This window comes from Pannus brasiliensis CCIBt3594 (assembly GCF_036688125.1).
Lineage (GTDB): Bacteria > Cyanobacteriota > Cyanobacteriia > Cyanobacteriales > Microcystaceae > Pannus > Pannus brasiliensis.
Map to the genome: position 1 here is coordinate 1 of NZ_JBAFSM010000033.1, position 57671 is coordinate 57671.

A 57671-nucleotide genomic window follows, 5' to 3' on the forward strand; every position below is an offset into this window, starting at 1 on the left:
TCCCCCGGCCGTCACTCCGATCGAGGAAACGGAAGAAATCGCCGATAGCGAACTCTTGAAAGCGGCGCAAAGTTTCGCCAAGTTTTTCGAGGGCGAGATCGTCAATATGGGACAGAACGCGGCGGAAACACACCCGAAAGAGGTGAAAGCGGAAAAAACGACCGCCAATACCCCGATCGTCCGGGGACGGCCCGATGTATCTGAAATTATGGAAACTCTAGAAGATGATGAGGATATTCCGTTTTAAATTAACAGACCTCTTGCACAATTCGTTTTTAGCGATAATATTCTTCATTACTTCTCCCGACTCCTGACTCCCTGACCATACGACAATTTTTGAATTCCGCGCGGATGTCTACCGATCGCATCGCGTGTCCTCGCGAATATTCCAACTCCCGTCCGTATCGAACAGAAATAAACATTTTTTTTCCGGTGTCCCCGGCGCGATCAGGGTGAGCCGGCCTAACTGTCCCCAAGACCCTCCTAAACCGCCCCGCGTGTCCGCCCAACTCACCCGATAAATCTTGCCATTATTTCCCGCCACCCCGGTTCCCTTGCGTAATGTGGAATTATCTTCATCGATACTGACCCCGCGGGTTAATAACTGCCAATCCGTCACGTCCTCACAATTACTCCCTTGAATCCTGGCGTGCCGGAGCTGTTCGTTATCGATCTCCTCCATACATAACGTCCAGGGATTCGTTCCCTCCCCCATCGCCTGATAACGGGTGGTTCTCCAGTGCGCCGCCAGTTCGGACGCGGCGATATTCAATCGCGTCCACGCCATCAAACGCAAGAGTATCGATAATCCGATCGCCAAGAGAATTCCCAATAGAACGAGGGTAATTAATAACTCTAATAAAGTGACTCCCGATTCGGAACCCTTCACCCCGCGGGGAGAAAAACGCCGATACTGTCGGTAGGAGGCGATAGAGAACATCTCGATCGGAAGAGGCTTCTAGACTTTTTCCGACTCTAGCACCGGATCTCTCGCTCGAAAGTCACAGCTTTTTCCCCATTCCCCTCCCTCTAGCGGGGGATCTCTCGATCGAATCCCCCCGTTTTTGTTATCCTCCCCTAACAAAAGATCGCCCGATCGAGAGTCCGAGACGCTCTCCCCATCCCGGCGGCCGGCGCTCGACTATCCCCCTCCCCCGCTCGCCGAAAAACTTACCCCGTAACGCTTACCGTTTTTTCTCCCCTCGTGCCGAACGTCGGGACACGATACTTTTCCCCCGCGCGGGAAGCCATCGATCGAAGGTCACAACTTTTCCCATCACCTATCTTTAGTTAGAAATTTCTCGATCGAGTGTCATCAATACGGGACGCATAGTGTATCACCGTTTACGTCCCCGCTCTCCACGCGTCCAGCGCCATCTGATGGATCTCGCGCCAGGGTAGATCCGTTTTGCGGGCGATCGAGGCGCAATCCTCGTATTCGGGCTGAACAGTGAAGGGTCGCTCGATCGAATCCCGATAGCCGATTTTCACCCGCACCGTACCGTGGGGCGTTTCTACCGTCCGGATCTCCCGTTGGAGGATCGATCGCTCCTGTACTCTCCGTCGGATGCCGAAGGTGGTCGTTTCCCGGAAAATCAGTGTTTCACAAGTAACCATTAACTCCACGGGACAGAGGACGGTTACTAAAATACCCGAGCGGGATTTTTTCAGGGTGATGGCTTGGGTGAAAACGTCCAGCGCGCCCGCGGCCAGGAGATTTTCTAACAGATACGCGATCGCCCGCGGTTCGAGATCGTCGATCTGCGTTTCTAAAATGCCGATTGTCTCGATATTCTCCCGATTTTCCACCTCCTTTTTCCCCAACCAGAGCCGGAGAATATTGGGAATCGGAAAATCTTTCGTTCCCGCGCCGAGGCCGATTTTCTCCAACCGCATGGCCGGGGGCGCGCCGAAACCGAGCGTGAGAGTGGTGGCGATCGCCGCTCCCGTGGGCGTGACCAGTTCCCCCTCGATACCGTTACTATAGATCGGGACCTGCCGACTCTCCCAGAGTTTCACCACCGCGGGGACGGGGACGGGTAAACGTCCGTGGGCGGCCTTGACCGTACCGCTTCCCGTCGGTAACGGGGAACAGTAGAATTCCTCCACTCCTAACCAATCGAGTCCGAGACAGGTGCCGACGATATCCACGATCGCGTCCGTCGCGCCGACCTCGTGAAAATGTACCTTTTCCGGGGCGATCCCGTGAACCGCTCCCTCGGCGATCGCCAGTCGATCGAAAATCTGTAAACTCCATTCTCTCGCCCGCGGGGGTAGATCCGCCTTTTGAATGAGAGATCGGATGGTGGGGAGATGACGGGCGGGAGTATGATGGGAATGGTGATGATGCTCCCCTCCTGACTCCCGGCTCCCGGCTCCTGACTCCTGATTCCGGGCGGGAGTATGATGGGAATGGTGATCCCGCTCCCCTCCTGACTCCCGGCTCCCGGCTCCTGACTCCTGACTCCGGGCGGGAGTGCTCCCCTCCTGACTCCCGGCTCCCGGCTCCTGACTCCTGACTCCGGGCGGGAGTATGATGGGAATGGTGATGATGCTCCGGTTTCTCTTCTCGCGTTAGATCGACGTGTACTTTCGTGGCTATCTGCCCGCGTCGATGGACTTTTTCCGAGCGCAGTTCGTACTCCGACGCGATCCCCAAAGACTTTAACCGCTCGCTCAGGTATTCTAGCGGGACTCCTAGATCCACGAGCGCGCCCAAACACATATCCCCCGCGATCCCCGTCGGACAATCCCAATAGGCTACGGTTATCCCATCATGGCTACCTTTTACTCTCTCCATCCCGAAAATCCCCAACAGCGATCGATCCAGGAAATCTGTCACTCCCTCAAAAACGGGGCGATCATGCTGTATCCCACCGATACGGTCTACGCGATCGGTTGCGATCTCAACGTCAAATCCGCGGTCGAGCGGGTACGGCAGATCAAGCGATTATCCAATGATAAACCGTTGACGTTTCTCTGTTCCTCCCTGTCGAATATTTCCGAGTACGCGGTCGTAACCGATAGGGCCTACAAGATCATGAAGCGTCTCATTCCCGGCCCCTATACCTTCCTCCTGCCGGCCACGAAATTAGTCCCCAAACTGGTGATGAACCCGAAACGGAAAACCACGGGGATTCGCGTTCCCGATCACGAGATCTGCCACGCGCTCGTCGAAACGCTGGAAAATCCGATTATCTCCACTTCCGCGCACCTTCCCGATGAAGAGGGTGATTTCCCGACGATCGGCCTCGAAAGCGCCCGATTATTCGACGCGCTCGATAAAGTGGTCGATATTATCGTCGAGAACGGCCGCGATCCGGGGGATAAGGTCTCGACGATCGTCGATCTGACCACCGATGAACCCGATATCGTTCGCGAGGGATTGGGATGGGAGGAGTTACAACCCTGGTTGGTGTCGTGAGTCGGTGTAGGGTGGGCGATCGCGAGGCGGTTCCCACCGAGAAACCGGAATCCGGGCGATCGCTCCGTCTTTTCCGCTCCCGATCGACGATCGAAAATAATATTTACCTAAATTTTAGAATAATAACGGAAATATAAAAAATATTTTCGTTATTTCAATTTTTATTTCCCTCTATCTATTTTTCGCGCGAATTCTCGCGCGATTAATTCGTCTCGCGCGTCCCTCTCTCTACCGATCCCCGGATTCCCGGATCTCGAAAAAGAAATCTTCCGCGCGGGGATCGCGAATGTCAACCTTTACGGTATGATTGGGGTCATTAATAATTTTTTAATCTATTGCAGAAACGTAGAGGGCAAGACGCAGTGATTAGAGTAGCGATCAACGGGTTCGGACGGATCGGACGTAATTTCTTGAGATGTTGGTTAGGGCGTACCGATAGCCAGTTAGAAGTGGTGGGGATCAATGACACATCCGATCCCAGAAGTAACGCTCACCTACTGAAATACGATTCGATGCTCGGCAAATTAAACGCCACGATCGAAGCGGACGAAAATTCCCTAACCGTCAACGGAAAAACGATCAAGTGTTACTCCGATCGCAATCCCCTCAACCTCCCCTGGGCGGAATGGGGTGTCGATCTCGTGATCGAATCGACCGGGGTTTTCGTCGATGAAGAAGGCGCGTCCAAGCACATCGCCGCCGGCGCGAAAAAAGTTCTCATCACCGCCCCCGGAAAAGGTTCCGGCGTGGGAACCTACGTGGTGGGCGTAAACGCGGACGAGTACGAACACGATAAATATAACGTGATCAGCAACGCCAGTTGTACCACCAACTGTCTCGCCCCCGTGGTGAAAGTGATTCACGAGAATTTCGGCATCATCAAAGGCACGATGACCACCACCCACAGCTACACCGGGGACCAGCGGATTCTCGATGCCAGCCACCGGGATCTCCGTCGCGCCCGCGCCGCGGCCGTGAATATCGTTCCCACCTCCACCGGCGCGGCGAAAGCGGTCGCCCTCGTCATCCCCGAAATGAAAGGAAAACTCAACGGGATCGCCCTGCGCGTGCCGACCCCCAACGTTTCCGTCGTGGATCTGGTGGCGCAGGTGGAGAAAAACACGATCGCCGAACAGGTGAACGAAGTCCTCAAAGAAGCGGCGGAAAACAAGCTGAAAGGGATTCTCGAATACAACGAGTTACCCCTCGTTTCCTCCGACTACCGCGGGACCGACGCTTCCTCGATCGTCGATGCCAGCCTGACGATGGTGATGGGCGGCGATATGGTGAAAGTGATCGCCTGGTACGATAACGAGTGGGGTTACTCCCAGCGCGTGGTTGACCTCGCGGAAGTTGTCGCCAAGAAGTGGAAAGCCTAAGAGATTGACGGATAGAGACGTGGGAAACCGCGTCTCTATTTTTTTAACTGCCAATTCGCGTTAAAAAAGCGTCGATACACTCCCTCGGTGACAAAGAGCGCGGTCAGCAGGTTAGCGAGGGCGATCGCGAACAGGATCAGGATCTGGTAAGAGGCGGCGTTTAAGGGGTCGATCCCGGCCAGTACCTGCCCGGTGAACATCCCCGGCAAACTGACTAAACCCACCACCATCATCTGATTGAGGGTGGGGATCAGACTCGCCCGGATCGCCTCCCGTCGGTAGGTCTCGATCGACTGGCGCGGATCGGCCCCCAGACAGAGACGGGTCTCGATTTCGAGATGATTCCGCTCGATCGATCCGGTCAATCTCTCCCCCGCGAGGGACGCGCTATTCATGGCGTTCCCCAGTACCATCCCCGTCAGCGGGATCAGGTATTGCGGCGAGTACCATCGTTCCGGTTGGACGATCAGGGCGATCGTGTAACCGAGCGTTAGGGTACTACTCACGAGTAAAGACCCGAAAACGAGGGGAAATAAGCCCTTATCTCGTCGATCGATCCGATTCTTGGCGACAACGGCGGCGATCGCCATCATCACGCCGACAATCCCCAACACGGCGAGAGGGTTATCTAACTCGAAAACGATCGCCAGAATATAACCGACGACGAGTAACTGGAGGATTGATCGACCCGCGGCCAGCAGGAACTGTCCCTCCAGATCCAGCCGGGAAAGTCGCGACAGCACCGCGCACATCCCGATCATGCCCAACGCCCAACCCAAATCCCCGAAATCTAATTCCACCGGTCCATTCATAAAAAAATCCGAGATAGAGCGATCGCTTAAAAATCCGGCGCGAGAAACAAATATAATCGTTATTCAGTCCGTCTATTCTGAAATTTACGAGGAGTACGAGGATCGGTTCAAACCGAAAGCGAACTTTCCCGGCCCGATCGCCCGCGTTCTCCTGCCGCTTTCCGTCTCCCCAGTATAAATTTTTCGAGTGAAAACGCGTGAGTAAAATCCCCCCTGTCGATCTAGCCCGTCAATACCGAACCATCAGCGAGGAAGTGGGCATCGCCGTTCTCGATGTTCTCGGTTCGGGGCGTTATATCGGTGGCGAGACGGTGAGCGAGTTCGAGCGTCAGTTCGCCCGTTATCACGGAACGAGCGATTGTGTCTCCTGTAACTCGGGAACCGATGCCCTGTATCTCGCCCTACGCGCCCTCGGTATCGGGCCCGGCGACGAGGTGATCACCTCCCCCTTCACCTTCATCGCCACCGCGGAAACGATCACGATGGTGGGGGCGACTCCCGTTTTCGTCGATATCGACCTCGACACCTTCAACCTCGACGTGACGAAAATCGAGGCGGCGATCACCGCGAACACGAAAGCGATCGTTCCCGTACACCTTTTCGGTCAATCTGTCAATATGTCCGCGGTTATGGAAATCGCCCGATCGCGCGGTCTCTTCGTGATCGAGGATTGCGCCCAGGCGACCGGGGCGGAGTGGGACGGTCAAAAAGTCGGCTCTATCGGCGATATCGGTTGTTTTAGCTTTTTCCCGACCAAAAATCTCGGCGGTTGCGGCGACGGGGGGGCGATCGCCACGAATAACCCGGAACTCGCGGCCCTGATCCGGATGATTAAAGAACACGGTAGTAAAGTCCGCTACGTTCACGAGGCGATCGGGGTGAATAGTCGCTTAGACGCGATACAGGCGGCGATCTTACAGATTAAACTGAAATATCTCGATCTCTGGAACGATCGACGCGCGGAAGTGGCGCGACGCTATGACGAACTTTTACAACCTTTACCGAATATTACCTTACCTTCCGCGTTAGTCGGGGGGAAACACGTTTGGAACCAATACACGATCCTCGTGGAAAATCGCGATCGAGTGCGGGAAGGACTGCTGGAACGAGACGCGATCTCGATGGTTTACTATCCGATCCCCCTGCATTTACAGCCGGTCTATCAATCTCTCGGCTACCGAAAAGGACAGTTTCCCGTCTCCGAACTCGCGGCCGAAAAAGTGTTATCCCTGCCCATGTTCCCCGATTTAACGCTGGAAGAACAGCAACAGGTGACGCTCGCTTTAAAAGATTGTCTGGAATAGATCTCCCGCGAAACTCAAAAATCTCTCGTCGGGACAGGAGTCAGGAGTCAGGAGTCAGGAAGTTCGCTGATTTCGTACTCTTCCTTTGGTCAAGAATGGGAGTCAGGGGGAGAAAGGAGAATTTAAAAGAGAATAAACGTATAAAGAGTTTATTTTTCGCTAAATATTCTTGAAATCGTAATTTTCTAGTTGAATTTGACTGTATATAATCACTCTGGCGGGAGGTCTAATCGATCGCCCGATAGGATCGAGATCTAGCCTAACAGTTCGTGGACGGAAACCTGTAGAGAAACGCCGCGATGATCGGGGGGGAAAATGCAAATTCTCGCCCCGTTGCCGGTAATTTCGGCCAATTGTCGGGCGACCGTTTCGATATCGCCGATAATCTGCCAGTACGCGTCGTCGGTGGGACAGTGGAGGACGAAATCGAGGCTACTGGCACCGATCGCGAAATGCCATTTACAGGGGGCGAGCAGAGAGAGGAGAATCGGACTACAGGAGTCGTGAAAGGTTCGATCGAGCGCCTCCTGAAGTTGTTCGTGTAGGCGGCGATCGAGGGAAGTCAGACGGGGAAAGCGATCGTCGGGAGGAAGAGAAGTATTCATCGGGGCGACGGGAGTACCGATCTCGAACGGGTCTATCTCTATTTTCTCCTGTTTTGAGAAATTGTTAAGAGCGCGAGCGGGATCGATCGGACGCGCGGGGAATGAACGGTATTTCTCGATCGTCCGCGAGGCCGAGCCAAGCGCCGAAAACTTTCCCCTATCTCCGAGAAAAAGGCTGTAAACGCGGGATCGCCGCCCCGAGCGCCTCCCTCCCGTTAAAGAAAACTTATCACCCTCACAAGTTATTCAAACGACGGAGACGGTTCACGCTCGGCTTTCTTCTCCATAATGAACGGTAGGGAGAACTTTTATCGATCGAGGCTACCTTACTATGGAAATGAGTCAATTAGAAATTTTCAGCATCATTCTTTTCAACGCAACGGTCTGTCTGTTTTTGCCCCGGTTCCTACATCTCGCCACTTCTGCCAAGAAGAATTAATCGCTCGAACTCATCGGGAGGAACGAACGCGAAAGATATGGCTCGGGACAAAGGAAACACCCCGGCCGGCTCCCGCGGTATAATCGACTCACTTTCTAGAAATGCCGACGCGCTATGCCCGATACTATCCCCCAAAGCTGGCGGGAGGAAATTACCTCCCTACCTCCCTGGTTACGACGCTCGATCGGTAAAGCGAGCGAACTATCCACCGTTCAACGGATTATCAAGCAGAGAAATATTCACACGATCTGCGAGGAGGGGAGATGTCCCAACCGGGGAGAATGCTACGCGCGGGGGACGGCGACTTTTTTGTTGATGGGGCCGACTTGTACCCGCGCCTGCGGTTTCTGTCAGGTGGATAAGGGACACGCTCCCATGCCTCTCGATCCGGACGAACCGCGCAAGGTGGCGGAGGCGGTAACACTTTTAAATTTACGCTATGTCGTGCTGACTTCCGTGGCGAGGGACGATCTAGCGGACGGGGGCGCGGGATGGTTCGCGCGGACGATGGACGCGATCCGCGAGAGTAACCCGGAAACGGAGATCGAAGTTTTAACCCCCGATTTCTGGAGCGGTAAGGGGGGACGGGAAAGCCAACGGGAGAGGGTAGCGACGGTGGTGAACGCCCGGCCGGCCTGTTTCAATCATAATATCGAGACGGTGAGACGTTTACAGGATCGGGTGAGACGGGGCGCGAAGTACGATCGCTCCCTCGATGTCCTCCGTCTGGTGAAGGAATTCGACGCGAGTATCCCGACGAAATCGGGAATCATGGTGGGACACGGCGAGACGGAAGCGGAGATTATCGAGACGATGGCGGATTTACGGGCGATCGATTGCGATCGACTGACGATCGGCCAGTATATGCGTCCCTCCCACGAACATCTACCCGTCCAGAAATATTGGACTCCCGAAGAGTTCGATCGCTTGGGAGCGATCGCCCGCGAGATGGGTTTCTCCCACGTTCGATCGGGCCCCCTGGTGCGGAGTTCCTACCACGCGGGGGAAGAGGAATAGATCGGGGAGTCAGGAGTCAGGAGACAGGAGACAGGAGTCAGGAGACAGGAGTCGGGAGGAAAAAGGTAGGATCGGTGATGTCAGAGGAGACAGAAGGCAGGAGACAGGAGGCGGATTTTTAGAGGGAAGCTTGTACCCCGAAAACTTTTTCCTCGGTTTCCGGCTAAAACCCGATCGATCTTCTCGAATTCTCAACTCTCCCGGCTTTTCGATGAGACTTCTGACATCCTTCTTTTTCGAGCGTCTAAGCTTTGGGGGGATTTTTAAAGATCGCGTTCTTGATTATTCCTCCTGTCTCCTGACTCCTGACTCCTGTCTCCTGACTCCTGAGTTTTTAACCGTTTTATCAAATTATCCCGAGAGGTCTGATGGAATTAGAAAAGGTGATACGGGAGGAACTTGAAACTTCCCCGAAAAAGCGGATAACCTTCGAGCGGTTCATGGATCTCGCCCTGTATCACCCGGATCACGGCTATTACACCTCTGGAACCGTGGAAATCGGCGCGCGAGGGGATTTTTTCACCTCCTCGTCTCTCGGGACGGATTTCGGGGAATTGCTGGCGGAACAATTCGTCGAGATGGCGGAAATTCTCGACGCGCGATCGTTCACGCTGGTGGAGGTGGGCGCGGGTTCGGGGGTTCTCGCGCGCGATATTCTCGACTACCTCCGTCGGCAACACGCGGGCTTTTACGAGAACCTCCGCTATATCATCGTCGAACAGTCTCCGGGATTGATCGATCGACAGCGGGAAACCTTACGCGAGTGTGTTGACATAATCGACAAAGTGTGCTGGAAGACGTGGGAGGAACTGGACTCGATCGAGGGCTGTATTTTTAGTAACGAGTTAATCGACGCGTTTCCCGTGCATCAAGTGGTGATTCAATCCGGGGAGTTACGGGAAATCTATGTCACCGCGAACGGGGAAACTTTCGAGGAAGTGGTGGGGGAATTATCCACCGACGATATCCGAGCGTATTTCGAGTTGGTGGGGGTTAAGATTCCTTCTGACGCGTACCCGGAGGGGTATCGGACGGAGGTGAATCTCGGGGCTTTACGATGGTTGGAAACGGTGAGCGCGAAGATCGATCGGGGGTATCTGGTATCGATCGATTACGGTTATCCCGCGGAGAAATACTATCACCCGCAAAGATATCGCGGGACGTTACAGTGTTATTTCCAACACAAGCGACACGAGAATCCCTATCTCTATATCGGGCAACAAGATATCACGACTCATATCGATTTTACCGCCCTAGAACGTCAGGGGGAAAAAGTCGGTTTATCGCGGTTAGGTTTCACGCGACAGGGGATGTTTTTAATGGCGTTGGGATTGGGCGATCGATTGCTGGATCTCTCTAGCCCGAAGGTGGATATCGCCACCGTTTTCCGGCGTCGCGACGCGTTACACCAACTGATCGATCCGACGGGTTTGGGAGGATTCGGGGTGATGATCCAGGGTAAGAGAGTCCCGGATCGGGTTTTGCGAGGATTGCGGGAAGGGTAAGGGGCGATCGGATCTCGATCGACGGGAGGCTAGAGGTTTTGCGGGTTCCAGGCTAATACCGATAAGAGTAATTATCGGATCTAGCTCTCGATCGACCCCCGAAAACGGGGACTCTCCCCGACGGCGATCGACAAGAATACCCAACCCGTGAAACCCGACCGATCGGGATTACAATGAGGTGGCCCGGATCGTCCCGATCCCCCCGTTGACAACCCGCTGTCCCCGCGTTGTACCCTTACGGGAATTCCGATAATAATCGCACTCGGCCTTGAAAGATCGTCCGTGACTTCGAGAGAGCGGATCTTACAAAAAATTAAACGATCGCGTTTCCGGTTACTTTTTCAGCGGATTCGGGTATTATAAGCGAAATGATCTTGTGACCTAACGCGAGATCCCGATCCGGTTAAAACAAAAAATCTGGTTACCCGGTCCAGTCAGAGGCTTTCATCATGGCGGAATTTTTCAACAATCGAACGCTCGCGAGCGTAATCGTTTTAGGGGTTAGCATCTCTAGTTCTTTCATCTTCTTTCGAGGAAGCCTTATTGGCGTACTCAATGGTTTTTTGGGGGGAGTCGCGACGGGAACCTTGGTGATGGATTCCCGAAAGCGTAAATCCCTATCCGAACGGGAGACGGGAGATAGTAGGAGAGAGAAAGTCCCCTCCCCGGAAGAACCATCGTTTCCCCCCGTTCGATCGAGCGAAAACACGTCGCGTCCCCCCGTTCGATCGCTCGAATCGCCACCGATTTCTCCGGTTCGGCTTCCCGAGCGACCGAAGATCTCGCCGGCCACCAATCCTCAAGGGGAGCGAACGATCGATTGGCTGAATAGCCTCAATATTCAAGTTCTCAAGTCGCGCCAACCCGAACCGAGCGATGAAGTATGGGATCGGGTCGCGTGGCAATTAGGAGAGAATACGAAGAATCCGACTTTCGACAGTCTTTATAGACAGTTAAAAATCGGGATCACTCAAAATACAACTCGATACTTAAATTGTTCCGGTAAATCACAGAAAGATCTGGCTCTATGCTTGGATTTTGTCCGCTTTTTGAAAGATCGCTCTTTTTTAAACTCTTATTCTTATGATAAAAATAATCGGACGATCCGAATCACTCCACCCGAAAATGGTACTATCCGAAATTTCTTAACCGGGGGATGGTTAGAACGGTACATTCATCACAAAATAATCCAATATCTTGAAGAAAAGCAAATTGAATATCAATGCCTCGCGAACCCCGAGTTAAAATTTAGCAATGGCGATATATTCGAGTTGGATTTTTTGTTTCTAATTAACGATTGTCCCGTTTGGATAGAATGTAAATCCGGGCAGAACTTCACGAATAACAATATTTTAAATAACTATTCCCGCCATCAAAAAAAATTACAGACCGGCAAGGAAAACTCGATTTTAGTAATTTACAATATCGCCGACGATCAATCGGTCGAATTAGGTCAACTCTGGAATTTCACTTTTGTCGATCAGCATAATGTTTTAGACGCGCTCCGTTCTTGTTTTCCCGATTTAACGAGCGAGAGTAACGGAGACATATCGGAGAAGAACGAAGAGAGCGAGATGGATAGCGTCGCGATCGATACTCGATCGAACCCTCCCAAAACCATTTCGGCAATACTCCGACAATGTAATGTCCGTCCTTCCCCCGATTGTCGATCGATCGTATTACAAGAACTGATCGAACTTTTTTCCAGGTCTCCACAACCCTTAACTCGAAAAGAAATCAGGGATGTATTATATGAAAAGTTAATGAATCGAGAGGGGATATCCAAGAGTAAAATCCAGGAAATTTTAACGGCACTCGCGAGACAAAAAATTTTTATGGATCGAAATAATCATCCCGTTGAAGAACACGAGTCTCCTATATTTTCTCTGTTTTCTCTAGAGATGATGTTTTTGGAGAGGCAATGTATAGAACAATATATTCGAGTCATTCTTCAACATCAGCCAAATTTTTTTAATCGGGCTAAAAATATTCAAAATTTTCAGGAAGTTAGTGGAACCGGCTATCTCGAAGCCGAAATTAGAAAGATCGTGTTAGAAGTGAAAGATCCCTCTCCGTAATATTTCCGGGAGAGATCCGTCATTTTTAACCGAGGGGGGATGTATTACCGACACATCCCCGAATTGCCTTACTTATACGCCGCGATGCACTTTTCCACCAGTGCCGCTACCGTGTCCACGTCCTTCCAACCGAGGATTTCCGTCACTTTCTTTTCCAGGTTCTTGTAGGTTTTGAAAAACTCGGCGATCTCTTCGAGACGGTGGGGGGAAACATCCTTCAGCGATTTCACCTCCGCGTAACGGGGATCTTTCGCGGGGACGCAGAGGATTTTCTCGTCCCGATCGCCCCCGTCCACCATCTCCAACATCCCGATCGGCCGCGCCGCGATCACGCATCCGGGGAAAGTGGGCTGATCCATCAACACCATCCCGTCGAGGGGATCGCCGTCATCCGCGAGGGTATTGGGAACGAAACCGTAATCGTAGGGATACTGAACCGACGAGTAGAGAACCCGATCGAGCGCGAACGCGTTCATGTCCTTGTCGAACTCGTACTTATTTTTACTCCCGGCGGGAATCTCCACGAGAACGTTGATCAGGCCGGGTTTGGGTTGGGCTGGAATACGCGATAAATCCACGAAAACTCTCCATATACAAAACAGTAACGCCTCTAGCGGGATTCTAAAGGCGTGGAGAAATGAGGCTAAAAAGCACTCTGTATTCACTCCGATCCAAATTTTACTAGGGAGCGGGATCGGCGGAGGTGGTAAAATTCCCGTGGTAACAGGTTGTCTACATCAATTGTTCGGCCTCGATAGGGAATAGGACGCGTTATCGCTGAGGGGTTCGAGATTTCTCGGCGCGGGATTGTACCCGATCGCGATCAGGGGTAACGTTAGGGTCAGGATGGCGATCGCCGTTCCGACAATATTGGCCCACCTATGACTAGGAGGCTCCGAGGTCTTCCCTGACGGGCTACTGGATTCCATAAAGGGGTCGTGTTGAACTCGACAGATGATAGCGATAGGAAAATACCAATCCTATCTTAGTTACTAATTCTATTCTACCCATTTTCCGAAAAGAGTTCGCGTCTATACTTTTCTTCATCGATCGGGAAATCGAGCGGCAAACGGGGATTGAGAGGGAAAGCTCCCCGATCGAGCGGCTTACAAGTGTCGCCGAGCGTTCTACCGATCCTCCGGCGCGGGACATAAAAAAAATGTCTGAAAGGCTTATTTCCTAAGCGTTCCAAACATCTTTTCATTGCAATCGGAGGGTGATATTGACTTTATGTCTTACTTTCGAGCTTACGATAGATACGGGGGTTTAAATGTAGCCTATTTAACCGAAACGCGGGCTTTTCCCGAATAAGCGGCCATTCGCTCTTGAATCACTTTAATGTAGAGATGTTTGAAGGTAGAGCGGATCACGCGGGGTAAACCGAAGTCGATCGGCACGAGGTTATCGGGTAATCGCCAATCCGCGACCCGTAATTCCGACGGGCGCGCTCCGGGAAACTCGATCGAGTCCAGATCCTTTCCGTACCCTAAACGCGCTTGGGCGGCGATCGTCGGAACTCTCGACGGTTCGACTCCCAGTACCTCGATCATAGCTCGATCGAGGGCGAAAACGTCAGCCGAAGCGCCGAGAATCCCTAATTGCCGGGGTTCCCCCCCACTCGGCCCGTTGCCCTCGTGACCGATAATCCCGTCTATAATCGTTAAATCGGGGCTAATGGCTTTCGCGGTCTCCACCAGCATCTCCCCGAAGCGATTCGCGTCCTTACCCGCTTCCATGTGCCACCAGGCTTTCATTTTCCCCGGCACGCAACCGAAAAGATTCTTAACACCCAGCGTCATGGTTAACTGAACGTGGGATTTCACTTTCGGCAGGTTGATCACCACGTCCGCGTCCATCGCTTCCTTGCACAGCCGCAGGTGATCGAAACTCTCGCTGACGGTTTGATAGCGTTTGCCGTGAAATTCGACGATCGGGATGTTTAATTCTTCCAGAAAGGGTAGATATCCGCTCGCTTTCGCCACCCCGCGCGCGCTACCGAAAGCGGGACTATCTCCCATAAAGGGTTTTCCCCCCGCGTCGAGTACCAGACGCGCCACCGCGTGGACGAATTCGGGACGGGTAACGCATTCCTTATCGGGACGACTGCCGGTTAATAGGTTCGGTTTTAAAAGAACTCGATCGCCTGGCTTGACAAATTTACCGATACCCCCTATGGGAGCGAGTACCGTTTCTAAAGAGGCGGTTAGAGAATTGAATTCGTAAGAATCCGCGCGAATCAGGCTGACAGTAGACATATTTAGAAGCTTTCGGCAAGGTTAGCGGGAAATGATTCAACTGGTTGAAACGATCATAACCTTAACTGCCGTTCAGGGTGGGGAGATGCGGAGATGGGGAGATGGGGAGATAGGGAAGAGAAATTTATATAGAAACTCTATCCTCCTGACTCCTGCCTCCTGACTCCTGCCTCCTGCCTCCTGCCTCCTGCCTCCTGACTCCTGCCTCCTGCCTCCCGCTTTACAATTTCGAGCGATCGGTTAAAATCTCGTATCCGGTCTCGGTAACGAGTACGGTATGCTCGAATTGGGCGGAAAGCGCGTTATCCATCGTCACCACCGTCCAACGATCGCGTAGGGTTTTCGTGTGTTTCGATCCGGCGTTGAGGATGGGTTCGATCGCCAGCGTCATCCCGGCGCGTAGTTTGACATTCGGTAGCTCTTTGGTGCGGAAGTTAAACACCGCGGGTTCCTCGTGGAGATTGCGGCCGACCCCGTGACCGGTAAAATCTTCCACGACCCGGAATCCGTTCGCTCTCACATGATCCTCGATCGCCCCGGCGATGTCGAGAAGGGAATTTCCCGGCTTTACCTGTTCGATGCCTTTATATAACGCTTCTTCCGCGGCGCGGAGCAGTTTCCACGCTTTCGGGGAAACCTTGCCGACGGCGATGGTGATGCAGGAATCGCCGTGATAGCCGTTAAAATAGGCTCCCGTGTCCACTTTCAACAGCGATCCCGCTTTAATACGTTTTTTCGGGCTAGGGATGCCGTGAACGACCTCGTTATCGATCGAGGCGCAGATCGACCCCGGAAAGCCGTAATAGCCTTTAAAACTGGGGGTAGCGCCCATTTCCCGAATCCGTTTCTCCGCGCGCGCGTCGATATCCGCGGTGGTCATACCGGGTTCAACGATCTCGGCGATTTCCTTCAGTACCGTGGCGACGATTTTTCCCGCCTGGCGCATGATGGCGATCTCTTCCGGGGATTTGGTCTCGATACCCCGACGGCTTTTTTTCGGACGGGGTAGACCGATTTGTTCTTTTTTCGGCGCGGGAGTAGAGTTTTTGGGTTCGGGAAACAGGAGATCGGTCAGGATATTCATGTAAAAATTATTGTAGCTCCTACTTTAAGGTAGCATCTCTTCCAGTTGAAGCTCTATCACCCTAAACCCAAGAGAAACAATTTACAGCCTTTCTCAGATAAATGAGGTACGTTTTGGGAGCTAGAATCCTTTAGTAGCAAGGGTTTGTCTGTACTTCACCTTTGCGAGAAAGGCTGTAACCGGATCGTTACCCACAACCACAGCCACCACAACCGCCACAACCACAACCGCCACCGCCACAACCGCCACCACCATCGTTACTATTCGGACGGCTAACGCTCGGATAGAGTACGCGGTACAATTCCGGCCAGCAGTCTTTCCAGACTAAAACGCCGGTTCCGAACATGGCGATGGACAACAGCAGTTCGGGATCATCTTTGTTCGCGGTTTTCAAACTTGAATACTGACGATTCCTAAACTCGGCTAAAAATCGCTCTCCAGAAACACTTACACTGGGTTTCTGGAATAGTTGACCACTAAGATATAAGAGACCGAAACACAGGAAAATCAGAAAAAGCACGGGACTTCCACGAGACAATCCCACGAGAATTTTTAGAACCCCCAATCCGAGCAGAAAAATCAGAATCATGGCGGGGTAAATATGGGCTTTTGCCGCTCGCTGTTCTGTTAATAGTAGTCCTAGCTGTTGCAGTCGTTCTTTGAGTTTGTATTCGAGATTTAGTCTCGCGTAGAATAGCAAGGCGTTTATTTCGTCGCCACGGGAAATTTTTTGGGCGACTTCTTTTTCGATCGGATCGGTGATAGAATTAAGATCTACTTCTTTTTTGATGCCGATCGCTTTCGGAGGATTCGAGGAAGGATCGTCTACAATTTCCGCGAATCCCTGTTGTAGTAGACTGGCGATCGCCGTAGTTCTCACCCGTGATTTCCCCCCCGCCAAGTAGGCGATTTCGTAGGGGGTTAAGTTTTCGGGGGGTGGATTCCCGTTGTTGGTCGAACAAAGAGATCTACGCGACCAATAGGCGATCCCCAGGCCGAAGAGGGAAATCAAACTATAAAAAAATAAGAATCGCGGGCCGGTAAAATCGATCGGGTCGAGAGTTTCCGCTGTTGTCCGTGGCGGAAGCTGGGGAGGAGAAAATGGCTGGCCGGTAAAGTCGATAAGATGGAGAGTTCCCGCGCTACTATGACCACTAATAATCATCATAGAAATGAGTAGTAAAACAAAAATAAATTTGATCTTTTTTCGTTTTACTTTCCCGAAAGATAGCCAGTCTATTTTCGGTAAAATCCAATTTTCTCGCGTGTTAATCCAGACAAAATGTAAATCTTTCCCGAAGCGGATTTTCGCGGGCGGCCAGATATCGGGGGGGGGAACCTCGCCGAAGAAACGCTCGTAACTTTCTAGGGTTCGATCGTAGAGATCGTGAAATTTAACCCGTTCCGATTCGCCGCCGCGGGTGGGTTCGTGGTGTAACGGTTGTTGTAAAACATCGCGACAGAATTCTTCCCAATAGGAACGGGTATAGGTTAAATGTAAATGCCAGACCCGATCGACCTGTTCGGACGGGGAAACGATATGCCCCGCGACCATCGCTAAAAAGGTGAATTTCTTGTACTCCCCGATCGCGCGTTCCGTGTATTCGGGAGACCAGCCGTTTTCTTTAGCCAGACGTTTACTAAAAGGGAAACGATCGCCCGGTCGATCGGGCGAGAAAGATTGTATCCTCTCGTATAGCTCCACTTCGGCGGGAGTCATCCGGTCGAAATTAGGATTCATCGTCGTACCTCGCGGGTTCGATATAGGGATTCGGTAAGCTGACGGCCGGATCGTCCCCGGACGGTAAGCTTCCCGATCTGTATATACGGAACCTGTCGCCCGTTTTACGCGAGGCGAGAGACGGGACGAACAAAAATCAACGATTGTAAACCGTAAGACATCGATAACCCTGAAATCCGGAAGATCCGGCATAGTAGAGATAGTTGCCCCTCTAGCCCGGACAGATTCCCCGGACGGCAAGAGCGGGCGAGCTAGAGTGTTTAACGAGAGCGATCGAGGGAAACCGGGGAACGCGAACCGAAAATACAAGCATCTATCCCCTAAAATATCGAGATTTCGGGAATTATATCTTCAGGGTTTGTTTCCTAACCAAGAATTCAGTATTGTCTCGGAAAGGCGCGAGGTATGGAAAAGCGATTCAGTCCAGAACAACTCGAAAAGGTCGTGGCCGAAGCGGATCGATTGTTCCGACGACAGCAAACGGAATTAGATACCGAACAGGTTAGGGATATCCTGCGGGAACTGAACCTGCCCCCGGAATTACTAGAGGAGGCGATGGTGCAGACGAGGCGGCGGGAGGCGTTAGCGGCGCGAAAACGGCGTTCTCGGTGGTTAATCGGTATCGCGGTCGGTTCGATCGCCTTCCTCGCGGTCTCGGCCCTATTCTTGACGTGGAATCAACAACAGACACTAGAGCGCGTGATCGCTCAAAGCGATCGCCTGACCGGGGAGCGGGACACCGGGGGCAACCTAACCGACGTATCGCGCTCGATCGGGGGCGAGGTCTTATTCTATCGGGTCACGTTAGCGAACGCGCGACCGGGACAGAGACTCGCGCTGTCCTGTAACTGGAGCGATCCGAGCGGGCGGATCGTCCATCAAAATCGCTACCGGACCAAAGAAATCACGACCCCCGTCTGGAACACTTTCTGTCGGTATCCCCTCGGAGCGGACGCGCCCGTCGGCCGATGGAAAGTCGAGCTATTTCTCGGCGATCGCCGTCTGGACGAGATGACCTTCGAGGTGCGATAAAAACGATGGACAAAGAAGTTACGGTAGGTATCGCGACCGCTCCCGGACAATGGATCGGCTATTGGGGGTACGATTTCCCGGAAATCCCGGCGCGTCGGCTCGAAAGTGTGACCCACCGAATCGCGAACGGGGTTTCCTGGTCGGTTGTTTCCCGGATTCCCACGACGGGAATTCTGGTCACTCTCTCGGCGAGCGGGATCGCGTCCGATCGCGCCTCGCCGGACGCGTGGGTACTCGTGGGAGAGGATAGTTTGACCCTGGGACGGCAAGCCTTCGGACGGGTTCCGCTGTACTGGACGCGACAGAAACAGACGATCTGGTTCGCCTCGCGTTTACGACTGCTCTTGCCGTTATTAGGCTCTCCCTCGGTGGATCTAGCCGCCCTGTACGGGTATAGTTGTTTTTCCTACGTCCCCACCCCGTTAACGCCGATCGAGGAGATTCAAGCTTTAGAGGCCGGTAGGGAGGAGAGTTGGAGAATCGAGTTTCCGGAAGAACTTCTGATTTCTAGCTCGCGGGGGTTGACCGATTGGCGGGAAAACCCTCACCCGATCGAGAGCGAGGAGGTGGCGATCGCCGAATTACAAACCCTGCTACAACAGTCGATCGAGCGTCAACTCGCCGATCTGTCCGATGAACCGGTCGGGGTGTTTCTCTCCGGGGGATTGGATTCCTCGATCGTCGCGGCCCTACTGGTTCGATCGGGCATCACAACCCGCGCGTACACCCTCGATTTCGGCGAGATCGAGAATCCGGAATCCCCCTATGCCGAAAAAGTCGCCGAATACCTAAAAATTCCCCTGACGAAAGTAAAAGCGACCCCCCAACAGATCGGCCCCGCCCTGATCCCCGCGATCCGAGCGCTCGATCTGCCCTTCGGCGATGGCGTTACCGTTCCCCTCTTTTTACTCGGTCAGGCCGCGCGGCAGGATACCCGCGTAATTTTTAACGGCGAGGGGGGCGATCAACTGTTCGCGGGGTGGACGAACAAACCGATGATCGCGGCCGGGATCTATCAGTCCGAGTCCCCCGATGGAGATCGATCGTTCGAGGAGGACTATCTCCGCACCTTTCACCGGCTGTACGGTTACGAGGAACGGGTATTTCAGCCCGAGGTTTTCGAGGAAATCCGCTCGATCGATCCCCGTCACTGGCTGAAAACCGCCCTCGATTCCGCCCCGACACCCTCGCTCCTGCACCGTTTGCGTCGCGCTTCCCTAATGCTCAAAGGGGCGCAGAATATCCAACCCAGGGCCACCAATCTGGCGTTCGCCCACGGATTACAGGTTCGATCGCCCTTTTGCGACCCCGATCTCGCGGAATGGACGTTCTCGCTCTCCGGGGAACTCTTCCTACAGGGATCGCGGGAGAAATATATCCTCAAACGGGCCGTGGAATCCTGGCTTCCCCCGGAAATCGTCTGGCGGGAAAAACGCGGCATGGGGGTTCCCCTCACGCCGTGGTGTTTACAGGAATGGTGGCGTTCGCTGGGTATCTGGTTAAATCCGGGCAGACTGAAAGCCGAAGGACGGTGGCAGTCCGATCTCGCCGTCCGGATCGTCTCCGGGGAGTTGGGGGGGATGATTCAGGGGCGACGCGTGGGGGAAATTCTCTGGTTATTAATCGTCTGGGAGTTGTGGCGATCGAATGTTCTCGGAGAACCGGAGGGCAATCTTTCTTGGAATCATCCTTTCTGGCTCGTTCCCCATTCCCTCTGGAAATACGGTAAACAATGGCGATAAATCTCCCGAAAACGCGCTCCGAATTCATCCTCTCGATCGAACTCGCGAACGAACTCTTAAAACGCTACGGTTCGCCCCTGTACGTGTACGACGGCGATCGATTGCGGCGGACTCTCGCGCGGATCGGGCGATCGATCCCCTATCCCCGTACCCGTTTCCGTTTCGCCAGCGTCACTAACGGCAATATCGCGCTCTTACAGATGATCCGATCGACCGGCTGGGGACTCCACGCCAACACGCCGGGCGATATCTACCTCGGATTGCAAGCCGGATTCTCTCCCGAAGAGATCGTTTATAGTGGCAGTAATCTCGATCGCTCGGAAATGAGCCAAGTTTTAGCCTGGGGAGTGCGGACACTCAACCTCGATAGTCTGGCACAATTGCGCTCTTTCTGTGAGGTTTACGAATCTTTCCCCGAATCACCCGATATCCATCTCGGATTGCGGTTAAACGAACCGTCTCTCACCGGGGATAGCCGGATCGGGGTTCAACCGCGGGAGTTTCCGGAAGCGATCGCCATCGCCGGGAAAGCCGGATTACGGATTCGAGGGCTACATTTCTACCGGGGAACGGGAACGAACGCGACGCGGGCATTCACGGACTCGATCGATCCCGTCCTGAAAATCGCGGAAAGCCTGCCCGACTTTCAATACCTCGATTTCGGGGGCGGTTTCGGCTATCCCTATCAACGGGGGGGAATCGCTTTCGACTGGGAGGAATTCGGACGGGAACTGACGGAACGGTTACGGGGGCGATCGCTCGATCTGGTTATCGAACCCGGCCGGGCGGCGATCGCCGGTTGTGCCGTACTGCTGGCTACGGTGGTTTCCGTGAAATGGCAGGGCGATCGACAGATCGCGGGAGTCGATACCACCGTGGCGAATCTTTCCGTTCCCGCGGTACACGGGGGCTATCGCGAGATCGTCGCGCTGAATCCGTCGGTTGACGGGAATTTTCACCCCACGGATGTCTGCGGGAATACCACCTACTCCCGCGATTACTTGGGGCGAAATTGTTCGTTACCGGGGTTAGCGATCGGCGATATTCTCGCGATTCTCGACGTGGGAGCCTACGGGTACGCCATGTCCTCGCATTTTTTACACCGTCCCCGGCCCGCGGAAGTATTATTAGAAGAAAATCGCCATCGTTTAATCCGTACCCGCGAGGATTATCGCGTGTTGGTAGCCAATCAGATCTGGCAGGGGGAAAACCCTTCCGAAAATTGTTTATAGTTAGAAATTAGGAGGTTTTATGAAATGTGTTCAATGCGGTACGGATAATAAATTGAAAGAGCGAACGGAAAATCAAGGTAGGTGTAAAAACTGTAGTCATCCTTTCGCGTTCGAGCCTACCAGCATGGGAACGGTAAAATGCACCGATCCCTTTTTCGCGAAAACGCTCTCGGATCTCTCGGTTAACAACACCCTTTACTTTACCCCTAAACAATTTCTCTATTTTCTCGATCGACGGATAAAAAAGAAAGGCTCTAATCTATTATCTGGATTGGGCTGTTGGGGATTACTGTTTTTCAGTTCTTCGATTTTTGTTCATCCTAAAATAACCTCACTAATTCTTTTTGTTGTCAGTTTTTATGTCTTATTTCGATCTATTTTTCTGAAATCAAACCGTAAATTTTATTACAGTAGAGCGAGTGCTTTACCTTTTATAGCCTTGCAAGTTATCGTAATTTTTATTTTGGTTTGGGAACGATTTTATGGCTTTTTTAACAATCCTATTCCGCTAATAAGTTGGTTAATTTCAATCGGCTTGGCGGCCGCTTGGTGGAAAATTTTTCAAGAGCTACGAAGTTCTCGAATCCCCGAAAATTTATCGATCGAAGCCTCACAAATGCGGGGTTGGCTCGATCGCTGGAGCGCGATCAACGGTTCCCCGTCGCACCTCCTCCCCCCGCTCTCGGAATTACCCCCCGCGACGGAGGAGATGCCCGATCGATCGATCACCGCGTACAGTTTCGATCGACTCGTCGTGTGCCAGACTGACGAAGTCGCCCAGATGTTGATCGCTAACAACTTTCACTTTGAAAATAACTGCGCGATCCTGTCGATTTCTGGCTACCCGCAACGGATTTTCGACACGACAATGCAGATGCTCCGACGGAACCCGGAATTACGCGTTTTCGCCTTCCACGATTGCAGTCCGGAGGGAATAGAATTAGCTTCTCGATTGCGTTCCGATCCCCGATGGTTTCCCGACGAAAGTATTCCCATTATCGATGTCGGCCTATCCATCCGTCAGATTCTCGCCTCGAAACGAGATGTATTTATGCGGGCTTCTAAAGCTTCGATCGAGGCTTCCCTAGCTTTAAATCCGAGAGTACGGCAGAATTTATCGAAAGAAGAATTGGAATGGCTAGGCGCGGGCAATTTCGTCGAGTTAGAATCTTTCACCCCGCGGACGTTAATTCGAGTCCTCCAGCGGAGTATCGCCAACAGTCGGGCTTTAGAATCGATCGAGGAAAATAACCTGATTCTCCTCGGCGATTCCGGTTCGATGTACTCGATCGATAGTTTCGGCTAACGCTCATTTACTATTTACCTGTAACCAGATTTCCAGACTTACCAGTAACCATAATTTCACGCCGTAGCGTTGCCAGGTATCGCCCTCGTAGCGTAACCAATCCCGGACGATCGATCGCTCCAAATAGGGCGCGATCTTTGCTTTCCGGTTCAATAAAAGCGATCTCGCCTCCCTCTGCCAGTATTCCTTAAATCCCCGTTGTACCGGAACCATCATGCCACTTTTCGGGCGTTCGACGATCCGTTCCGGCAGGAGATCGGCGATCGCCTCTTTCAATACCGCTTTCTCCCGCACCCCCGAAAGTTTGTACTCTGGCGGAATTCGATTGCTGAGTTCGACAATCCTCGGGTCGAATAAAGGCGATCGCCCTTCCAATCCCACCGCGCCCGTCAGATTATTCACCTTGGTCAAAATATGATCCGCGCCTTTGAATTTAATATTCAACGCCATCAATCGGTTCAGATAACCGGCGTTCGCGTGTAAATATTCGGCGAAAACGGAAGTTTCCCCCCGCACCGTTTCCCATATCTCCGGTTTCAGCAAGCGGGGAAGATCGGAGGCGCATTTTTGAAAGGAGAGAAGGTAGGAATACACGGGATCTTGTCCGGTAACGTCCCCGTAGAGTCGATCGAGCAACATCGGTTGATTTTTCGGCCCTCCGAAACAGGGATCGCCCCCTTCCCCGTTCAGGATAACCCCGACGGCTTCTCTCGCCAGATTTCCCAGGAGTAAGTTGGGTACGGTTAACGGATCGCCGATCGGATCGTCCAACCGCGCCATCGTTTCCGGCAATCTCTGCCACATCTGGCGGAAGGTGATTTCGAGAATATGGTGTTCCGTCCCGCAGTGTTGGGCGACTAACCCCGAGAATTCCAACTCGTTCGGCCGATCCTTGCCGAAATGAATCGAATAGGTGTGAACCGGCGCGTCGTGAAATTTACGGGCGATCGCCGTCACCGCGCTAGAATCCAGTCCCCCGGAGAGAAACACCCCCACCGGTTCCCCCGCGGGGAGACAATCGATCACCACCCGATCCAACAGCGATCGCAAATTTTGCCCGTGCCATTCCAGGGACTTTTTCGACTCTTCTTCGAGGGAATCGGTTACAGGAAGTTCCCAGTAAGCGCGAACGCGTTCCTCGGGCAGAGAGAGCGCCGTTCCGGGTTCCACCTCCCGAATTTGCCGCCATAACGTCCGTTTTCCGGGGACGAACGCGCAACAAAGATAATCCCGGAGGGCGATCGGATCTATGTCCCTAGAGTGATGCGGGAGAAGCGATCGAGAATCCGGCGCGATCCATCGGGTGGTTCCGTCGATCGTGTAATACAGGGTACGTCCCCCCACGCGGTCGCGTCCAGCCTGTAAAATCTGTCGTTCCCGATCCCAAACCGCGAATCCGAAAATTCCCACCAGTTCGCGAAACGTCTCCTCGCCCCACCGTTCCCAAGCGGACGCGACCAACCGCAGATCGCGAAACGGTAACGCGGGATTCCCGTCCGGAAAACGTTCGCGGAGTTGGCGATCGCTTATCCAAACGTCCCCGACGATGACAAAACGACCGGAAGGACTCAACACCCACGGAACCGAGGAATCAAGGCCGACAATCGCCAATCGATCGTCCTGCCAGATCGGTTTCTCGATCGAATCGACTTTTCCGAAAGCCAGACACCATCTTCGCGGGATTTTTTCTCGAAACGGATATTTCATCGATATTCCAGACGGGTGGAAACTGTCGGCAGGCGATCGCCCCCCCCGATCGAACTTTACCGGAGAAAATCCCGGACGATCGAGACGATCCTCTCCGATGCCTTGCCGTCCCCGAAAGGGTTGATCGCGTTAGCCATCGTCTCGTAAGCGGTTCGATCGCTCAACAATTCCCCCGCGTTCGCCAGAATATTGCCCGGATCGGTGCCGATTAACTTCGCCGTTCCCGCGGAGACCGCTTCCGGTCGTTCCGTCGTTTCCCGCAAAACTAACACCGGTTTCCCCAGACTCGGCGCTTCCTCCTGCAATCCCCCGGAATCGGTTAATAGGAGGTAACAGCGATCGATCGCCCCCACCAACCTCGTGTAATCGAGCGGTTCGGTTAAAAACACCCGCGGGTGATCGCCGAGCGCGGCCTGAATCGGTTCCCGTACCGTCGGATTGCGATGCAGGGGCAATAATAGAGCCGTATCGGGATATTTTTCCAGAACTAGGGAAAAACCCCGGATAATATCCTGTAAAGGTTCGCCCCAGTTCTCCCGACGGTGTACGGTCGCGAGGATCACCCGGTAACGGTTCCAATCCAGTCCCTCGATGTCGCAATCCGGTTTCGATCGGGCCACCGTTAACAGCGCGTCGATCACCGTGTTTCCCGTGTGGAAGATTTCCCCCGTAACGCCCGATCTTTCCAGATTTTCCACCGCCAACGTCGTCGGGGCGAAATGGAGCCGCGTTAACTGCGAGATCAATCGTCGGTTCGCCTCTTCCGGATAGGGATTGTAGATATTATCGGTGCGTAATCCCGCCTCGACGTGGGCGATCGGGATCTGCTGGTAAAAGGCCGCTAGAGCCGCCGCGAACGCCGTGGTCGTATCACCCTGCACGATGACCAATCGGGGCTGGATTCGCCCGAAAACCGTCTCTAGACCGCGTAAACTGCGACAGGTGATATCCGTCAGCGATTGACGCGGTTGCATGATTTCCAGATCCTCATCGGCTTGCAGATCGAACAAGTTCATCACCTGCTCGACCATCTCCCGATGCTGTCCCGTGAGAATCACCCGCGTGGTAAAATCCCCCGCTTCCCGAAAAGCCCGAATCACCGGCGCCAGTTTAATCGCCTCCGGTCGCGTTCCCAATGTGATACAGATCGAGTTCATTCAACCTCTTGTAAGTGTTTTTTTAGGAGTCAGGAGCCAGAAGTCAGGAGTCAGGAGAATAGGTTCAAGGTTCCGTCTCCGAGGTAAATGGCTTCAAAGTAGCCTTTCCCCCTTTCCCCCTTTCCCTAAAAACTCCCCCATCTCCCTCACCTCCCCATCTCTCCACTCCCTACTCCTCCGGTTTCCGGACGATCTCGGTGGGAGACAGTCGCATCTGACTCGGTTCGAGAGGGGGAGAGACCTGGATAACCCGATGACTCGCGAGTTCCCGCGTTACCGAATCGAGACCCCGCGCGATCCGGAGATGATTCTCCAACTGTTCGCCGGAGGAAACTAGCGCCCCCAACCCGTTAACCAAACGCCGTAAATTGTCGCGGAATTTCGGGTCGCCGATCAACTCATCCACGTCCGAGGTGATTTTTTGGGTGTTTTCAAAGGTCACGCGCGCCGATTCTAGCGTTTTTTGCAGGGTGACGATCGTGGCGGGATCGCTGAGGGTTCGGGTCGCCTCTCGTAGATTCTCGGAAGTCGTGACCGCGTTGGTTAATACCGTCTCGATATTCCGCATCACCTCTCGCGTGTCGATCGCTTCCAGGCTAGTGTTTAAGGTAACGGTGGCGCGATTGAGATTATTGGCCAGCGCGGTTAATCCCTGTCCGGTTCGATCGATATTCGCGAGCGTATTAGAAATCTGGCCGCGGTTTTCGGTGAGTAAAGTGTTCAAATTCTCGACCAAACGCGAGGAATTATCCAGAGTACGGGAAATCTGAGCGCGATTTTCCCGTACCGTGCTATCTAAATTCGTCACCAGTCGCGAGGTGTTATTCGCGGTACCGGCCACCGATCGACTCGTGTTCGCCAATTCTAGCGATAATCGCGACAGTTCTCTCTGGGCGTTGCGGATCGTTACCGCGGTATCGTCGGATAAACGGGCGATACGTTTGGCCGCGAGCGAGGTATTTTTCGTCGCCTCGTTGAGATTGCCCACGAGTTCCGGCGCCGTATAGGTTTCCACGAAACGGTTAAAACTGGTGATTAACTCTACTCCCGGTCTCCCCGGAAGACGGGCGTTATTACAGAGAATGACCTGTTTATCGCAGTCGGGAGCCAGAGGATCGAGGTTTTTCGCGCTCGCGGGGAGCTCGCGTAACGGGGTGATATCGATAGCGGCCTCGCCGATTAAGCCGGAACGATTGGTCTCGATTCTGACATCCCTCGGAATGAGTAGATCCGCGGGGGAAATTTCCGCGATCACCTCCACCTGATTGCTTCCCGGCACGAAACCGAGAATCCGGCCGACTCTCACCCCCCGGAAACGAACGGCCGCGCCTACCTGTAAGCCTTCCACGTCGGGAAACTCGATCGTTAACCGGTAACTTCTCTGACCGAGTCCCCCCCCTCTCAACCAGATAGTGAGCGCGCCGAAAACCAGCAATCCCAACAGGGCGAATAGACCTAATCTCCCTTCCCTCAGCGCCCGCGAACTCTGCATCACTCTCCTCTGACTTTTATCAGTTTTTAGCTTAACTCAAACGATCGTTTGAATCGGACCCTCGGTACTGGCGGTGAAAAATTGTCGGATCATCGGGTTATCGGTTCGATCGATCTCCTCGACGGTTCCCTCCCACTGCACTTTCCCCCGGTAGAGAAACACCACCCGATCGGCCGTCCGACGGATCGTACTCTGTTGGTGGGAGACCATCACGTAACTTCCCGCGCTGTTCGATCGATCGTGGAGGGTTCGCACCAGATCCTCGACGATCGTGGAGGCGATCGGGTCTAATCCCGCCGTCGGTTCGTCATAGAGCAGTAATTCGGGGTTATCGTCGGGATTCTCGGGATTGGTGACGATCGCCCTGGCGAACGCGACCCGTTTTCGCATTCCCCCGGACAGTTCCGCGGGATAGCGATCGCTAATGCCCTGTAACCCGACCATTTCCAGACTTTCCTCGACTAATTCCCGAATTCTCGCCCTCGGTAACTTGGTATGTTCGTAGAGGTAAAAACCGACGTTTTGTTCCACGGTGAGCGAGTCGAACAGGGCGGTTTGTTGGAAAACGAGCGCGGTACGCATCGAATCGCCCCCGTCCTCCAGTAATCCCCGTCGGGGTTGTCCTTTGACGTAGATCTCCCCGTCATCGATCGGCGTTAACCCGGCGATCGCCCGCAAAACCGTCGATTTTCCCGTCCCCGAGGGCCCGATGATCACCAGCGCCTCGCCTTTATAAATGGTCAGATCGAGATTGTCGAGAATCACGTTATCCCCGAATTTCTTCGATACACCCTTGAGTTCGATTAACGGTTCCGGCATGACGGCGGGAGTCAGGAGTCAGAATTCAGGAGTAAATCTAATTTTCAGAAAATCGAACCGCGTCCGGTCGCCATGACCGACACTGTAAATTTCATTCTAATCGCGTTCCGATCGGGTCGAGGGCGATCCCGAAAAATAACCCTCTCCGCGATAGAGAGGGCTAAAAGATTCGAGAGGTTCCGCTCTCGTTACGAATTTTCCTCCAGTCCGAACACGCGATTGAAAGCTTTCATCACCTTATAACCGGAATCGATCGACTCTAACGGATCTTTCCGCAGACGGTGACGCAGACACATCACGATCACCCGACGGATATCGTCCACCGTCACGCTCGTCCGTCCTTCCAACGCGGCCAGCGCTTTCGCGGCCCGGTTGGTAACGATATCCCCCCGCAGTCCGTCCACGTCCAACTCCGAACAAACCTCCGAGATTTTCACCCGGAAATCGTAATCGAGTTCCACCGAGGGGAGTAGTTCCCGAGCGTCTACCAGTTTTCGCTGTAACTCTTCCTGTTCGAGTTGGTACTTATCGAGAAAACCGATCGGATCGGCATCGAAATCGGCTCTCTGTTCCACGATTTTGACCCGTAGAGGCGGTTCTTTCACCGTGTGGATCTCCGCGTGCATCCCGAAGCGATCGAGCAGTTGCGGGCGTAATTCTCCCTCTTCCGGGTTGCCCGAACCGACCAGAACGAATCGCGCCGGGTGACGGATCGAGATCCCCTCCCGTTCCACCGTGTTCCAACCGCTCGCGGCCGAATCGAGCAGAACATCCACGAGGTGATCGTCGAGAAGATTCACCTCATCGACGTAGAGGATGCCCCGGTTCGCTTTCGCCAATAATCCTGGCTCGAACGCTTTCACCCCTTCGGAAAGGGCTTTCTCGATATCGATCGTGCCGCAAACGCGATCCTCGGTGGCTCCCAGGGGTAGATCGACCATCGTGACTTTTTTCAAGACGATCGATAGGGGGATCTGTTCTTCTACCTGTTGCCGAACCTGATCGCTCATCAGATCGGGATCGTTCGGGTCGGAATTAAAGGGATCGTTCGCTACCACCTCGATTTCCGGCAAAAGATCGGCTAAGGCTCGGATCGTGGTCGATTTTCCCGTCCCCCGATCGCCCATGATCATCACCCCGCCGATCTTGGGATCGATCACGTTGAGCATGAGGGCTAATTTCATTTCATCCTGACCGACGATAGCGGTGAAGGGGAAGACGACACGGCGCGTTTTCGGGGGAGCCTGTAAAGTCACGGTCATAGGTCAAATCAACAGTAAAATTGAAAATGAAAAAATAATTTCTAGTCGGGATCGCCAATCGGAAAAAACGGCTAGATCTTCAGCTTTCCTATTGTAAAGCCTTTTCGCCATCAGCCCCCGACGGCCGGTAGTCCCTCGGGAGGCGATCGAAAAACTCTCTTGTTAAAATTGTCGATACCGAATCCCCTTCCGCCTCAAGCCTTCCGTTCCTTTCCCATCACCCAACGCCACAGGGGATGTCGCGGGCCGGCGGTTTGGATTTCCCGCACCTTTTTTTCTAACCGTTGTTTCTCCCGCTCCGGCAGTCCCCGGAGAATATTGCGACTCTGCCAGACTAATACCGCTCCCGTGATCCCGATACAGAACGCGAGAGCGAGCGAGGCGTGGAAATGATAGGCTAACGCGTACCGTAGCGCCGTCCAGGTAAAATATTGTCGTAATAGCTCGATATCGTCCCGGTAGACCAACAGACTCAACGGCGCGATCACCGCCCAGCAGACCGCCACGAAAATCCACCGACCGTAAACCGTCAGTCGATGGAGACGTTGTACCTGTCGCGAGAACTGGGGATCGGTCATCGGGCAACGGGGGGGATAGATCGATCGGAAAATCGGGAATAATTATCGCGGGTTTCTAGAAAATCGTTCGGAATATTCGACCGCCGGAAGGGGTTTACCCGTTCGATCGACGGATAACCTTCCTAAAATTGAAGAGGACCGACGGAAAGGATTCGTGCGATGGAAAACGATACACGAAACTGGTATATTGTCAAGGAAGATTCGGGAACCTGTTCGATCGTTTCCCTGGAGGAAACCCCGAGTTCGGGGGAATCCTGGGGGCCGTACCCGTCGCGGGAGGAGGCGATCGCCCGTCGGATCGGCCTGATCCGATCGGGCAAATGCCGACCGATTACTTAGCGGCGCTCGTGGCCGGTTTTTTGCCCTCCGCTATCTCTTTTTCCAGGATCTCGAAACCTTTTTTGAACTGCGGGTCGTCGAGAGTTCCCACCCGATCGCGTTCCTGTTGGAGACTCTTGCGCGCCTCGTCGGTGAGTTGGTATTCCACGTCGGGATGGATACCGTCGTGATTGATGTCCCGTCCGTTCGGGGTGAGATATTTAGCGATCGTCACCGCTAACCCCGAACCGTCTCCCAGACCGCGCACCGATTGCACCAACCCTTTCCCGAAGGTCTTCGTTCCCACCAACGTGGCCCGACGGTGATCCTGCAACGCGCCGGAAAGGATCTCGCTGGCGCTCGCCGAACCGCCATCGACCAGTACGACCAATGGTTTATTCGTCAGGGCGCTATTGTTCGCCCGCTGTCGTTCGGTCACTCCCTTGCGATCGACCGTGGAGACGATCAGCCCGTCGGGAATCCACATCCGGGCGATCTCGATACTGGAGTACAGTAAACCGCCGGGGTTAGAGCGCAGGTCGAGAATGTATCCCTTCACCCCTTCCGCCTCCTGTTCCCGGATCGCCTGACCCATTTCCGTGCCGGCCTGGGCGCTGAACTGATTGAGGCGGATATAGCCGACCTTGCCGATAGGAGTCGTTTCCACGCGGGCGCGAACCGGGTGGATCTCGATTTTCGCGCGGGTGAGGTTGAATTCTTTCTTCTCGGTTCCCCGGAGAATCGTGATCTTCACGGAGGTTCCCGCCTTGCCGCGGATCAGGTTGACCGCGTCCTCTAATTCCATTCCCTCGGTCGATTTCCCATCGATGGAAATAATCGTGTCTTTCGAGAGAACGCCCGCTTTAAAGGCCGGGGTATCCTCGATCGGCGAGACCACGACTAATTTTTTCGTTTTTTCGTCCTTCGTTAACTGAATACCCACCCCCGTCAGTTCTCCTGACGTATCGATCTGCATATTCGCGAATTCTTTCGGGTCCATGAAACGGGTGTAGGGATCGTTCAGCGTCTTCAGCATCTCGCGGATCGCCTTGTACGCTTCTTCCTTGTTGGTGTAGGTGCGATTCAAGTATTGGGAGCGGACGGCTTTCCAGTCGGATTGATTGAAGGTTCCGTCCAGATAACTACGATTGATGATCTGCCAAACCTCGTCCACGATCTCCTTGGGGCTTTCCTGGAAAAAAGCCTGACTTCGAGAGAGATAGGATCCGGCTCCCGTGACGGCTACGGTAGAGAGAACGACTGCTGTAGCACCTAGAACAAGCCCGCGTTTACTAATGACCATAAGCGATTATCGTGTAGATGAGGTGTCGCCCCCGCGCCGGAAATTTCCCGTGGCCGACCGTCGGATAGCTGGAAGGAAACGAGCGGGCGTTTTCAAGTCAGAGCGACAAGGGTTCGGAGTTAGATTACTACAGTTATAACATCGATCTTCTCTAGCTCGACGAAAATATCCGCGAAGGCTCCCGCCGACTCGCCGAACCGGATCGCCCGAGCGATCGAGAGGAAAGGCTGACGGTTTAATATACTAGGGAAGGCGCTGTCTATCTACCCCCGGATGGGTGAAGCGCGCTCTCCCCCTCGATCGCTTTCTCTTTCCCCGACCCGCGTGTCGATCCTTGTCGATCGCTTTCGTTCGAGTTTCGACTACCCCACGCTCTTTTTAAGAATGCTTTGAACTATAGGAAAAACTCGAATCATGACTCAATTACGGCCAGATATCTTTTTAAATGCCCGTCCGGATACCGAGGGAGATGAGGAAGAGGATTATTTCGATTACTTCTACGACGCTCCGGGAAGTGAACCGGGCACGTTAATTATCGAACCCGACGCGAAGCCCTCGCGCATCGTTCTGATCGATTACGATGAAAATCACGCGATTCGGAAAGTCGATATCACTCCCAACGCTTGCGCTCCCTATATCGGGACGAATACCGTCTCCTGGATGGATATCCAGGGTCTCGGAAGCGAGACGGTTTTAAAGCAGGTCGGCGAGATTTTTAACCTCCATCCCCTATTACTAGAAGATGTGGTCAACGTTCCCCAGCGCCCGAAACTGGAGGATTACAACAATCAGTTGTTGATGATCGCTCACATGGTACGGCTCAAGGAAGACGAACCGGGATTCGATACCGAACAGGTTAGTTTCGTGCTGGGAAAACGCTATCTATTAACGTTCCAACAGGAAGAATTACAGGACTGTTTCGAGATAGTCCGCGACCGGATTCGCACTTCCCAGGGACGGGTTCGCCAATCGGGAGCGGACTATCTAACCTATTTACTGTTAGACTCGATTATCGACGGTTATTTTCCGGTGGTCGAACATTACGAGGATCGCATCGAGGCGCTGGAAGATTCGATTATTACCGATCCCGATCGCCACACGATGGAGGAGATCTACGATATCCGTCGGGAATTACTCGCCCTCCGCCGCTTGATCTGGCCGCTACGCAACGTGTTAAATCTCCTCATGCGCGACCATCACGGCATCATTAGTAACGACGTACAGATTTATTTTCGCGATTCCTACGACCACGTTATCCAGATCCTCGAAATTATCGAGGCCTATCGAGAACTCGCCACCAGTTTAATGGACGTTTATATGTCCACGATGGGCAATAAATTAAACGAGATCATGAAGTTTCTCACGGTGATCTCGACGATTTTTATACCCCTAACCTTTATCGTGGGCGTTTACGGGATGAACTTCCAGTATATGCCCGAATTAAAAGGAAAATGGAGTTATTTTATTGTCTGGCTGATCATGCTGGCTATCGCGGGAGGGTTGATCTTCTATTTCTGGCGCAAGGGTTGGTTTAAACCGATTTACCCGATTAAACTGAAAAACGAGTGAGTTCGCCCGCGTCGGGACAGGAGTCAGGAGTCAGGAGGAGAAAGGAGAATTCAAGATATCGGAAAATTTTGCCCCGAAACCCCAGATAACTGACGATTCTCGCCGAAATTAAAGCTCGATCGCTTCATTCCCGCTCCCTACAGAACGGGGTCGGCTAGTAGCCGCGCGGATAGCCGAACGCTAATCTTACGAACTTCCTAACGATTTCAAGTCCCCCGGTTTGACCGCTCCCCTCTCGGTGATAATGGCGGCGATCAGTTCCGCGGGGGTGACATCGAAAGCGGGATTGTAAAAATCCACTCCTTCCGGGCAGATCCGCGTCGATCCAACCTGATAGACTTCCGAGGGGTTCCGTTCCTCGATCGGGATTCCCGAGCCGTCGGCTAGGGAAAAATCGACGGTAGAAAGCGGCGCGGCCACGTAAAAGGGTACGTTATGGGCTTTACTAACCACCGCGAGCGAGTACGTGCCGATTTTATTGGCGGTGTCCCCGTTGGCGGCGATCCGATCGGCCCCGACGATCACCGCGTCGATCATCTTCTGTTTCATACAGTGGGCGGCCATACTATCGGTGAGCAGGGTGACGGGGATCCCGTCCTGCACGCACTCCCACGCGGTTAACTTCGATCCCTGGAGACGGGGACGGGTTTCGTCGGCGTAAACTTTCAGCAGTCGATTCGCGCTCCAGGCCGATCGGATCACGCCCAGGGCCGTCCCGTATCCCGCGGTCGCCAGCGCGCCGGTGTTGCAGTGGGTGAGAATCCGCAGTTTTTCGGGGGTTTCCGGCAGTACCGCCAATCCGTGTTCGCCGATCGCCTTACAGGTTCGTACATCGTCCTCTTGAATCTGTAGCGCGGTTTCCCATAGGGCGCGCCGGATGTCGTCCGCGTCCCCCGTCGTTCGATCGGCCGTTTCCAGCATTCGATCGATCGCCCAGAAGAGATTCACCGCCGTCGGTCGGGTTCGCCGTAATCGATCGGCCACGGTTTTCAATTTCGAGCGGAATTCTTCTAAAGTACCGGCGGGAATCTCTCCGGCCCCCAAAACCATACCGTAAGCGGCGGAAACCCCGATCGCCGGCGCGCCCCGCACGATCATCGTCTCGATCGCCCGGGCCATCTCCTCGCTCGTTCGGATCTCCACCTCCGCGCGCTCGATCGGTAAGCGGGTCTGATCGATGAGATACACTCTGTCTTCTTGCCAGCGGATCGGATAGATGGGGTTGTTGATAGAAACGCTCGGGGAAACGGTCATAGGGAAAAATACTTAGTCGCGCGAAAAAAAATCGACCGGAACGCGCCGCGAAAACGCTCTCCAGCCCTTCCACTATACCGGGATTTACAAAACTTCACGGGCGGGAACGGGGCGGGAAAACGAGAATATTAAGAAAAGCTAAAGTTTCCGCCGATCGATCCCCTTATCCCCTTAAACGCTTGCGGTATCTGCCTTCCAGACCACGAGAGGATTCCGGCACCCGGCGGGGATCGCTATCCGTCCGCCGATCGGCGACGTTACGCGATCGTTACAAAAGGGCGGCGATCCCCTTAACAATATGTAACAAACAAAATCTCGACAGCAGTGTATAAATTTATTTTGAGGGGTCAAGAGAACAGACGAAAGTAAGGCTGGATACTCGTTTAACCCCCGAAGCGCGATTTATGAGAGAACCCTGAATTTTTTTCAGGATTCTGGAAATAGATCGAAACCTTCACTCGATCGCCCCGCTCAAGCGCGATCCGTGAAATCCCCAAGCGGGAAAAACCTTAAAATTGCAAGCTCATCCAAGTAAATTTAGGAGATTGTCACAATGTTTGACGCATTCACCCGGGTGGTATCCCAAGCTGATGCTCGTGGCGAATACTTAAGCTCTTCTCAACTCGACGCTCTGAGCGCGATGGTTAGCGACAGCAACAAACGTATGGACGCGGTAAACCGGATCACCGGAAACGCTTCCACCATCGTCGCTAACGCCGCTCGCGGTCTGTTCGCCGAACAGCCCCAACTAATCGCTCCCGGTGGAAACGCGTACACCAACCGTCGTATGGCCGCTTGCTTGCGCGACATGGAAATCATCTTGCGCTACGTGACCTACGCTACCTTCACGGGTGACGGCAGTGTTCTCGACGATCGTTGCCTCAACGGTCTTCGCGAAACCTATGTCGCTCTCGGAGTTCCCGGAGCTTCCGTGGCCGCCGGCGTCGCCAAAATGAAAGATGCCGCTATCGGTATCGTCAACGATCGCAACGGCATCACCCCTGGCGACTGCTCCGCGCTCGTTTCGGAAATCTCCAGCTACTTCGATCGCGCCGCCGCCGCTGTAGCCTAGTTCTTTTTCACCGTAAATCCGGTGAACGATCTAAACCGTAGGAAATTTATTGCAAGATTATTGGGAGATACCAAACTATGAAAACCCCCCTTACCGAAGCTGTAGCTACCGCTGATTCTCAAGGACGTTTCCTCAGCAACGCCGAAATGCAAGCCGCTTTCGGTCGCTACCGTCTCGCTTCCGCCAGCCTCGCCGCCGCGAAAGCGTTAACCGAAAAAGCTTCCCAACTGACCCAGGGTGCCGCTCAAGCCGTTTACAACAAGTACCCCTACACCACCCAAATGCAGGGGAACAACTTCGCGGCCGACCAACGCGGTAAAGACAAATGCGTTCGTGACATCGGCTACTACCTCCGCATGGTGACCTACTGCTTGGTCGCCGGTGGCACGGGTCCGATGGATGAGTACCTCATCGCCGGTCTCGACGAAATCAACCGCACCTTCGACCTGTCCCCCAGCTGGTACGTCGAAGCCCTCAAATACATCAAAGCCAACCACGGCCTCACCGGCGACTCCGCCCTTGAAGCCAACTCCTACATCGACTACGCGATCAACGCTCTGAGCTAGTCCGATACGAAAAACTACTGGTCTGGAAAGGCAGGAGGTTGTTAGCAAACGGGTTAGCAATCATCTGTTCTTCCAGACCTCGTTATATTCACCGGAAATTTTTGGTTTCGGACTTCTCGCCCGCGAGCGAGTCGGGTTCGATCTCGAAAACCGTTACTTTTTTTAGGAGAACTCAAGTGGCAATTACTACTTCCGCGTCCCGTTTGGGGACGACCGCGTATAGCGATTCCGCTCCCGTCGAACTGCGTCCCGATTGGTCGCGCGAGGACGCTCTCGGCGTGATCCGGGCGGCTTACCGTCAGGTATTGGGCAACGATTACGTTCTGGAATCGGAACGCCTCAAAAGCGTGGAGTCCCTGTTAATCAACGGTTCGATCACCGTTCGGGACTTCGTGCGCGCGATCGCCAAATCGGAACTGTACAAGAAGAAATTCTTCTACGGCAACTTCCAAACCCGCGTGATCGAACTCAATTATAAACACCTTTTAGGCCGCGCTCCCTACAACGAGTCGGAAGTGATCTTCCACCTCGACCTGTACGAGAACGAAGGTTTTGAAGCCGATATCGATTCTTACATCGACTCTCCCGAATACCTGGAAAACTTCGGCGAGAATATCGTCCCCTACTACCGTAGTTTCGTTTACCAGGCCGGCCAACAGACGACCGGTTTCACCCGGATGTTCCAACTCTATCGCGGGTACGCCAACAGCGATCGCTCGCAGATCGCCGGGAAAGCCTCCCGTTTAGCCTCGGAATTGGCTCAAAACGGTGCTTCCCCGATTGTCGGCCCCTCCGGTGGCAGTAGCGGCTGGGCGTACCGTCCCTCGAAAGCTGGCAACACCCCGACGAAAGCGTTAGGGGGTAACGTGGCTTACGGTGACGTGGGCAAACTCTACCGCGTGGAAATCACCGCGATCAGCAAGCCCGGTTATCCCAGCGTTCGCCGCAGTAACAAAGCGGTGATCGTGCCTTTCGAGCAGTTAAATAACACTTTAGAACAGGTTTACCGTCTCGGTGGCAAGGTGGCCAGCATCACCCCCGCCAGTCTCTAATCCGACGGTAGATTAATTCTCTCCCCCCGATTCGCTTCGGGGGGATTTTTCGTGTATCGCTTTTCTTCTTTCCTACCTAGACAGATATTTTGACAATCGTAAATATGTTATGGTATCGTCAGTGCCAAACAGCATAGGTCATCCATCTTAAGTAATACATTTTCCACACTAACGATGAATCTTAAAAGTAAACTCAAAAATTTCGTTCACGAGTTCGGACTCGACACGTATAAAAAATTTTCTCCCGATTTCTTTCCCGCCGGTTGGGATGTTGCCTCCGACATAGAGAGAATTTGCGGTAAACAACAACCGAAAATTATTTTTGACGTGGGGGCTAATATCGGACAAACCGCCACTTATTATCGGGAAAAATTTCCCCGCTCTGATATTTATTGTTTCGAGCCGATTCGAGAAACCTATTCTATTTTAGAGGCGAAATTCTCTCGCGATCAACGAGTAAAATGTTTTCCCATCGCTCTCGGTGCTAGTCCCGAAAAAAAAGAAATCGTTTTAAATGAGAACTCCCAACAGAATTCTTTAACCGATAAGCTGAATGAAGGGAGAGCTATCGGGACGGACGAAAATTCTCCAAAAACCGAGATCGTTCAGATCGATACCCTAGATGGTTTTTGTCAGGAAAATAATATTAACGAGATCGATTTGTTAAAAATAGATACGGAAGGATACGAGCTAGAGGTCTTAAAAGGAGCGTCCGATTTTTTAGAGAACCGAAAAATCACGCTGGTTTTAGCGGAAGTCGGTTTTCGTCCTTCCGATTCTCGTCATACGCCTTTTCCCGCTTTACACGAACATTTATACGGTCGGGGATTTCGTTTTTACGCTCTCTACGATTTATCCTATTGGCATCCCTATCAATACGAGGGATTAATCTATTGCAACGCTTTATTCGTCAACGCGAAGTTGGTGAAAAGTCGTTATTATTAAGCTCGATCGAGCCGTGTCGTCTCTCTTATCGATCGGGGTGTTCTAGCGTTCGGCCGAGACAGACCCGACACCCGGACAGTAAGATAGTAGAGAGACGGCATAGTATAGAAACATGGACAATCAAGCCCCGATCAAACTCCCGAAAACCAGCGAGTCAGAATCCCTCAAACGCCTGCGCCACACCACCTCGCACGTCATGGCGATGGCCGTACAGAAATTATTTCCCAAAGCGCGCGTGACGATCGGGCCGTGGACGGAAACCGGCTTCTACTACGATTTCGATGTTCCCGAACCTTTCACCGAAAAGGATCTCAAGGACATCAAAAAAGAGATGATCAAGATCATCAACAAGAAATTGCCCGTTATTCGCGAGGAAATCAGCCGGGAGGAAGCGGAACGCCGCATTCAAGCCCTTAACGAACCCTATAAACTGGAAATTCTCGATAGTATTCAAGAACCGATCACTCTCTACCATCTCGGAGAGGCGTGGTGGGATCTCTGCGCGGGCCCCCACGTCGAGAATACCGGCGATATCGACCCGAAAGCGATCGAACTGGAAACCGTCGCGGGCGCGTACTGGCGCGGCGATGAAACCAAAGCCCAACTACAGCGCATCTACGGCACCGCCTGGGAAACCCCCGAACAACTCGCGGAACACAAGCGCCGCAAGGAAGAAGCCCTCAAACGCGATCATCGGAAATTGGGCAAGGAACTCGGTTTATTCATCTTCGCCGATCCCGTGGGACCGGGTTTACCCCTGTGGACTCCCAAGGGAACCCTGATCCGATCGCTTTTAGAGGATTTTCTCAAACAAGAACAACTCAAACGCGGCTATCTCCCCGTCGTTACCCCCCACATCGCGCGGGTAGATCTCTTTAAAATCTCCGGACACTGGCAGAAGTACAAGGAAGATATGTTCCCCCTGATGGCGGAAGACGAAGAATCCGCCACTAAAGAGGTGGGATTTGTCCTTAAACCGATGAACTGCCCCTTCCACATCCAGATTTATAAAAACGAACTGCGATCCTACCGCGAACTGCCGATGCGACTCGCGGAATTCGGGACGGTGTACCGCTACGAACAATCGGGAGAATTAGGCGGTTTAACCCGCGTTCGTGGCTTTACCGTCGATGATTCTCACCTGTTCGTCACCCCGGAACAGCTAGACGCGGAATTCTTGAGCGTGGTAGATCTGATCCTCACCGTGTTCAAGAGTTTGCAGTTGAAAAACTTTAAAGCGCGGCTGAGTTTCCGCGATCCCGAATCGGATAAGTATATCGGTTCCGATGAAGCCTGGGAGAAAGCGCAATCGGCGATCCGGCGCGCGGTGCAGACTCTGGGAATGGATTACTTTGAAGCCCCCGGAGAAGCGGCGTTCTACGGGCCGAAACTGGATTTTATCTTCCACGACGCGCTGGAACGGGAATGGCAGTTAGGAACCGTACAGGTCGATTACAACCTGCCGGAACGCTTTGAACTGGAGTACGTGGCCGAGGACGGTACTCGGAAACGTCCGGTTATGATCCACCGCGCGCCGTTCGGTTCGCTGGAACGATTAATCGGGATTTTAATCGAGGAATACGCGGGCGATTTCCCCCTGTGGTTAGCCCCCGTACAGGTGCGTTTACTGCCCGTTAGCGACGAATTTCTCGATTACGCTAAACAAGTCGCCGCGAAAATGCGATCGCTAGGCATCCGCGCGGAAACCGACACCAGTGGCGAACGTTTGGGCAAGATGATCCGCAACGGCGAAACCCAAAAAATCCCCGTGATGGCGGTTGTCGGCGCGAAAGAGGTGGAAACTAACAGCCTGAGTGTCCGTACCCGATCGAACGGCGATCTAGGCTCGATATCTGTCGAGGAATCGATCGAGAGACTGAAAACGGCGATCGACAATCACGGTAATTTTTAAGAGTAGGGTGGGTTACGCTTCGCTAACCCACCAAGAAGCGAAGGGAAAAGACGAACGCATTAAAAGCGGTCTTTTCCCTTTCCCCTTTCCCCTTTCCCCCTTCCCCTTTTCCCGAAACAATCCCTCACCTCTCCAACACCTCCCGCACAACGTCGGCTAGTTTTTGGCTCACCAGGGCGTTTCCGGCGGGACTTAGGTGAATATTGTCCCGGTAGAGGGAATCGGGGGGCGTAACGCCTTGAAAAACGGGCAAGAAATCGACGTAGGGAATCGATCGATCCCGCGCGAACTCGGCTAGTTTCCGCCTCGCTTTTATTTCGTAGTCCTTGCCCTCTTTTCGGGATTCCCGGATCAGGGGAGTGATGGCGAGAATGAAAGTCGCTTGATTTTCCCGCGCGATCGCCTGTATTTTCTCTACAGCCGCTAAATTGATCGCCAGTCGATCGCCTTCCTCTTTTACCTTGGGTACGGGAGGATAACGCTTGAAATATTTATCGTACAGTTCGATTATGGCGAATCCCGGCGATCGATCCGGGTAATTGATATCCCGTCCGACGACCGCGGAACTCGGCGCGGTTGCGAACAGATCGTCGGTATTCATCAAAAGAACGAGAACTCGCGCTCCGAACGTCCCGAAACGCTCTAAATAGGCTAACTGATTCCGCGGCCCCCAGGAATTCGCCGAAGCGTTGAGAACTTCTACCGGGGGGGAAATCGATCGGGACAGTCCCTCGCCGACGAGCGCGGAAATCGTTCGCGATTGATCCGTCCACCAAGCACCGTTAGCGATCGAATCCCCCAGAAGTAAGATTCTCGTCGTGTTCGCGGGAGGAATGGCGGCGATCGGCGCGCTCCGCATGGAATATTGATTGATCTCGATATAATTCCCCGATCGTCGCGTTTTCTGGTTCGGCGCGAGTAGATAACCGATTTCGGCATCGGTTTGATAGAGCAGGGGATTTCCCAACCCGAAAGCGAATCTTAAGATAGCCTCAAGGATCGCGATCGCGACCAGGATGACCCCTAGAATGATCGCGGAGAGTCGAACGATACCGATTTCTAATAACACGGATGAGCGATTCTTCTTTACTTTATGATCTAAGAGTTCAGTGTCTCATATTTTCCGATTCATCTCATGACAGGGAGTTCACGGCTATGTCAGATTTAAATCGCGGCATCATGAAGTTCGAGGGAGCCGACAAACCGGTTGTCGTCGCTACCTCCGCCATTCTCGTTCTCGGAGCGATCGCCGGGCTGATCCTTTGGGCGATGAAAGTCGCCTATGTAATGAATTAACCGAACAGAACACTTTCCCCCCTCCTCACTCGCTCGAAAAAAAACTCGAAAAAAAAGTTTGACTTTCGGGGCAGGTGTGCTAAGATGATTAATCGTGACATAGATGGGTCGGTGCCCGAGTGGTTAATGGGGGCGGACTGTAAATCCGTTGGCTACGCCTACGCTGGTTCGAATCCGGCCCGGCCCACCACGATAATCGCCCGTGTAGCTCAGTGGTAGAGCACACCCTTGGTAAGGGTGAGGTCATGAGTTCAATCCTCATCACGGGCTTAGTTGTTAGTCTGGCAAAGATGTAATCACCGCACTTTGCCTAGAGCTTTCACCGTTAATACCCATACAGTCGATCGTGGTATATTGGCTCTTTCAAGCTAACCCCAAGTACAGCCAAATTCTAGAAGCCATCGAAAGGCTAGAGGAAATTTACTGGCTCGTCACTCGCTACAGCAAAGAGATCGCTCCGGGCGATCGGGTAATGATCTGGATTGCGGGTAAGCGAGCCGGGATTTACGCCCTCGCGGAAGTTTTAGAGGCACCCCGGTTTAGAGATGAACCTCCCGATATCGATATCTGGACAATGCCTGTACGGGCTAAAGCTAGGTTCTGGGCCCCCGTGAGATTCCAACAAAAGCTACTCGATACTCCCCTGCTTAAATCAGTCCTAGTTTTCGATCCGATCCTTCATGAATTGGAAGTTATCCGCCGCCCCCACAACAGCAATTTTCGGGTTAGCGATGAACAGTGGAATCGAGCCATCAGCCTGCTCGACGGTATCGATGTTTGACCACCTCGCCCCGCCACGACCGGCTAGAACTTAGGCGTTGCTTCGGTGAGCGATTCGTTCTCTTGAGCGATCGAGTTTTCCCGTTTCGTACCTTTCGGGCATCCTATCCCCGTCCGGCATCCAGCGTGTTTTGCCCGTATAAGCCTTTTGATTCGCTCCTTGAATGTATTCCCGTTCTCACCTCTCTCGTGTCTTCTAGGGGCATTTTCCGCGCGATCGAGAGGGGGAATGTCCCCGAACCCGGCCCGCGAGCAATCAAAATTCACGGGAAGCCCGATCGATTCCCGCTAGGATCGCGATAAGAGGAATTTCCCCGAAATCGGGCGAATTCAATTCGGCAACTCATCGATCGAATCATTACAGACAGGGAATCGGGCCGATTTAGTCGATACGATAACCCCTCCCACGATCGCCGATGAAAGCCTGGGAATTGTCTCTAAATTCGGGGAATATAATCCGGTCTACTGTCGCGGTGGTGGTGGCGGCGGTCTGACTTGGAAAATCGTCGATAATGTGCAATTCTCCGTCGGCTACGTGGCGGGAAATAACAACAACTCGGAAGTGGGAAACGGGTTATTTAATGGAACCTATCACGCGCTGGCTCAATTAGCCTGGTACGGGAATAATGGCGCGTGGGGAAGGTTGTCTACCCGGTCTCGTTTTCGGGATTCCTCCGAAGGTGGCGAGTAGTAGTGTTCGCGAGGACGCGGATACCGCCTATCATATCGAGGCTTTCTATCGCTTACAAATTAATGACTGGATCGCGGTGATTCCGGGATTTTGGGTAGTTATTAATCCCGAAAATAATTCTCTCAATCAAACGCAGCGGGTCGGCTATCTACGGACGGGTTTTAATTTTTAACCGGTTCTAAATTCGGAGCTTTACGGGAGCGATCGAGGGGAAAAACTCTCGCGATCCGCGTGAATTAGTAGGTCGGGTCGAGGTAACGAAACCCGACGCGAACCTCTTAATTATTGGGAATTGTTGGGTTTCACTTCGTTCAAAGCGACCTACGAAAAAAGATCTGTCAGCCGATCGGGAGAGAGCCCCCGACCGTTTCGGACCTTAGAATATCTCGAATTACACGGATAATACATTTTCTTGTTTATAAGAGTATTAAAAATACTTTTAAATTTTTAAAATGGTTATAAATTTACTTGTTATAATTTATAACTTATATCGAGTTAAATAAAATTTACTATAAAATACAATAATTTATAATTATAGCAAGTTTATATATACTTTTTGTAACGCAAAGTCATTTTTATGTCCTCGTGTCCCAGGAGTGCCTGTAGCTGTTCGATCGAGATGATCCCGACGCGCTCGACGGCGAAGGTGTGACGGAGATCGTTGATACGGCAGGATTTCAGGTCGGGATCGAGAGCGACTAACTTTTGCCAATCGCGATAGAGAACCGCGTAGGGTAAACGGATGACCTCTCCCGTGGCGCGATGGATCGAGTTGAAGAGGGCGCTATGGTCGCGATGGCGGTATCGATCGAGGTATCGCTCCAGAATCGGGCTGACATCGGCACTATAAACGAGCGATCGAACCCGATTTCGATATCCTGTCAGTTGAATATGGCAGTTATCGAGGTTTATATCCTCTAGGTTCAACGAGAGAACTTCGGACACCTTCGCGCCGGTGCGGTGGAGAAGACGGACGATCGCGTGTAGGCGATCGCCTTCGGGGGTCTGTTGTTGTTCGAGGAGGGTGTAGAGGCGATCGAGTCGATCGGGAGAAAGGTAGGCGATCTCCGACGCGGGAACGTCGGGAGCGGGAAGACGGGCGAGCGGATTATAGAGAATATAGCTCTCTTGGAAAGCGTAGTTGAATAGGGAGTTAATAATCGTCCTATGTCGCTTGTAGGTGCTTTTAGCGAGGGAATCTAAGGATTTTAGGTAGGTTTCCAGGTCATCGCCGGTGATCTCGTCGATCGCTTGACTGCCGTATCGATCGAGCAGGGGACTCAGCACCGATAGATAGGATCGCTGGGTAGCTTGTTTATGCTGGTATAAGTCTAAAAAATTAACCGCTACTTGCGCTAGTGTTAGAGGCATTTTTATATCATAGTTTTACCGTATGTATACTTTAAGTATAAAGTATAAAAATGTATTTTAAAATATAAATATGGATATGCCCGATCTAGACAAGGCTCCCCGACCGGAAGAAAGCCTCGGAAATTACCTGCGCCGGGTTCGCAAGGCGATGAACCTGACGCAAGAGGAAGTCGCGAGCGCGGGGGGACTCCACAAACAAACGCTGTTAAAAATCGAGGCGGGAAAATCGAGCAAACTTAGCAAAAAAACCCGTCAGGGGTTGGTGTACGCGCTGAAGATCCCGGAGGAATACCTAAACGCTTTCCGCGAGAACGCGGAAGCTTTACCCATCCCGCGGACGCTGAAAATCTGTCCCAAGTGTTGGCAGGTGGGAACGCGACCGGAGACGCAATGGCTGGATCTCCGATCGAAATACTGTTTTCTGTGCGGGGGGGGACTGCGGGATCGGTGCGACTGCGGACAGACGATCGCCGATTGGCGGTACGCGTTCTGTCCCTACTGCGGTAAGGGGTTGGCTACTCTACGGTGATGGTCTCTCCCTGTAGCGCGAGGGATCGATCGAGCGCGTGGAGGACTTTCACCAGTTCCGTCGCGGTCGTGCCGTTCGCGGGGGGAAATTCCGTATTCGTGGCGATCGAGTGGAGGAATCGATCGCACACCTCCCGTAACGGTTCCCCCTTGGTCACGGGGATAATTTCCGTTTTTTGGTCGATGGGGAGAAAATAATCGCCCTGGCGATCGAAAGTGCCTTTCTGTAGTGTTAACGGCGCTTCCGGGGATAATTCATCGAAAATTAAAGTTCCGGTAGTTCCGGCGATCGCTAAACGTCTCTGTTTATCCGGATTCAACCAGCACAGGTGAATGTAAGCTTCAAAGCCATCGGGGTAAATCAACGTCGCCTGGACGAGATCGGCGATATTCGGTTGTAACCAAGTGATTCCCCGCGCCTGTACGCGGACGGGACGACTATCGAGCCAGTGATTGAAAATCGCGATATCGTGAATGGCTAGATCCCACAACGCGGAGACATCCTGACGCACCGGCCCTAGATGGGAACGAGTCGCGTAGCCGTAACGGGGTTGTCCGATCGAACCGGATTGTAGGACGTTTCGCCCCTCGCGAACCGCCTCGTGAAAGAGATAGGTATGATCGACGAAGAGGATACGGCCTCTCTCGCGGGCCTGTCGGGTCAGTTCCTCGCACTCGCGGGGATCGAGGGTGAGGGGTTTTTCCGCGAGGACGTGGTAGCCCCGATCGAGCGCTTCGGTAATTAGGGAATAATGGGTGATCGCGGGGGTGACGATGACCACCGCGTCGATATCGGGGCGATCGCGGAGGGAATTCCAATCGGTGGTAAATTCGATCGAGCGATCGTCCAGTCCGAATTTATCGCGACAGGAATCGAGTTTTTCACGCGAGGGGTCAACGACCGCCACCAATCGCGCCGCGGGATGGGAGGAAAAATGACGCGCGAAATGAACCCCCCAACGTCCGACCCCTAAAACGGCGATTCCTGTCTGCATGGTTAACGCGAGATAAGCGAATGTAGTTCACATTGTAGGGCGATCGGGCCGGGGGCGATCGAACGCGAAACGCCCGATCGCTTTCCAGTCGATCGGGCGTTATTTCTGTCGATTCACCTTACCGAAAAATACGGCGAATCTTTCTTGTTTACTGTAGACCTAACCAGGATAATAAGCCTTTTCCGGTCAGGTACTCGATTAATAGGGTAATAACGAAGCCTATCATCGCCGCTCTGCCGTTTAAGCGTTCGGCGTAGTCGTTAAAGCCGAATTTAGGATCTTCTAATTTGGGCGCGCGGGTCGGTTGTGGTTCTGTCATGATGGATGATCTTATCGGCGATTTACATTTCTTTACATTATCTCACGGGAGTTAACCATCGGACGGCGCCCCGTTAACTCCCGAGGGGAAATTAATCCCGACCGTTCAGGGCGATCAACAGACGCAGGATAAAGACAAATAGATTGATGTAGGTTAGATACATCGATAGCGCGGCGGCTAGGTACTGATCGTCGCGGTAGGTACGGGGAAGGATGTAGAAATCCACCACGGAACATCCCGCGAAGAGGAAAACACCGGCCCCGGAAATCGCGATCTCTAGCCAGGTCGGGGCGATCACACCGAAAAAGCTCAGTACCAACTGCGCGACCATGACGAGTAACAGGGCGAAGATACCGATATATACCGTCTGGGTGAGGGCTAACCCGTCTTTATCGGATAGGTTCGAGCCAATATTTCTACCGAGAACGAACGCGATCCCGCAACCGAGAGCGGCGATACCGATTCCCTGTAATCCCACTCCCGAAGTCCCTAATGCTACATAGACGATTCCACTGAGGGTATAGCCGGACAGAAGACCGTACAGGGCGAGAAGAGGGAGCGCGGTGCCGTTATTCCCTTTTTCCGCGACATTACGGGCGACAAAGAAAAGAGCGATCTCGGCGATGATAGCGACGATGAAAGAGGGCATGAAAAACCCCGGATTGGATTGGAGAACGCCCAATCCGCCGTAGGTTCCCACCGCGGTTAGCACCAGTCCCCCTCCGAGATAGGGGAGGGCGTTGGCGATGACCTTCGGACCGATTAGCGATTGGCCGCGGGCCTCGCGTAAAGCTTGACGGAAGTTACTGGTATTACTCATGGTATGGAAGTTTCTAAACGTCACTGATTAACCTTTTTAGCGTGGATCGCCCCGGATTCGCTAGTCAAGAATACCGATTTTCCGGGGGACGGTAGGGGTTATTTCTTTAATCGAGGTTAATCCTTCCTTTATCGTATCGAAAAAAATGGGGCGGGTGCGGGGCGGGGTTATCCGGGGGACTCTTCCGGGGGAACGTACCGACCCGATCCCGGACACTACAGCGCGACCGCTCGCCCCGTAAAGGTTTTCCCAGTATCGTCCCGCGTGATCCCGCCGTGGCGATCGAGCGAGAGCGAGACGACAACCGGGTCGATCGGGACGCGTACCTCCGTAAGATCACGGAAAAAAAGGCTAGAGAGCGTGACGATTTCCGTAGATCGATCGTAGTAAGGAAATTCCCGGATGTTGACAATAGAGACTGATACAGGAACTTGATGATCGTCGCTCGAATCTCCGGTAGAACTCATGACCAATCAATCTCTCGGCATCCGTAGTATGGAACTCCTGATCGCGTACTCGCGCGATCGTTCCCTTTCTCTCCGCAATCGGTTAGTAGAGATCAACGCGGGCCTAGTGCGTCAGGTCGCCCACCGTATCAGTAATCAATGTTCGGAACCCTACGAAGATCTCGAACAGATCGGCTATATCGGTTTGATTCGAGCGATCGAGCGGTTCGACCCCCATCAGGGATGCGCCTTCAGTTCCTTCGCCATTCCCTACATCCGCGGCGAGATGCTTCACTACCTACGCGATAAAGGAAGCGTCCTCCGCATTCCCCGACGCTGGCAGGAACTTTACACCCGAGGCAAAAAACTCCGCAAACAGTTAACCGTTTCCCTCGGTCGCCCTCCCAAGGAACCGGAAATCGCCAAGGCGCTGGGAATTTCATTACAGGAATGGCACGAGTGTCAGTTAGCCCTGCAAAATCGTCTGATGGTCAGTCTGGACGCGAACGTCAGTCAGGTGAACGATGGCGTGATCAGTTTCGGCGAGACCCTTCCCGATCCCCGTTGCCAGATGCAGAGAAAATGGGAGGAAGAACGCCTGCAACTGCAAAGAGCGATGAGCCAGCTAGAGGATAAAACGAAAGCGGCGATCGAGTGTGTTTTCCTCCGCGATCTCCCCCGCAAAGAAGCGGCGAAGGAAATCGGCATCAGCCCCATGACCGTTACCCGTCATCTCCAGAAAGGTATAGAACAGTTAAGCGAGTTGTTAGAACCCTCGGTCGCGTGAGATCGATCGAGCATCAAGTTGTCCGGACACTTCCTTTCGCATCGCGAGGCACGATCTCGATCGTGTCTTTTTTTGTTGGTAGTTCGCTTCTTAAAACGAGAGTTGCTGAAACAGATCGGCGACGGGAAAGGTGAAGCCGGGGACGACATCCTCGCCATCGAGAGTATCTACCGATTTTAGTAATCGATCGGGTTCGATCGCGGAACGATAGACCAATATATAATTCTGAGTCGGGTTAATTATCCACGCTAGGCGAGTTCCGTTCTCGAAATAGTCTTGGAGTTTATCATCGATTTCTTCTACGGTATTACCCGGTGATAGGATTTCAACTACCAAATCGGGCGCGCCTTCTAAATAGCCAGTCGGAACATCTTGCATTCCCTGTAAGCGTTCTTTAGAGAAAAAAGAAATATCGGGAGAGCGCTTATTTCCATTTTTCATCTTAAACGCGGTACTAGAGTCACACAAAATTCCTAATTTTCGTGCCGTAACCACCGAGAATAAAGCGGAACTTAAAATAATCGCGATATAACCGTGTTTCGCACCCGAATTTCCCATATCTACTAACTCTCCATTAACCACCTCGTAACGATGCCCGTCATCGGGTAACGCCATGAATTCTTCATCCGTCCATATCTTTTTGTCCGGGGACTCGATCGCCAGTTTCTCCAGAGTAGACATATTTTGACTCCACGCCGAGCAATATCTATATCCTATCCTCTCGTTCATCTCCCCCGATCGCCCACAACGAGCGCGTTATGATTGTTAAGGACTATTTCACCCCGTCAAGATGTCTCAATCCGACTCCATCCGTATCCGTGGCGCGCGACAACACAACCTCAAGAACGTGGACCTGGAGTTACCGCGCGATCGACTGATCGTGTTCACGGGGGTATCGGGTTCGGGGAAATCCTCGCTCGCGTTCGATACGATTTTCGCGGAGGGACAGCGCCGGTACGTGGAGTCGTTGAGTGCTTACGCGCGGCAGTTTCTCGGACAACTCGATAAGCCGGACGTGGACGCGATCGAGGGGTTGAGTCCGGCGATCTCGATCGATCAGAAATCCACTTCCCACAATCCGCGCTCGACCGTGGGAACGGTAACAGAAATTTACGATTACTTGCGTTTACTCTTCGGACGTGCCGGGGAACCCCACTGTCCGCACTGCGATCGCAATATCGCCCCGCAGACGATCGATCAGATGGTCGATCGAGTCATGGAACTGAGCGATCGAACCCGTTTCCAGCTTCTTTCCCCCGTTATTCGCGGCAAAAAAGGCACTCATAAACAATTACTCTCCGGACTGGCCTCGCAGGGATTCGCGAGGGTGCGGGTCGATGGCGAGGTGAAGGAACTCTCGGAAGGATTCGAGTTAGATAAAAAATACAGTCACGACATCGAGATCGTCATCGATCGACTCATTAAAAAAGAAGGATTAGAAGAACGGTTAGTCGATTCCCTCACCACCTGTTTAAAACATTCCGACGGCATCGCGATCGTCGAGATCCTGGGCGATGAAGCGATCGAGAACGATGGCAAAGTGAAAGAGATCGTCTTCTCCGAAAAGTTCGCCTGTCCCGAACACGGGGCGGTTATGGAAGAATTATCCCCCCGTTTATTCTCCTTTAATTCGCCCTACGGAGCCTGTCCGAACTGTCACGGGTTGGGCAGTTTACGGAAATTCTCCGCGGAATTAGTTATCCCCGATCCCAAGCAACCGGTGTACTCGGCGATCGCTCCCTGGTCGGATAAAGATAATTCTTATTATTTATCGATTCTCTACGGATTGGGACAGGCTTTCGGTTTCGAGATCCAGACCCCGTGGTATAAATTAACCGAACCACAACAGGATATTATTCTCCACGGTAGTGAAGAACCTATCTATTTCGATGACGATTCCCGGTACGGTAGCGGCAAGGGATACCACCGGAAGTTCGCGGGAGTTCTCAATATTCTCGATCGGAACTATCAGGAAACGACCTCGGATATTATTAAACAGAAATTAGAGAAATATATTATTAACCAAACCTGCGAGGTCTGTCAGGGGAAACGATTGAAGCCCGAAGCGATAGCGGTACGTTTGGGACGTTTTTCGATCACCGATCTCACGGGCGCGCCGATCCGCGATTGTCTGGAGAAAATCGACCGTTTCGATCTCACTCCCCGACAGGCGTTAATCGGTGAATTAGCTCTACGGGAGATCCGATCGAGATTGCGGTTTTTACTCGATGTGGGGCTGGATTATCTGACGCTCGATCGAGCGGCGATGACCTTATCCGGGGGCGAATCTCAACGTATCCGACTGGCGACACAGATCGGTTCCGGATTGACGGGAGTTCTCTACGTTCTCGATGAACCGAGCATCGGACTCCATCAACGGGATAACGGAAGATTGTTAGAAACCCTGCACAAATTACGGGATCTCGGAAATACTTTAATCGTGGTCGAACACGACGAGGACACGATCCGCGCCGCGGATTATCTGGTCGATATCGGGCCGAAAGCGGGCATTCACGGCGGTGAAATTGTCTGTACGGGCGATTTAAAAACCCTCTTGAAAACGAAAGAATCGCTCACGGGGGCATATCTTTCCGGACGGAGGGCGATCGAGACCCCTAACCGACGACGCGGGGGGAACGGGTCTTCTCTGGTGCTGAGAAATTGCCATGAAAATAACCTGAGAAATCTCGATATCACCATCCCGCTCGGTAAATTGGTCTCGATCACGGGGGTATCGGGATCGGGAAAATCGACCTTAATTAACGAGTTGTTATATCCCGCCCTACAACATCATTTAAGCCGTCAAGTTCCCTTTCCGAAAAAGTTAGATAAAATCGAGGGATTAGAGGCGATCGATAAAGTGATCGTCATCGATCAATCGCCCATCGGTCGCACCCCCCGATCGAACCCCGCGACCTATACCGGTGTTTTCGATATTATCCGCGAGGTTTTCACCGAAACGATCGAGGCCAAAGCGCGGGGATATAAAGCCGGACAATTCTCTTTTAACGTCAAAGGGGGACGGTGCGAGGCTTGCGCGGGACAGGGAGTGAACGTGATCGAGATGAATTTCCTCCCCGATGTCTACGTGCAGTGCGAGGTGTGCAAGGGAGCGCGCTACAACCGGGAAACCCTACAGGTCAAGTATAAAGGCTACTCGATCGCCGATGTTCTCGATATGACGATCGAGGAAGCCTTGAGCGCGTTCGAGAATATCCCCAGGGCCGCCAGTCGTCTACAAACCCTCGTCGATGTGGGCTTAGGCTACTGCAAACTCGGCCAGAGCGCGCCGACCTTATCCGGGGGGGAAGCGCAGAGGGTAAAACTCGCCTCGGAACTATCCCGACGCGCCACGGGAAAAACCCTCTATCTCATCGATGAACCGACGACGGGATTATCTTTTTACGACGTGCATCACCTGTTAGACGTGTTACAGAGATTAGTCGATAAAGGCAACTCGATCGTCGTGATCGAGCATAATCTCGACGTGATCCGCTGTAGCGATTGGATTATCGATCTCGGGCCGGAAGGCGGCGATAAAGGAGGGGAATTAATCGCGGCCGGAAGCCCGGAAACGGTGGCGAAATCGGAGCGATCGTACACCGGACGCTATCTTGCGAAAGCCTTGGAACAGTACCCGCCGAAATCGGATTGAGGCGGGAGGCAGGAGGCAGGAGTCAGGAGTCAGGAGTCAGGAGTCAGGAGTCAGGAGGCAGGAGGCAGGAGGCAGGAGGCAGGAGGAATCCGCGAAAATCGAATCGGTAGTTTAAACGCACGACAACTTATCTTATCCAAATGAAAAAACTGTAGATAACCTCGTTACAGCCTTTCTCAGATAAATGAGGTGCGTTTTGGGAGCTAGAATCCTTTAGTAGCAAGGGTTTGTCTGTACTTCACCTTTACGAGAAAGGCTGTAAGTATCTAAGCGAAATTAATTACATATCTCGCTAACTCTCTTGCCTCTTGCCTCTTGCCTTTTGACTCTATAAAAATCCATCTTATACCGGATAACTCCCGGTAATTTTCTCTCTCAAGATTTCGGGAGCGATCGACCGATCTTTCTCTAGGAAGGCGCGAGAAAACCGTTCTTTCGCGTACAGTGAACGAGACGGGAAACGCGCGAATAATAACCGCGTTTTTCAGAGAACCCGGCCTTTCTAGAGGGTAGAAATCATGGAACAAGTGACCGATCGCTCCGGTATTTCCCCGCGACGGGAGGGAAACGAACCGGCAGAAATCGAGCGTTGGGCATCGCTGATCGGTGGCGGCGCGCTCGTCTTAACGGGACTGAGACAGGGTTCTCTCCGCGGCGCGTTAACCGCGATCGCCGGGGGGGGATTACTGTATCAGGGCCTCACCCATCAAAGCACGATCGAGCGGGCGAAAGAAGCGATCGGCGCGGCCAACACCATTAAGGTGGAAAAAACGGTGACGATCGATCGCACTCCCGCGGAACTCTATACTTTCTGGCGCGATTTCGAGAGATTACCGACTTTTCTCAAACATATCAAATCCATCACCGTCTTGAATGACCGACGCTCGCGCTGGGTCGCGACCGCGCCGTTACAGGATGTCGAATGGGAGGCGGAAATTCTCAAGGATGAAACCAATCATCTCATCGCCTGGGCATCGGTAGAAGGCTCGCAGATCGACAATTCCGGCTTTATCCGCTTTCAACCGGCCACCGGCGATCGGGGTACGGAAGTCAAGCTCGTCCTCGAATACTCTCCCGCGGGAGGAGCGATCGCCAACACGATCGCCAAACTCTTCGGAGAATCGCCGGAACAGCAGATCGGCGACGATTTACGCCGTTTCAAACAGTTAATGGAAGCCGGGGAGATCGCCACCACCGAGGGACAACCGCGTTGTTCTTAATGCAGGAGTCAGGAGTAAAAAAGATATGAAAAGATCGATCGATATCGCGCGGAAAATCGTTTTCCGTTTCTTTGTACTGATTTTAGTGGAACTCGCCTTAATGCTCGGATTGGCGATCGGCAACAGTATTCCCGCGTTCGCGGCCGATACTCCCGATTATCCGATCTACGGTGGCCGCATGAATCGCGAGGTACGGAAAGCCCCCGCGGACTTGCCGAATGTCGATGAAAAACCGGAATCCGTCACCAAAACGATCGTCGAGAGACTGAACCTCGATGAACCGATTCCCGATAGCACCAAAAAATTCTTCGAGCAGATCAAAGGAAACGCGCCGATCGAGAACGCCACCCATCCCGAACTCTACAATAATGGAGAGAAATAAGCATGAAAGCGGTTTGCTGGCACGGGTCCAACGATGTCCGGGTCGATAACGTTCCCGACCCGAAAATTCTCAATCCCCGCGACGCGATTATCCGGATCACCTCCACGGCGATCTGCGGTTCCGACCTGCACCTGTACGATGGCTATATTCCCACCATGCAATCCGGGGACATCCTCGGCCACGAGTTCATGGGGGAAGTGGTCGAGGTCGGATCGGAAGTGAAACGGGTGAAAGTGGGATCGCGCGTGGTCGTTCCCTTCACCATCGCCTGCGGAAACTGTTTCTTCTGTCAGCGCGATCTCTGGTCCCTGTGCGATAACACCAACCCGAACGCGTGGATGCTGGAAAAGATGTACGGCCACTCCCCTAGCGGTCTCTTCGGATACTCGCACATGATGGGGGGCTACGCGGGAGGTCAGGCCGAGTACGCCCGCGTTCCTCACGCGGATGTCGGATTACTGGAAATTCCCGAGGGATTGACCGACGAACAGGTACTTTTCCTCACCGATATTTTCCCGACCGGCTACATGGCCGCGGAAAACTGTAATATCCAGCCGGGGGACACGATCGCCGTTTGGGGATGCGGCCCGGTCGGTCAATTCGCCATCCGAAGCGCGTTCATGCTGGGCGCGGAACGGGTGATCGCCATCGATCGCTTTCCCGAACGGTTACAGATGGCCCGCGAGGCCGGCGCGGAGATTATTAACTACGAGGAGATGGATTCCGGGGAAGCCCTCAAGGAAATGACCGGGGGACGCGGCCCGGATGCCTGTATCGACGCGGTGGGGATGGAAGCCCACGGAACCGACGCGCTGGCGATTTTCGACGGGATCAAGCAAACTTTCCGCATCGAAACCGATCGACCGATGGTACTGCGTCAGGCGATCGTCGCGTGTCGCAAGGGGGGAACGGTTTCGGTTCCCGGTGTCTACGGGGGATTTATCGATAACGTCCCGATCGGCGCGGTGGTGAATAAAGCCCTAACCATCAAATCCGGTCAGACCCACGTTCACCGCTACCTGAAACCCCTCCTCCAACGGATTCTAAACGGCGATATCGATCCCACCTTCGTGATCACCCATCGTCTCCCGTTAACCGAAGCCCCCCACGGCTACGAGATCTTCAAACACAAACGGGAAAACTGTATCAAAGTAGTTCTTAAACCCTAGATAGGAAGCGGAAAGGGAAATACGGGTAGGGGCGGGGTATTCCCGCCCGATTTTTCGTAAATATTCTCTAAATAACACTCGAAATCGTTTTTTACGGAAACGGTCGCAATAAATCTGTCGCCCGATAGATGTGGAACTGCTCGATCGCCACCCCACCGCGCTTAATGGGAATCGCGCCGACTTTCTCGATTTTTCGGAAATAGGGACGGTATCGATCGATCTCCGCCGGTCGTTCCGCGAAAACATTCGTCGTGATTAACAAACCATCTTTGCCGATCCAATCGCGCGGATCGGTCCAGATCTGAAAACCCCGCGTGTCCCCGGTAAAAGGGGCGATCGGGACGGGAACGAGAGGATACAGCGCCATATCCAACCAACCCGCGAGATAATAACTGTGGGTGAAAACAAAACCGGTATTTTTTAAGAGGGATAGTAATTCGGGAGAATCGGCGAATCCCTGTCGCAATTGGGCTATATCAACCACTTCTCTCGACGGATCTTGTTCGGGCGGTACTAAACCACCGAAGAGCGAGTATTGACTCGGTTTTTGGAAAGTGCCGAGATTGAGATGGAGAAGGGTTAACGCGAGCAGGGTAACGATCGCTATCCCCGAGCCGACGATCCACCGTTTCACGCCTTTTTTCGAGTATTTTTGCCATTCCACCGCTCGATCGCCCAGTAAGATCGTGCAAGACCAGAAACCGGGCAAAATCCAACTGGGGGCGAGATGATGGTAAGCGCCGATATAGGTAAACCCGAGGATTAACGGCAGGGAAACGCAGAGAATCAACCACTGTTTCAAAGATCGATCGTCGCGGTGGAAGAAAGTTTTCCGGGAGAAAAACGCGGGAATCTGCCGGCCGAACGTTTGTAAAGTCACCCACCACATCGGTATCCCAAACGTCGGACACATCGTTGCAACGCTGATCGCGAACACCAGAAAAACCCGGAACAGGCTAAACGTCGATCGTTCCCTGGAAAATCGAGAACCGAGATGAAAGCGAAAGGAAATCCAATCGTGTTGGTTATTCCAGTATAGGATCGGGAATAAAGTCACGATAAAGCCGATAATCGCGAGAAGTAACCACGGCGATCGAAAAACCCGCCAGTACCGGGGAGTTGTCAGACAGAACAAAACTAAACCGATTCCCAAGAGAAAACCGTGATATTTACTTAAAACCGTCAATCCGACCGCGATTCCCAGCAACGCGACCCGATAGGTAGGACGGTACGGCCGTTCACCCGCGGGGAAAAATTCTACCGAAGCGAGATACACCGTCAGCGACCAGAAAAAGATTAGCGGGCTATCCGGTAGGGTGAGGATACCGAAAACGATCGAGTAAACCGGGATCAGGGTCGCCAGTACCAGAGACATACGGGCGATAGGTAGAGAAAATAGCCGTAGTGCCGTGAGATATAACAAAATCAGGCTGGCCGTGTGAAAAATCAACGTTCCCCAGCGAATCGTGAATTGATTCACCTGCCCCGTCAGCCAAGTTCCCAACCCGGTCGAGAGCGCGACCATGATCGGATGATCGAAAAAACTCCAATCGAGATGGTGGGTGTAGGTGTAGTAATAGGCTTCATCGTAACCGGGATAAAGCCAGAGGGCGACAATCACCCGAAACAACAGCCCGAAAGCTAAAATCGAGATGGCAAAGCGATCGCTAAGTATTTTTCTCAAAATTTCTACCTCGTCTCTCGCGAAAGGCAGAGATAAGCGGTAAACCGAATCATTGGCTACTATATCACCTCGCCCCGACGCGAGAATTCTATCCGTTTCCCGATCGATGGGCGAGAATGAATCTAGAAATCCCCGTCGAGGAGTAGTGCAAGTGTTCAAAACGATTATCGTCGCCCTAGATTGCACGGACACATCCGATCGAGTCCTGTCCGCGCTAGATTCCCTCTCGTTACCCGCGAACGCGAAAGCGATCCTCGCGCGCGTCCTCTCGGAAAACGACGGTGAAGCCACTCTAGAACGTCCTCACGATTCCCGCGAGATCGTCGAGGAACAACTGAAAACGTATCAATCTCGCGTTCGCGTCTCCAGTGAGATCGAAATACTCACCGGAGATCCCGCGGAGGAAATTATCCGTCTCGCGAATATCCATCAAGCCGATCTAATAGCGATCGGGACTAGGGGACTAAAAGGGGTCAAACGAGTCATCGAGGGATCGGTGAGCGCCCAGGTCGTGGCCGAAGCGCCCTGTTCGGTTTTCGTGGTCAGGGGATAAAGACACGGGGGACAAAAGACCGTAAACCGTAAACCGTAGGGTGGTTTGGCGAAGCGTAACCCACCTAGAAGAAGTTTAACCCACCCAGAAGCAAGATACGGGAGAATAAATCGGTTTTATAACGGAATATCAACGCTGTCTTCCCGATTCCCTACCCCCTGTTTCCGCCTTAGCCGATTTCCCCGCTAAAAAATTTTAGAATCTTGGGAATGATAGAGTAGGTAAGACGATTAACTAGCGGTGTGATGAAGGTCAAAATTCCCCCGGTCAAATTCTCTCGCCATCTCCGCGAATGGGCGGTTCCCCTGTTCTCCGTCGCCACTTTTATTCCTCTTTGCGTCGTTTATCTCGCTTCCTCGAAACCCGAGACCGCGCCGACCCGTTCGGTGATTCCTTCTCCCCCCCCGATCGCGCCGGTGGCCGATCGATCGCTTCTCCCCCCGTCCCCGATCGCCCCGAAACCGCTAGAATCGCCGCTTATCCAGCCTTCCCCCGACAAGAAACCCCTTCCGGCGGTAGAGAAGAAACCCGAGGTAAAAACCGCCAAACCGCCCGCGAAAGTCCCGGATGTAGCGAAAAACGCTAAGGAACCCGCGAAAGCCCCTACAATCGCGAAAAAAGCCCACTCCCATCGCTCGATCGCTAGGAGACCCCCGGTCAAACAGCACGCGAGACAGCACCTCGTCGTTCCCGCGAACTATACCCCTCCCCCGCTAGAGATCCGCGTGGCGATCGAACAGGACGTGAATAGCGTCGTGATCGGCGTATCGAGTCCGGCGATCGTCACCGATCGAAACGGACGGGGCTTGAAAACCATCGCTCCCGGCGAGGGGTTATGGGTTTCCCCGGACGGATCGGGTCTAAAAATGGGCGATTCCAGCCTACCGGAAGTGATTTTCGTACAACCGACCACGAGAGACGGTCTCGTGTACGTGGACGATCGCTGGTATCGCGGTAAAGTCCTGCTCGTCTCGCGGGGCAGTAGTCTTTTAGTCGTCAATCACGTCAATTTAG

Annotated in this window: 54 protein-coding genes, 2 tRNA genes and 2 pseudogenes (1 of these 58 running past the window's edge); 33 read left to right on the forward strand and 25 right to left on the reverse strand. The window is 53.1% G+C overall.

What is annotated here, in order from left to right; all coding sequences use genetic code 11:
• A pseudogene (locus V0288_RS16100) lies at nt 1-247 on the forward strand (hypothetical protein); the annotation flags it as partial.
• A 108-nt stretch (nt 248-355) separates the two neighbouring features.
• Here the strand turns inward: V0288_RS16100 and V0288_RS16105 are convergent.
• Nucleotides 356-940 carry a prepilin-type N-terminal cleavage/methylation domain-containing protein gene (locus V0288_RS16105; RefSeq protein ID WP_332866159.1) on the reverse strand — a complete coding sequence of 195 codons (585 nt, stop codon included), beginning with the start codon at nt 938-940 and terminating at the stop codon, nt 356-358.
• 407 nt (nt 941-1347) lie between these two features.
• Nucleotides 1348-2751, reverse strand: a pseudogene (gene larC, locus V0288_RS16110) (nickel insertion protein); the annotation flags it as partial.
• 25 nt (nt 2752-2776) lie between these two features.
• Between larC and V0288_RS16120 the strand changes: the two are divergent.
• Nucleotides 2777-3424: an L-threonylcarbamoyladenylate synthase gene (locus V0288_RS16120; protein ID WP_332866160.1), complete on the forward strand. Its 648-nt coding sequence runs from the start codon at nt 2777-2779 to the stop codon at nt 3422-3424.
• Nucleotides 3425-3786: 362 nt separating this feature from the next.
• Entirely contained in the window at nt 3787-4803 is a 1017-nt protein-coding gene (locus V0288_RS16125; RefSeq protein ID WP_332866161.1) for a type I glyceraldehyde-3-phosphate dehydrogenase, read from the forward strand.
• Between the two features lie 35 nt (nt 4804-4838).
• Here V0288_RS16125 and V0288_RS16130 read toward each other — a convergent pair whose 3' ends face one another.
• Nucleotides 4839-5615: an ABC transporter permease gene (locus V0288_RS16130; protein WP_332866162.1), complete on the reverse strand. Its 777-nt coding sequence runs from the start codon at nt 5613-5615 to the stop codon at nt 4839-4841.
• A gap of 197 nt (nt 5616-5812) precedes the next feature.
• On the opposite strand from V0288_RS16130, the gene V0288_RS16135 reads away from it, so the two are divergent.
• Nucleotides 5813-6919 carry a DegT/DnrJ/EryC1/StrS family aminotransferase gene (locus tag V0288_RS16135; protein ID WP_332866163.1) on the forward strand — a complete coding sequence of 369 codons (1107 nt, stop codon included), beginning with the start codon at nt 5813-5815 and terminating at the stop codon, nt 6917-6919.
• 254 nt (nt 6920-7173) lie between these two features.
• Here V0288_RS16135 and V0288_RS16140 read toward each other — a convergent pair whose 3' ends face one another.
• Nucleotides 7174-7524 (reverse strand): hypothetical protein, encoded by a 351-nt coding sequence (locus tag V0288_RS16140; RefSeq protein ID WP_332866164.1) that lies wholly within the window; start codon nt 7522-7524, stop codon nt 7174-7176.
• A 553-nt stretch (nt 7525-8077) separates the two neighbouring features.
• Here V0288_RS16140 and lipA point away from each other — a divergent pair.
• The 3 genes from lipA (at nt 8078) to V0288_RS16155 (ending at nt 12563) form a co-directional block, all read left to right on the forward strand.
• Nucleotides 8078-8980 (forward strand): lipoyl synthase, encoded by a 903-nt coding sequence (gene lipA / locus V0288_RS16145; protein WP_332866165.1) that lies wholly within the window; start codon nt 8078-8080, stop codon nt 8978-8980.
• 368 nt (nt 8981-9348) lie between these two features.
• Nucleotides 9349-10485: a class I SAM-dependent methyltransferase gene (locus V0288_RS16150; protein WP_332866166.1), complete on the forward strand. Its 1137-nt coding sequence runs from the start codon at nt 9349-9351 to the stop codon at nt 10483-10485.
• 593 nt (nt 10486-11078) lie between these two features.
• The gene (locus V0288_RS16155; RefSeq protein ID WP_332866167.1) at nt 11079-12563 is read left to right on the forward strand and encodes a hypothetical protein; all 1485 of its coding nucleotides are present in this window, start codon (nt 11079-11081) and stop codon (nt 12561-12563) included.
• Between the two features lie 68 nt (nt 12564-12631).
• On the opposite strand, the gene V0288_RS16160 is transcribed toward V0288_RS16155, so the two are convergent.
• From V0288_RS16160 to V0288_RS16180, 5 genes are all read right to left on the reverse strand, one after another.
• Nucleotides 12632-13141, reverse strand: a complete 510-nt coding sequence (locus V0288_RS16160) for an inorganic diphosphatase (RefSeq protein ID WP_332866168.1) — start codon at nt 13139-13141, stop codon at nt 12632-12634.
• Between the two features lie 159 nt (nt 13142-13300).
• Nucleotides 13301-13492, reverse strand: coding sequence for a TLTLP motif-containing protein (locus tag V0288_RS16165; RefSeq protein WP_332866169.1), 192 nt, complete (start codon nt 13490-13492; stop codon nt 13301-13303).
• A 348-nt stretch (nt 13493-13840) separates the two neighbouring features.
• A complete protein-coding gene (locus tag V0288_RS16170; RefSeq protein WP_332866170.1) occupies nt 13841-14818 on the reverse strand; it encodes an Npun_F2552 family protein in 978 nt (325 codons plus the stop codon).
• Nucleotides 14819-15038: 220 nt separating this feature from the next.
• Nucleotides 15039-15902 carry a type I methionyl aminopeptidase gene (gene map / locus V0288_RS16175; protein ID WP_332866171.1) on the reverse strand — a complete coding sequence of 288 codons (864 nt, stop codon included), beginning with the start codon at nt 15900-15902 and terminating at the stop codon, nt 15039-15041.
• 187 nt (nt 15903-16089) lie between these two features.
• On the reverse strand, nt 16090-17643 hold the full coding sequence (locus V0288_RS16180) for a TIGR04222 domain-containing membrane protein (RefSeq protein WP_332866172.1): 1554 nt from the start codon (nt 17641-17643) through the stop codon (nt 16090-16092).
• 405 nt (nt 17644-18048) lie between these two features.
• Between V0288_RS16180 and V0288_RS16185 the strand changes: the two genes are divergently transcribed.
• From V0288_RS16185 to V0288_RS16200, 4 genes are all read left to right on the forward strand, one after another.
• Nucleotides 18049-18675 carry a hypothetical protein gene (locus V0288_RS16185; protein ID WP_332866173.1) on the forward strand — a complete coding sequence of 209 codons (627 nt, stop codon included), beginning with the start codon at nt 18049-18051 and terminating at the stop codon, nt 18673-18675.
• A gap of 5 nt (nt 18676-18680) precedes the next feature.
• Entirely contained in the window at nt 18681-20417 is a 1737-nt protein-coding gene (locus tag V0288_RS16190; RefSeq protein WP_332866174.1) for an asparagine synthetase B family protein, read from the forward strand.
• On the forward strand, nt 20408-21649 hold the full coding sequence (locus V0288_RS16195; RefSeq protein WP_332866175.1) for a diaminopimelate decarboxylase family protein: 1242 nt from the start codon (nt 20408-20410) through the stop codon (nt 21647-21649). Before V0288_RS16190 ends, V0288_RS16195 begins: the two co-directional genes overlap by 10 nt.
• A 616-nt stretch (nt 21650-22265) precedes the next feature.
• Complete coding sequence (locus V0288_RS16200; RefSeq protein WP_332866176.1) at nt 22266-22955, forward strand: toprim domain-containing protein; 690 nt, start codon at nt 22266-22268, stop codon at nt 22953-22955.
• Between the two features lie 3 nt (nt 22956-22958).
• Here the strand turns inward: V0288_RS16200 and V0288_RS16205 are convergent, their stop codons facing one another.
• The 6 genes from V0288_RS16205 to V0288_RS16230 all read right to left on the reverse strand — a co-directional run bounded on the left by V0288_RS16205 (nt 22959) and on the right by V0288_RS16230 (nt 29970).
• Nucleotides 22959-24662, reverse strand: coding sequence for an asparagine synthetase B family protein (locus V0288_RS16205; protein WP_332866177.1), 1704 nt, complete (start codon nt 24660-24662; stop codon nt 22959-22961).
• A gap of 56 nt (nt 24663-24718) precedes the next feature.
• On the reverse strand, nt 24719-25819 hold the full coding sequence (wecB, locus tag V0288_RS16210) for a non-hydrolyzing UDP-N-acetylglucosamine 2-epimerase (protein ID WP_332866178.1): 1101 nt from the start codon (nt 25817-25819) through the stop codon (nt 24719-24721).
• A gap of 169 nt (nt 25820-25988) precedes the next feature.
• Nucleotides 25989-27311, reverse strand: a complete 1323-nt coding sequence (locus tag V0288_RS16215) for an MlaD family protein (protein ID WP_332866179.1) — start codon at nt 27309-27311, stop codon at nt 25989-25991.
• Between the two features lie 36 nt (nt 27312-27347).
• On the reverse strand, nt 27348-28130 hold the full coding sequence (locus tag V0288_RS16220; RefSeq protein ID WP_332866180.1) for an ABC transporter ATP-binding protein: 783 nt from the start codon (nt 28128-28130) through the stop codon (nt 27348-27350).
• A gap of 188 nt (nt 28131-28318) precedes the next feature.
• Entirely contained in the window at nt 28319-29392 is a 1074-nt protein-coding gene (gene bchI / locus V0288_RS16225; protein WP_332866181.1) for a magnesium chelatase ATPase subunit I, read from the reverse strand.
• Between the two features lie 194 nt (nt 29393-29586).
• On the reverse strand, nt 29587-29970 hold the full coding sequence (locus V0288_RS16230; protein WP_332866182.1) for a hypothetical protein: 384 nt from the start codon (nt 29968-29970) through the stop codon (nt 29587-29589).
• Between the two features lie 159 nt (nt 29971-30129).
• On the opposite strand from V0288_RS16230, the gene V0288_RS16235 reads away from it, so the two are divergent.
• Nucleotides 30130-30309 (forward strand): hypothetical protein, encoded by a 180-nt coding sequence (locus V0288_RS16235; RefSeq protein WP_332866183.1) that lies wholly within the window; start codon nt 30130-30132, stop codon nt 30307-30309.
• Here V0288_RS16235 and ctpC read toward each other — a convergent pair.
• The gene (gene ctpC, locus V0288_RS16240) at nt 30302-31591 is read right to left on the reverse strand and encodes a carboxyl-terminal processing protease CtpC (RefSeq protein WP_332866184.1); all 1290 of its coding nucleotides are present in this window, start codon (nt 31589-31591) and stop codon (nt 30302-30304) included. The two genes, V0288_RS16235 and ctpC, sit on opposite strands and share 8 nt — an antisense overlap.
• Nucleotides 31592-32005: 414 nt before the next feature.
• Here ctpC and corA point away from each other — a divergent pair, with 414 nt between their 5' ends.
• Complete coding sequence (corA, locus tag V0288_RS16245; protein ID WP_332866185.1) at nt 32006-33160, forward strand: magnesium/cobalt transporter CorA; 1155 nt, start codon at nt 32006-32008, stop codon at nt 33158-33160.
• A gap of 186 nt (nt 33161-33346) precedes the next feature.
• Here corA and mtnA read toward each other — a convergent pair whose 3' ends face one another.
• On the reverse strand, nt 33347-34414 hold the full coding sequence (gene mtnA / locus V0288_RS16250) for an S-methyl-5-thioribose-1-phosphate isomerase (protein WP_332866186.1): 1068 nt from the start codon (nt 34412-34414) through the stop codon (nt 33347-33349).
• 553 nt (nt 34415-34967) lie between these two features.
• On the opposite strand from mtnA, the gene V0288_RS16255 reads away from it, so the two are divergent.
• From V0288_RS16255 to thrS, 5 genes are all read left to right on the forward strand, one after another.
• Nucleotides 34968-35486 carry a phycocyanin subunit beta gene (locus V0288_RS16255; protein WP_332866187.1) on the forward strand — a complete coding sequence of 173 codons (519 nt, stop codon included), beginning with the start codon at nt 34968-34970 and terminating at the stop codon, nt 35484-35486.
• 77 nt (nt 35487-35563) lie between these two features.
• Nucleotides 35564-36052, forward strand: coding sequence for a phycocyanin subunit alpha (gene cpcA, locus V0288_RS16260; RefSeq protein ID WP_332866188.1), 489 nt, complete (start codon nt 35564-35566; stop codon nt 36050-36052).
• 176 nt (nt 36053-36228) lie between these two features.
• Entirely contained in the window at nt 36229-37104 is an 876-nt protein-coding gene (locus V0288_RS16265; RefSeq protein ID WP_332866189.1) for a phycobilisome linker polypeptide, read from the forward strand.
• Nucleotides 37105-37278: 174 nt separating this feature from the next.
• Nucleotides 37279-38049: an FkbM family methyltransferase gene (locus V0288_RS16270; protein ID WP_332866190.1), complete on the forward strand. Its 771-nt coding sequence runs from the start codon at nt 37279-37281 to the stop codon at nt 38047-38049.
• A 112-nt stretch (nt 38050-38161) separates the two neighbouring features.
• Nucleotides 38162-39961: a threonine--tRNA ligase gene (gene thrS / locus V0288_RS16275; RefSeq protein WP_332866191.1), complete on the forward strand. Its 1800-nt coding sequence runs from the start codon at nt 38162-38164 to the stop codon at nt 39959-39961.
• 124 nt (nt 39962-40085) lie between these two features.
• Here the strand turns inward: thrS and V0288_RS16280 are convergent, their stop codons facing one another.
• Entirely contained in the window at nt 40086-41030 is a 945-nt protein-coding gene (locus tag V0288_RS16280; protein WP_332866192.1) for an SGNH/GDSL hydrolase family protein, read from the reverse strand.
• Between the two features lie 86 nt (nt 41031-41116).
• On the opposite strand from V0288_RS16280, the gene V0288_RS16285 reads away from it, so the two are divergent.
• From V0288_RS16285 to V0288_RS25155, 6 genes are all read left to right on the forward strand, one after another.
• Entirely contained in the window at nt 41117-41257 is a 141-nt protein-coding gene (locus V0288_RS16285) for a hypothetical protein (protein WP_332866193.1), read from the forward strand.
• Nucleotides 41258-41362: 105 nt separating this feature from the next.
• Nucleotides 41363-41447 (forward strand) — tRNA-Tyr (locus V0288_RS16290).
• 8 nt (nt 41448-41455) lie between these two features.
• Nucleotides 41456-41527, forward strand: a tRNA-Thr gene (locus V0288_RS16295).
• Between the two features lie 76 nt (nt 41528-41603).
• Nucleotides 41604-42038, forward strand: coding sequence for an EVE domain-containing protein (locus V0288_RS16300; protein WP_332866194.1), 435 nt, complete (start codon nt 41604-41606; stop codon nt 42036-42038).
• 513 nt (nt 42039-42551) lie between these two features.
• Entirely contained in the window at nt 42552-42728 is a 177-nt protein-coding gene (locus tag V0288_RS25150; protein WP_422661996.1) for a hypothetical protein, read from the forward strand.
• Nucleotides 42718-42900: a carbohydrate porin gene (locus tag V0288_RS25155; protein ID WP_422661997.1), complete on the forward strand. Its 183-nt coding sequence runs from the start codon at nt 42718-42720 to the stop codon at nt 42898-42900. The genes V0288_RS25150 and V0288_RS25155 overlap by 11 nt, the downstream gene beginning before the upstream one ends.
• A 371-nt stretch (nt 42901-43271) precedes the next feature.
• Here the strand turns inward: V0288_RS25155 and V0288_RS16310 are convergent, their stop codons facing one another.
• Nucleotides 43272-44099, reverse strand: coding sequence for a tyrosine-type recombinase/integrase (locus V0288_RS16310; protein ID WP_332866195.1), 828 nt, complete (start codon nt 44097-44099; stop codon nt 43272-43274).
• 76 nt (nt 44100-44175) lie between these two features.
• Between V0288_RS16310 and V0288_RS16315 the strand changes: the two genes are divergently transcribed.
• The gene (locus V0288_RS16315) at nt 44176-44628 is read left to right on the forward strand and encodes a helix-turn-helix domain-containing protein (protein WP_332866196.1); all 453 of its coding nucleotides are present in this window, start codon (nt 44176-44178) and stop codon (nt 44626-44628) included.
• Here V0288_RS16315 and V0288_RS16320 read toward each other — a convergent pair.
• The 4 genes from V0288_RS16320 to V0288_RS16335 all read right to left on the reverse strand — a co-directional run bounded on the left by V0288_RS16320 (nt 44615) and on the right by V0288_RS16335 (nt 47228).
• Nucleotides 44615-45622 (reverse strand): Gfo/Idh/MocA family protein, encoded by a 1008-nt coding sequence (locus V0288_RS16320; protein ID WP_332866197.1) that lies wholly within the window; start codon nt 45620-45622, stop codon nt 44615-44617. The genes V0288_RS16315 and V0288_RS16320 overlap by 14 nt on opposite strands.
• Nucleotides 45623-45770: 148 nt before the next feature.
• Nucleotides 45771-45941: a hypothetical protein gene (locus tag V0288_RS16325; RefSeq protein ID WP_332866198.1), complete on the reverse strand. Its 171-nt coding sequence runs from the start codon at nt 45939-45941 to the stop codon at nt 45771-45773.
• 91 nt (nt 45942-46032) lie between these two features.
• A complete protein-coding gene (locus V0288_RS16330; RefSeq protein ID WP_332866199.1) occupies nt 46033-46761 on the reverse strand; it encodes a Bax inhibitor-1/YccA family protein in 729 nt (242 codons plus the stop codon).
• Between the two features lie 215 nt (nt 46762-46976).
• Nucleotides 46977-47228 carry a hypothetical protein gene (locus V0288_RS16335; RefSeq protein WP_332866201.1) on the reverse strand — a complete coding sequence of 84 codons (252 nt, stop codon included), beginning with the start codon at nt 47226-47228 and terminating at the stop codon, nt 46977-46979.
• Between V0288_RS16335 and V0288_RS16340 the strand changes: the two genes are divergently transcribed.
• The gene (locus V0288_RS16340) at nt 47227-47994 is read left to right on the forward strand and encodes an RNA polymerase sigma factor SigF (RefSeq protein WP_332866202.1); all 768 of its coding nucleotides are present in this window, start codon (nt 47227-47229) and stop codon (nt 47992-47994) included. The genes V0288_RS16335 and V0288_RS16340 overlap by 2 nt on opposite strands.
• 90 nt (nt 47995-48084) lie before the next feature.
• Here V0288_RS16340 and V0288_RS16345 read toward each other — a convergent pair whose 3' ends face one another.
• Nucleotides 48085-48675 carry a Uma2 family endonuclease gene (locus tag V0288_RS16345; RefSeq protein ID WP_332866203.1) on the reverse strand — a complete coding sequence of 197 codons (591 nt, stop codon included), beginning with the start codon at nt 48673-48675 and terminating at the stop codon, nt 48085-48087.
• A 109-nt stretch (nt 48676-48784) separates the two neighbouring features.
• Between V0288_RS16345 and uvrA the strand changes: the two genes are divergently transcribed.
• From uvrA to V0288_RS16370, 5 genes are all read left to right on the forward strand, one after another.
• Complete coding sequence (gene uvrA, locus V0288_RS16350) at nt 48785-51649, forward strand: excinuclease ABC subunit UvrA (protein ID WP_332866204.1); 2865 nt, start codon at nt 48785-48787, stop codon at nt 51647-51649.
• The gene (locus V0288_RS16355) at nt 51609-51764 is read left to right on the forward strand and encodes a hypothetical protein (protein ID WP_332866205.1); all 156 of its coding nucleotides are present in this window, start codon (nt 51609-51611) and stop codon (nt 51762-51764) included. The genes uvrA and V0288_RS16355 overlap by 41 nt, the downstream gene beginning before the upstream one ends.
• Nucleotides 51765-52167: 403 nt before the next feature.
• Nucleotides 52168-52869 (forward strand): SRPBCC family protein, encoded by a 702-nt coding sequence (locus V0288_RS16360; protein ID WP_332866206.1) that lies wholly within the window; start codon nt 52168-52170, stop codon nt 52867-52869.
• A gap of 25 nt (nt 52870-52894) precedes the next feature.
• On the forward strand, nt 52895-53251 hold the full coding sequence (locus tag V0288_RS16365) for a hypothetical protein (protein ID WP_332866207.1): 357 nt from the start codon (nt 52895-52897) through the stop codon (nt 53249-53251).
• Between the two features lie 2 nt (nt 53252-53253).
• The gene (locus V0288_RS16370; protein ID WP_332866208.1) at nt 53254-54420 is read left to right on the forward strand and encodes a zinc-dependent alcohol dehydrogenase; all 1167 of its coding nucleotides are present in this window, start codon (nt 53254-53256) and stop codon (nt 54418-54420) included.
• Between the two features lie 91 nt (nt 54421-54511).
• Here V0288_RS16370 and V0288_RS16375 read toward each other — a convergent pair whose 3' ends face one another.
• The gene (locus V0288_RS16375) at nt 54512-56104 is read right to left on the reverse strand and encodes an ArnT family glycosyltransferase (RefSeq protein WP_332866209.1); all 1593 of its coding nucleotides are present in this window, start codon (nt 56102-56104) and stop codon (nt 54512-54514) included.
• Between the two features lie 151 nt (nt 56105-56255).
• Here V0288_RS16375 and V0288_RS16380 point away from each other — a divergent pair, with 151 nt between their 5' ends.
• Both V0288_RS16380 and V0288_RS16385 read left to right on the forward strand, forming a co-directional pair.
• Nucleotides 56256-56657 carry a universal stress protein gene (locus V0288_RS16380; protein WP_422661998.1) on the forward strand — a complete coding sequence of 134 codons (402 nt, stop codon included), beginning with the start codon at nt 56256-56258 and terminating at the stop codon, nt 56655-56657.
• Nucleotides 56658-56902: 245 nt separating this feature from the next.
• Nucleotides 56903-57671: the 5' portion of a SpoIID/LytB domain-containing protein gene (locus V0288_RS16385; protein WP_332866213.1), read on the forward strand. It continues 419 nt past the right edge of the window; only the first 769 of its 1188 coding nucleotides appear in the window; it begins with the start codon at nt 56903-56905; its stop codon lies off the right edge, out of view.

Bases quoted from the DNA above. Each gene is read 5' to 3' on its own strand.
- V0288_RS16325 (WP_332866198.1), bottom strand. From the start codon at position 45,941: ATGACAGAACCACAACCGACCCGCGCGCCCAAATTAGAAGATCCTAAA.
- V0288_RS16215 (WP_332866179.1), bottom strand. From the start codon at position 27,311: ATGCAGAGTTCGCGGGCGCTGAGGGAAGGGAGATTAGGTCTATTCGCC.
- uvrA (WP_332866204.1), top strand. From the start codon at position 48,785: ATGTCTCAATCCGACTCCATCCGTATCCGTGGCGCGCGACAACACAAC.
- map (WP_332866171.1), bottom strand. From the start codon at position 15,902: ATGAATATCCTGACCGATCTCCTGTTTCCCGAACCCAAAAACTCTACT.
- mtnA (WP_332866186.1), bottom strand. From the start codon at position 34,414: ATGACCGTTTCCCCGAGCGTTTCTATCAACAACCCCATCTATCCGATC.
- V0288_RS16190 (WP_332866174.1), top strand. From the start codon at position 18,681: ATGGACAAAGAAGTTACGGTAGGTATCGCGACCGCTCCCGGACAATGG.
- bchI (WP_332866181.1), bottom strand. From the start codon at position 29,392: ATGACCGTGACTTTACAGGCTCCCCCGAAAACGCGCCGTGTCGTCTTC.
- V0288_RS16180 (WP_332866172.1), bottom strand. From the start codon at position 17,643: ATGAATCCTAATTTCGACCGGATGACTCCCGCCGAAGTGGAGCTATAC.
- corA (WP_332866185.1), top strand. From the start codon at position 32,006: ATGACTCAATTACGGCCAGATATCTTTTTAAATGCCCGTCCGGATACC.
- V0288_RS16200 (WP_332866176.1), top strand. From the start codon at position 22,266: ATGCGGGGTTGGCTCGATCGCTGGAGCGCGATCAACGGTTCCCCGTCG.
- V0288_RS16310 (WP_332866195.1), bottom strand. From the start codon at position 44,099: ATGCCTCTAACACTAGCGCAAGTAGCGGTTAATTTTTTAGACTTATAC.
- V0288_RS16360 (WP_332866206.1), top strand. From the start codon at position 52,168: ATGGAACAAGTGACCGATCGCTCCGGTATTTCCCCGCGACGGGAGGGA.
- V0288_RS16340 (WP_332866202.1), top strand. From the start codon at position 47,227: ATGACCAATCAATCTCTCGGCATCCGTAGTATGGAACTCCTGATCGCG.
- V0288_RS16155 (WP_332866167.1), top strand. From the start codon at position 11,079: ATGGATTCCCGAAAGCGTAAATCCCTATCCGAACGGGAGACGGGAGAT.
- V0288_RS16330 (WP_332866199.1), bottom strand. From the start codon at position 46,761: ATGAGTAATACCAGTAACTTCCGTCAAGCTTTACGCGAGGCCCGCGGC.
- V0288_RS16285 (WP_332866193.1), top strand. From the start codon at position 41,117: ATGTCAGATTTAAATCGCGGCATCATGAAGTTCGAGGGAGCCGACAAA.
- ctpC (WP_332866184.1), bottom strand. From the start codon at position 31,591: ATGGTCATTAGTAAACGCGGGCTTGTTCTAGGTGCTACAGCAGTCGTT.
- V0288_RS16335 (WP_332866201.1), bottom strand. From the start codon at position 47,228: ATGAGTTCTACCGGAGATTCGAGCGACGATCATCAAGTTCCTGTATCA.
- V0288_RS16220 (WP_332866180.1), bottom strand. From the start codon at position 28,130: ATGCCGGAACCGTTAATCGAACTCAAGGGTGTATCGAAGAAATTCGGG.
- thrS (WP_332866191.1), top strand. From the start codon at position 38,162: ATGGACAATCAAGCCCCGATCAAACTCCCGAAAACCAGCGAGTCAGAA.
- V0288_RS16105 (WP_332866159.1), bottom strand. From the start codon at position 940: ATGTTCTCTATCGCCTCCTACCGACAGTATCGGCGTTTTTCTCCCCGC.
- V0288_RS16205 (WP_332866177.1), bottom strand. From the start codon at position 24,662: ATGAAATATCCGTTTCGAGAAAAAATCCCGCGAAGATGGTGTCTGGCT.
- V0288_RS16270 (WP_332866190.1), top strand. From the start codon at position 37,279: ATGAATCTTAAAAGTAAACTCAAAAATTTCGTTCACGAGTTCGGACTC.
- wecB (WP_332866178.1), bottom strand. From the start codon at position 25,819: ATGAACTCGATCTGTATCACATTGGGAACGCGACCGGAGGCGATTAAA.
- V0288_RS16150 (WP_332866166.1), top strand. From the start codon at position 9,349: ATGGAATTAGAAAAGGTGATACGGGAGGAACTTGAAACTTCCCCGAAA.
- V0288_RS16195 (WP_332866175.1), top strand. From the start codon at position 20,408: ATGGCGATAAATCTCCCGAAAACGCGCTCCGAATTCATCCTCTCGATC.
- V0288_RS16365 (WP_332866207.1), top strand. From the start codon at position 52,895: ATGAAAAGATCGATCGATATCGCGCGGAAAATCGTTTTCCGTTTCTTT.
- V0288_RS16235 (WP_332866183.1), top strand. From the start codon at position 30,130: ATGGAAAACGATACACGAAACTGGTATATTGTCAAGGAAGATTCGGGA.
- V0288_RS16320 (WP_332866197.1), bottom strand. From the start codon at position 45,622: ATGCAGACAGGAATCGCCGTTTTAGGGGTCGGACGTTGGGGGGTTCAT.
- V0288_RS16185 (WP_332866173.1), top strand. From the start codon at position 18,049: ATGGAAAAGCGATTCAGTCCAGAACAACTCGAAAAGGTCGTGGCCGAA.
- cpcA (WP_332866188.1), top strand. From the start codon at position 35,564: ATGAAAACCCCCCTTACCGAAGCTGTAGCTACCGCTGATTCTCAAGGA.
- V0288_RS16120 (WP_332866160.1), top strand. From the start codon at position 2,777: ATGGCTACCTTTTACTCTCTCCATCCCGAAAATCCCCAACAGCGATCG.
- V0288_RS16165 (WP_332866169.1), bottom strand. From the start codon at position 13,492: ATGGAATCCAGTAGCCCGTCAGGGAAGACCTCGGAGCCTCCTAGTCAT.
- V0288_RS16315 (WP_332866196.1), top strand. From the start codon at position 44,176: ATGCCCGATCTAGACAAGGCTCCCCGACCGGAAGAAAGCCTCGGAAAT.
- V0288_RS16255 (WP_332866187.1), top strand. From the start codon at position 34,968: ATGTTTGACGCATTCACCCGGGTGGTATCCCAAGCTGATGCTCGTGGC.
- V0288_RS16170 (WP_332866170.1), bottom strand. From the start codon at position 14,818: ATGTCTACTGTCAGCCTGATTCGCGCGGATTCTTACGAATTCAATTCT.
- V0288_RS16345 (WP_332866203.1), bottom strand. From the start codon at position 48,675: ATGTCTACTCTGGAGAAACTGGCGATCGAGTCCCCGGACAAAAAGATA.
- V0288_RS16140 (WP_332866164.1), bottom strand. From the start codon at position 7,524: ATGAATACTTCTCTTCCTCCCGACGATCGCTTTCCCCGTCTGACTTCC.
- V0288_RS16230 (WP_332866182.1), bottom strand. From the start codon at position 29,970: ATGACCGATCCCCAGTTCTCGCGACAGGTACAACGTCTCCATCGACTG.
- V0288_RS16370 (WP_332866208.1), top strand. From the start codon at position 53,254: ATGAAAGCGGTTTGCTGGCACGGGTCCAACGATGTCCGGGTCGATAAC.
- lipA (WP_332866165.1), top strand. From the start codon at position 8,078: ATGCCCGATACTATCCCCCAAAGCTGGCGGGAGGAAATTACCTCCCTA.
- V0288_RS16130 (WP_332866162.1), bottom strand. From the start codon at position 5,615: ATGAATGGACCGGTGGAATTAGATTTCGGGGATTTGGGTTGGGCGTTG.